Source organism: Hyphomicrobium sp. (assembly GCF_009026145.1).
In the GTDB taxonomy this organism is placed as follows: domain Bacteria; phylum Pseudomonadota; class Alphaproteobacteria; order Rhizobiales; family Hyphomicrobiaceae; genus Hyphomicrobium_A.
Genome location: NZ_WBUE01000025.1, coordinates 1 through 57671, shown reverse-complemented (window position 1 = coordinate 57671; position 57671 = coordinate 1). Strand labels below are relative to the sequence as shown.

Genomic DNA, 57671 nt, shown 5'->3' with positions numbered 1-57671 from the left:
TAATACTATCATCTTCGAGTCCCTGGGGATCTGTCTCTACCTTGCAGATCGCTTTTGGGAGGCTGATCTGGCACCGGTCCCGGAGGACAGAAAACGCAGGGCAGACTACTGCGCCTGGATGGCCCTCTCCACCGGAACACTGGAGCCCGCCATATTCGAGCAGGTGCGGGCGGGGAAAGCCAGGGCTCGACGCATAGCGCCCATCGACATGGGACCGGCTCTCACGCCGTTCGATGATGTCGCTTCGTACATGGAGCGCCACCTCGCGGGCCGACCATTTCTGCTCGGCGATCAAATGACGGCGGCCGACATCATGAACGGCTCGATGATGGCGTGGGCTCAGGAGATCGGTCTGCTTGAGGGGCGTGAGACGATCCGGGCGTGGGTCGCGGACCTAAAGGCCCGCCCCGCCTATTCCCGCGCAATTGCAGAGTCTGGTCGCGGAAAGTGAACAGGAGCTGAGAGCGACGTCGGCCGCGCAACCCAGCAGAGCGGAGTCATCCGCAGGAGAGGTCAAATGCTGTACAGCCACATCGTGAAGAAGAAAATCCGAGAGACCTTCGACCACGTCAACAACCATCGCTGGGATGAGGCGCTGAAAGCAGTCGCGCCGCATATCCATCACCGCGTTTCCGGCGACCACGCGCTTGGTGGTGAGCGCCACGACAAAGCAGCCGTGCGCCGCTGGTTTGAGCGCCTCGGCCGCGTCCAGCCCAATCTCCGTATCAAGGTCGACAACATCTGGGTGAAGGGCTGGCCGTGGGATACCACGGTGTTTGCCCAGTGGGACGGCACCGCAACGCTGCTCAACGGCGACGCCTACGTCAACCGTGGTCTCCACGTGTTCACCCTGCGGTGGGGTAGGGTCCATGCACTCGAAGAATTTCAAGATTCACAAGCAGCGGCCCGTGGGCTTGAAGCCCAAGCGGCAGCTGGCATCAAAGAGGCTGCCGCCGAACCGATTGTAAGCTAGCAGCAGCGGCGCGTGCTGCTCCGGTTCTTGATACAGGGCGACCTGTCGTTTCGATCGCGTCGATCCCCAGGAGGTTTGCGATGCGATCCTCAGCTGGAATTCGTAAAACAGCTTGGCGTGTGGCCCATGAGGCCTGCGCCGCGTTGCCCTCTTTCCCGTGGGATGATCGACATAATCCTTCTGCCGAGGGCAAAGTTTATCAGCTGTCCGAATTTCGCATAGCGTGTCCCCATCACCTTCCGGTGATTGTCGAGGCCGAGTGGTTGACGCACTGGATTATAAACGTCATCTAGCTGGGTGGATGACCATCATCATCCAAAGGCTGAGGATGGGCTCAGTCGTCCCTGGGCACCATTCGCATCCCGCATCAGTCACACAAGGAGAAACCATGCAGACGCTCATGATCGCGGCCATCGCCGCCCTCGCACTTGCTGCCGGAGCGTTCAATGCTTCGGTCGGAACCGAGTTGGACAGGGCGATGTGTGCAGGAGCCTTCATTCATACGACAGGGCCGGTGAACGGCACCTGGCAGAGCGACAGCGGCACCTATCAGGACAGCGACTGATGGGACAAGTGATGGTGGTGATTCTGGCTTTGGCTGTTCTCAGTGGAGCGGCGCACGCGCACTATAACCTAGCTGAGGACTTATTCGGCAAACAGGGCCAGACCCCTCGGCACCTCGATGAGGAAGCGTTCGGCGATGAGTTCAGGCGCCCGGCGCTTTAGCCCGAGCGCGAGCGATGTCCGGGGCCGGCTCCGGTCCCCGGACAGCCCAAAAGGCAGCCGGAGCTGGCCGAGCAGCCTACATCCGGTGCCAATTTGGAATTGCCGACCTCGTCGCGGCGGTTACGGCGGTTACGGCGGTTACAATGGCGATAATGGCTGCCAGCGTGGGCGGGGCTCAATAGTTGATCGCGACTGTTTCAAGTCGCTCATGGTCGCGGTGCGCAAGGGTGCCTACTAACGCTTGCGTGGCCCTGCGAGGGCGAGCGCCTCACGGTTAGAGGCCAGTACCTCCTCACTTAATGCGCCCTCCCCGACCGCGCGCGCAATCACGACCGCGCCGACCAGTGTCGCAAGTGTGCGGATGGCCTTGACCCGTCGCTCCGCCGGCGTGCCGGAAAGTCCAGCCGCGAGCTTGTCGATCGTCCTTTGCGTCCCGTTGGCAAACACGCGTTGCACGTCTGCGCCCTGGCGCGCCGCTTCCACACCGAGGGCGGCCATTACACAGCCCGCGCCCGGATGAGAAACGTGGTGGCGGGTAAGATACTTCTCCACATAGTCCGCGACGGCGTCCGCTTCGCCCAACTTCTCCGCCTTCGTCGCGAGACCCTGCACGAGATTCTCGTAGATGGACTGCGCGGCCTCGGCCACCAAGGCATCCTTGGAATCGAAATGACGATAGAAGCCGCCGTGCGTGAGGCCGGCCGCCTGCATGAGATCGGCGACGCTCGTGCCTTCGATCCCTCGCTCCCTCAACAGGCGTGACGCGGCCGTTACAATCTCATCATGATGGCGGGCCATCGTCTCTTTTGACATGCGCATTTGCTGCCCAACCTCTCGGTACTTCCTCGGCTGCGTTAGCGTACATATATCATCTTAAGCGAGAAAATCAAGCCACTAAGCGAATGCCGCAGGCTGCGGGCTCTGGCGTGATCACGTTTAGGTGATCGCCCGAGATCGCGGTTGACTAGTTGGATTATGAGTGTCATCTAAAGAAATGGATGATATAGCTCATCCAAGTACTAGCATCGAACAACAGGAGAAGACCATGAAGACGATCATCCTCGCCACCCTGCTCGCCGTTTCCGCGGCTGCCACCGCCGGGGCAGGTCCCGTCGTGGACAATACCCTCTCGGTGCATGGCGCTTTCGGCGGCAACAGCTACGGCGGCCGCTAATTCGCCTCCCTCAACAAGCAGCGGCCGTGGGCGTCCTCCACCTGCGGCCGCTTCACTTTTTTGAGGCTTGTCCCATGAGAAGGTTGAGTTCGATCGTTACCGTGAGCCTCGGCGTCGCCGTCCTGATCACGCTGGTCTATGCCAAGGATCGCTCAACACCGCTGCCGGGCGTCCGCACTGCGATCGAACTCGTCAGCAAGAAGGCGCAGGTGTCCTTGACGTTACAACACACGGCGGTTGAATAGGCATAGGGCCTGCCACCCGTCCGCAAGTGGGCCCTAAGCTGACGGATGAGATGGTGAGCGACGAAGACCGCTACTCCAACCGAAGCTGACCCGTTCGCTTACCTGAGACCTTAATTCAGGCGCGCGAGTCATCCTGCGTACATGCGGAGGCGGTGGGACACTCCTACGCAAAACGCAGCGGTAAGCGGCGAGGAGATCTGCTGTCCCACTTTTCAGTAAGTCATTGGCGCCGCCCGAATATTGCACTCCCCTACGGGGCGCCAAGATCTGCGCTGCTCGCTGGTTACGTCCCGATGTGCAGACTGCGATGACGTTGCTCTCAGTGGACCAATGGAGATTGCCAGGGCGCGTATCCAGGCGGCCGGGCGAAATCAGGCGAGGTCCGCTCTCGAGATCAATCCAACCGCCCCGATCGAGGGTGGCTGAAGGCAGCGGGTGGTGACCCGAAGCTGTAGTTGCTTAGGACCGCTACTTACCCGCCCATGCTGCCAATGGCGCGGTTCAGTCGCTGCGCGACCCTGCTGCAGCACCTTTCAGCCGCGGATTGTCAAGCGCTGCTGTACCTGCAGTTTCTGAGCTCTGGGCGCTTCGAGACCATCTCGGGCCGCATCGGCATCGACCGCACGATGGGGTTCCACCGCATCGCCGCCTAAGTGCTTCTCGCGTTTGCGGTCCTGCACCCGCTGCTCTATCTGACGAACACCTTGCTGGCCGATCCCCTCGCCGCTTGGCATCGCCTTCTAGGCATGCTGGGAAGTCCCAGACTGCGCACCGGTATCAGCGCAGCTCGATTTGTCCACTATCTTTCTTGTCGACGAGGCACCGAGGCGTCCGGATTGCGAGGCTGGTCCGCTGCGCCCTGCTGTCGTCCGAGAGCTTGTCCGTGCTGCCGAGGCGCGCAACGCTGCCGCGCTGATATGTGGTCCCCCAGGTATGATGGAGATCGCGGCCGACGCGCTGTTGGATTCCGGCTTAGCGCCGTCGTCCATTCACTATGAGCGTTTCGACTACGGCGCAGGCAAGGGGCGACTTGACCGCGCGCGGCAGCGACAGGCGCTGCGCGTGTTTCTCGCTCTGCTGGTCGCAATGATTGCCTTCATTCTTCGGCAGCATGTCATTGCAGCGATAAACTGATGAGATAATCGACGATGGCAGCACGCGCTTGCGCATCGTCACAGTGGTGCGACTGGAGAAACTTGGCGAGTGCCGCTGAGCGGGCCTCGGCACCGTCGCCGTCGAGACGGCGCGCCAATGTGCTTGCCCGCGGGTGACAACTTGCGCAGCGCGCTTGGAAAGCGGGTGCGTCGGCAGCAGTGCCAAACACTGGGAAGACGCAGGTGAATACGCCTGTCAGTACCAATGTTCTCACAAATGGGGTCCGCGGTCTCAGAGTGCGCTCATAAATCATTGTACATCCGACAGTGCTTGCGCGATGCCCTGCGCGTCTTTCTGCGCGATCCTTGGCTTGTCGCCGCCGCGGACGCACTTGTACCGGACAGCCGCAGTCCCGGCAGCCACTCGCGTTTATGGCACCGGATGTGCGGGCGCCCATTATGGCAATGGTGATAGCTGCGCGCATCGGCGAGCTGAAGCCAGTTTGACGAAAATCTGTTAGGCGCCGGCGATGTGGCCATTGGCGCGGTGGCAGCATGTACCGCTGATGTCGCGATCACGGCAGCGATCAGGGCGAGGCCAAGACGGCGCATATCCTTCTCCTTTCCGGTCAGATTCGGTCAACTGGCTGGCCTTCCGAGCCGCTCCCGTCCGTTTCCCCTGTGAGCCTCGCGACGAGCGACGATTGCGCGTCTGGCAGCCGCAGAGCCCAGGCGGCTACGGTGCAGGCGCCCGCGATCAGGAGGAACGAGGGGGCAAACGTCAGGATGAGCATCAGATTGGCTGTCATGCTGCTGCTTGGCCGACCTCCACATCGGTGGCTTCAACGTGCGCAAGTCGGCCGAAGGCCTCGACGGGCTCGATCCAAAAGGCGAGACCCGGTACCGCTGCCCTGATGCGGATCTCCTCAAGCAGCTTGCCGACCCGCGCGCGCGGCAGGATGAGGACGAGAACACCCCGCGCGACGCGGCCACGCACGCGCTCTCGGACGCTTGCTTTGCCGAACTCGAGACCGTGACCATCGGCCTGCCAGGTGGTGAACCCGGGTAGCGGCGGCTCGCTGTTGAGCAGCAGTTCGACCATGTGCGTCTCCGCCTCCGGCGGATAGACGAGCGTCAGCTTGCAAGCGGATTGGTCCATGACAGACTCCGTGTTTCGTTTCGCGTAGACGTCTCGGTGATGCCGAAGCGGCGGAATAAGATGGGCAGCAGGACTAAGGTGAGCACCGTCGAGCTGACGAGGCCGCCGATCACCACTATGGCGAGCGGCTTCTGGATCTCGGAGCCCGGTCCGCTGGCGAACAGCAGCGGGACGAGACCGAAGGCCGCGATGCTCGCCGTCATGAGCACGGGACGCAGGCGTCGCAGCGAGCCATCGAAGACCACCTGATTGAGCGGCATGCCGCCGGCCAGCAGCTGGTTGAAATAGCTGACGAGCACCAAGCCGTTGAGGACCGCGATGCCGAGCAGCGCGATGAATCCGACCGAGGCCGGAACCGACAGGTATTCGCCCGACAGGTAGAGCGCGAGGATGCCGCCGACGAGCGCAAACGGAACGTTGGCGAGGATCAGCACGGCCTGGCGCGCGGAGCGCAGGGTGGCGAATAGCACGACGAATATCAGGCCGAGGGCGATGGGAACGACGATGGCGAGCCGCGCGGCCGCACGCCGCTGGTTCTCGAACTCGCCACCCCAGACGAGGCGGTAGCCGTGCGGCAGCTCGACCGCGGTAGCCACTGCCTTCTGCGCATCCTCAACGAAGCCAACGAGGTCGCGGCCGGATACGTAGGCCTGCACGATGGCGAAGCGCGAAGCATTCTCGCGGTCCACTTTCACGAGACCCGCCGTGCGCCGCAGTCGGGCGACGTCGCCGATGCGGACGAGGCCGCCGTCGCCGGTCGCCAGCTGGCTCTGCATGAACAGCTCGGGTGCCTTGCGCAGCGTCTCCGGGCCGCGGATCACGATGTTGGTCCGCTTCTGGGCTTCGGCAACGTTGCCGGCCGGCGCCCCCTCCAAGAGAGCACGCAGCTCGTCCTCAATGCGCGTGACGGTGAGCCCGGTGCGGCCCGCGGTCAGCCGATCCATGTCGATCTGCAGGTAGTCGACCGTATCGTTGGAGGCGGTGAACACCTCCGAGGCCCCACTGACGCCGGCGATCGCCGCTTGGATGCGGCCGGCCAGTTCGGCGAGTTGCTTGAGATCCGGCCCGAAGATCTTCACCGCTAGGTCGCCGCGCGCGCCAGTGAGCATTTCCGAGGTGCGCATCTCGATCGGCTGCGTGAAGGCGAATTCGACGCCGGGCAGCTCCGCCATCGCTGCGCGCAGCTGCTGCAACAGCCAATCCTTGTCGGGCACGCGCCACTCATCCTTGGGCTTAAGGACCAGGAAGGCATCCGTGTCGTTGGGGCTCATCGGGTCGAGCCCCAGCTCATCGGAGCCGACGCGCGCGATGATGTGCTCGACCTCCGGCACCTTCTCCAACAGCGTCCGCTGGATGCGCGTGTCGGTAGCGACGCTGGTTTCGAGGTTGATGGAGGGGAGCTTGGTCGTCTGCATGATGACCGACCCCTCGTCCATGGTCGGCATGAACGTCTTGCCGATGGCGAGATAGGCAAAAATCATCGCGGCTACGCCCGCAGTGGCGGTGGCATAAACCGGAAACGGATGTGCCAGGCAAAAGCGCAGCAGTGGCCGGTAGCCGGCCTCGAGGACGCGCATCAGGACAGGGTTCTTGTGGGCGCTACCGCGTAGGACGAGTGATGACAGAGCAGGGATCAGCGTCAGCGACAGCAGTAGCGAGCCCGACAGCGCAAAGACAATGGTGATGGCGACGGGGGCGAACAGCTTGCCCTCGAGTCCCTGCAGCGACAGCAGCGGCAGGAACACCAAGCAGATGATCAATATGCCGGCGGCGACCGGCATGGCGACCTCCGCCGCCGCCTGGTAGACCTGGTGCAGGAGCGGGATGCGCCGATCCCCGGCATGGTGGTTGAGCCGCTCGACTGTGTTCTCGACGACCACCACGGCGGCATCGACGATGAGGCCGATGGCGATGGCGAGACCGCCGAGGCTCATCAGGTTCGCCGACATGCCGACGAGCTTCATCATCAGGAAGGTGATGAGCGCTGCCAGCGGCAGGGTGACAGCCACGACGAGCGAGGCGCGCAGGTTGCCGAGAAAGGCGAGCAAGAGGACGACCACCAGCACCGTCGCCTCCAGCAGCGCCTTGGTCACCGTTCCCACGGCACGCTGGATCAGGTCGGAACGGTCGTAGAAAGCGTGCAGCGTCACGCCATCGGGCAGACTGGGTCGCAGTGTCTCGAGCCGCGCACGCACGTCCTTGACGATCGCGCTCGCGTCGGCACCGCGCAGCGAGAGAACGAGGCCCTCTACCGCCTCCCCGCCTCCATCCTTGGTAACGGCGCCGTAGCGGGTCAGGCTGCCGATGCCGACGGCGGCGACGTCCTGCAGGCGAAGGACTTTGCCGCTTTCCGTTTTGAGTACGATCTGCTGCAAGTCCCCGGGCGTACGGATGGCGCCTTCGGAGCGCACGACGAGCGCCTTCTCGCCGTCGGCGAGGCGCCCGGCGCCGTCGTTGCGATTGGTCGCCGCAATCGCTTCCTTGATATCACCGATGCTCAGCCCGGCAGCCGCGAGCGCGGCACTGTCGGGGACGACCTCGAATGTGCGCACCAGGCCGCCGAGCGCGTTGACGTCGGCCACACCGGGTATCGTGCGCAGCGCCGGGCGGATGGTCCAATCGAGCAAACTGCGCCGCTCCTCCAGCGAGAGGCTGCCGCCCTCGATGGTAAACATGAAGACGTCAGAAAGTGGGGTGGAGATCGGCGCTAGTCCGCCGGATACGCTCGCAGGCAGCGCGTCGCTGACCCCGGCCAGCCGTTCGGCGACCTGCTGGCGCGCCCAGTAAATGTCGGTGCCGTCCTCGAAGTCGATGGTGATGTCGGCGATGGCGTACTTCGCTGAGGAGCGCAGGATCGTCTGGCGCGGGATGCCCAGCAGCTCCAGCTCGATGGGGGCGATGACGCGCGTCTCCACCTCCTCCGGCGTCATGCCCGGCGCCTTCATGATGATCTTCACCTGGATCGATGAGATGTCGGGGAAGGCGTCGATGGGGATGCGCAGAAAGGCATAGGCGCCCGCCGCGGCGATCAACGCCGAGCAGAGCAGAACGAATGCCCGTTGCGTGAGTGCGAACTCGACGATCTTGCGCAGCATCGCCTACTCCCCTGCGCTGATCATGTTCTCGAGCTGCGCCAGGCCCGATACGGCGACCTTTTGGCCGGCGGCGAGTCCGCCCTCGATCGTGGCGGCGTGGAGCGTCTTGCCCTTGAGGGTTACGGGCAGCACGGCAAATCCGCTTGCGGTGCGAAGAAAGACGTTGGGCACACCACCCAGCCAAACGACCGCTTGTGCGGGTACGTCGATGCCGCTCACGGCGGCTTCGCGGTGGATGCTGAGCGTCACCATTTGCCCGGGCACGAGGTCCGCCGAAGCTGGGATGCTGCCGGTGAGCGTCGCCGACCGCGTCTTGGGGTCGAGCGTGTGGCCAACTGAGAGGATTTTGCCCTTCGCGCCATTGTCCACGCGGATGCTGTCCCCCGGGCGCACTTTGCCGATCAGCGAAGCCGGTAGTTGCGCCTCAACCCACAGCTCATCGGTCGTATCGAGGACAATGGCGGGGGCCATGGCCTCGATGCTCGCACCGGGAGCGACATTCGCCTCAACCACGCGGCCGGTCTGCTGAGCAACCAGTGCGTAGCTGCCATCGGGGTTGGTCCTGATGCCGCCGAGGGCGAGGAGACGGCGATGCTCCTCGACGGAAGCCTCGAGACCCGCCCGCTGTGCTTCGGCCTCAGCGGCGCGCGTCGGAGAGGCGATATTTTTCTCGGCGAGGCCGCGATAGCGCTCGGCCACGGCCGTAGCGGACGCAAGATTGGCTTCCGCCTGGCGCAGGCGGGACAGGGTCTCGACCAGCTCGCGGCTGGAAATGGTCATCAGCGTCTGGCCCCGCGAGACGGTCTGCCCCGGCAGCACCTCGACCGACACGACGGTGCCTGCAAAGGGCGCCGGCACGGCGATGCGGCTGTTCATCGGTGGGATGATGGTCGCGGGGAGGAGCGCGATCGCTTCCTCGGTGGCCGGGCGCACCTCCTCGAGTTTGATCTCAAGACGGTCAATCTGCGCCTGGGAGACAGCGATTTCAGCGCCCTGAACCGGCTGCAGCGCCGCCAACCCGACAATGAACGCGAGCGGCGGCACGAGATACTTGATTAAACGCATAGGCCGTAACCTCCCCTTGGGCTACGGCTGTCACACGCCCACCTGAAACCAACCTGAAAAGCCGGTGCGGCGCCATGTCCTGAGGTCGGCTTCCAAGGGCTTGCGGCTTTTCAGGTCGGTTTCAGGTGCTACGCATAAGCCCCATTGGGGATGGACCTCGGGAGGTTCGCCATTCGCATTCTTTTGGTCGAGGACGACGACGACATCGCAGGCCGGCTCGCCACTGGGCTGCGGCCGGCGGGCTTCGTCGTAGACCGCGCCAAGAACGGCGAGGACGGTTACGCGATGGGAGCGCACGACCAATTCGATGCGGCGATCCTCGACCTCGGTCTGCCGCAGATGCAGGGCCTGACGGTTCTGCGCAAGTGGCGCGCCGACAAGCGCGACATGCCGGTCCTCATCCTCACCGCCCATGGCACGTGGACGGAAAAGGTGGAGGGGCTGAACGCGGGCGCCGACGATTACATCACCAAGCCGTTCCATATCCCCGAGGTCGTGGCGCGTCTGCGCGCCCTCATGCGCAGGAAATCCGGCGCTGCAAGCCCCGTCCTCACTCACAAGGACATCAACCTCGACACCGTTGCCGGCAAGGCGACCGTGGGCGGAAAGGAGGTGGAGCTCACTGCTTCGGAGCTGCGCATGCTCACCTATTTCATGCATCGTCCCGGGCGCGTCATCTCGCAGAGCGAGCTGATGGAGCATCTCTACGCTCTGGAGGCGAGCGCGGAGTCCAATACCATCGAAGTCTACATCAGCCGCCTGCGACGCAAGCTGGGCCGCAACGTCATAACGACGGTGCGCGGTCTCGGCTATCGCATGGACTGAGGCACCGAATGCGCTCTCTCCGAGCCCGCCTGATCATCGTCGCCGCCATCTGGGTTGCGGTCGGCGTTGCCGTGGCCGGCGTCCTCCTGTCGGCGGTGTTCAGAGAATTCCTCGTCGAGCAGTTCTACGACGAGCTCCATGTCCACCTCGATGAGCTGCAGGGTTTGATGGAATTCGACGCCAACGGGCAGTTCAAACTGCAGCGCCCGCTCAGCGACCCGCGCTATGTCGCGCCGCTGTCGGGCTTCTACTGGGAGATCCAGAAGGATGGCAAAGTGCTCGCGCGCTCGACGTCCCTCGAGGGCCCGATCCTCAAGGTGCCAGCCGACGGTGGCACCGACGCGCAGGTCCATACGCACAGCATCGCAGGCCCAACTGGCGAATTGCTGATCGCCGAGCGGCTGCGCTGGCTCGATGCCGGAAAAGACCCGCTGCGCATCATCATCGGCACCGACAAGCGGATTCTCGACCACGAGCTCGAGGAATTCAACAAGGTGCTGTTGTGGTCGCTGGGCGGGTTTGCGCTGTCGATGATCGGCGCGGCCGTTGTCTTTCTGCTCTATGCCATGGCCCCATTCGCCCACCTGCGCACCGCGCTGGCGAAGGTCCGCAGTAGTGCCGCACCCAACCTGAGCGGCAAGTTCCCGGAGGAGGTGCAGCCGCTCATCGACGACCTTAACAATCTTCTCGCCGCCTCGGGCGAGCAGATCCTCAAGGCTCGGGCGCAAGCCGGCAACATCGCGCACGGCCTCAAGACGCCGCTCGCCATCCTGGTCGATGAAGCACATCAGCTCGCGCTGAGGGGCGAAGACCAGTCAGCAGCCATTATCCGCGACCAATGCCGGCGCATGCAGAGCCAGATCGACTATCAGATCGCGCGTGCACGCGCGGCCGCTTCGCGTGCCAAGCCCGGCACCGCAGCATCGCTTACCGAGACAGCCAGTTCTGTCATGCGGGCGCTCCAACGTCTGTATGTGGAGGGCGGGCTGCGCATCGAGAACGATGTTCCTGCCGGCGTGACGGTGGCTTGCGAAGTGCAGGACCTGAACGAAATGCTGGCCAACCTTGTCGATAACGCCTGCAAGCATGCCAAGACGCGCGTGAGGATGCGTACGGAAGACAGTAGCCTTCCCGACTTTGTCACCGTTGTGGTGGAGGACGACGGTCCTGGCCTGCCCCCCGAGGCGTGGGAGGTCGTCTTCAACGTCGGCGCGCAGTGGGGCGATCGAAGCGGCGGCTCCGGTCTCGGACTGCCTATCGTGCGCGATCTCGTGCAGCTCTACGGAGGAAGTATCCGGCTTGGCCGCTCCGCTCTTGGCGGCCTGAGAGTACAACTTGAACTGCCCGAGTTTGTGCAGGGTTCGGGCCGCTGAGGGCCAACTGGGGGCGCCCGTCAACGCTAGCGTTGACTTCCCTCAAGGCCAGGTTGCCCGCAAGACCTAAGGTCCCGTCCGAGGAGATCTAGGATGTCTGAATACAAAGAATACGTTGCCTGGGATCTGCCGACGCGCTGGTTCCACTGGATCAATGCGCTCGCCGTGCTGGGCCTGATCGGGACGGCGCTCGTCATTCTCTTTGGCGACGCCCTTGGCCTTTCGGCTCCCGGAAAGGTGGCTCTCAAGAGCATTCATGTCAGCCTTGGCTACGTCATGGCCATCAATTTGGTGTGGCGGCTTGTTTGGGCCTTTCTGGGTAATCGCTATGCCCGCTGGCGCGGCATCCTCCCAGGCGGGCCGGGCTATCTCACGGTGCTTCGGGCGTATGCAGCTTCGTTCCTCTCTGGGGAGCCGCAGCAGTACGTGGGCCATAATCCGCTGGCGCGCATCGGCGTCGCTCTACTCTTCCTGCTCCTCATCGTTCAGGTCGCCACCGGCCTCGTCATCGCCGGCACGGATCTCTATTGGCCACCCTTCGGCCATTGGTTCGCAGCGTGGGTAGCGGCCCCAGGCGTTGATCCTTCCCTGGTGGTCCCCGGAGCGACCGACCTGATCGACAAGGCCTCCTACGATGCCATGCGCGCTTTCCGCCGCCCCTTCGTGGAGGTGCATGAACTCATCTTCTACGCGCTGGTGGTTCTCATCGTTCTGCACGTGATCGCGGTCGTCGCCACGGAGGTCCACGAAGGCGGCAGCATCACGTCGGCCATGTTCACCGGCCGCAAGATTCTCTCGCGCCGTCCGCCGGATGCCCCTTAGCTTGCTGTGCGGCGCACCTTCGAGCAGCGCGCATGATCAACGAACGCTTCGCCAGGCGCGCCCTCATCCTTGTCGCCTTGCTCGGCCTGGCCTTGGGTGGCTTTGCTGATCTTGTCGGCTACCGCGCCACGGCCGCGTGGATATGGACGGCGGCCACGGTTCCTGTCGTCATCGCCCTTGCCGTCTCCATCGTGCGCGATCTGGCAGCCGGACGCATGGGTGTCGATCCCATCGCCCTTCTGGCCATGGGTGGCGCTCTCATCCTCGATCAGTCCCTGGCCGCCATCGTCGTCGCCATCATGTACACGGGCGGCACGGTGCTCGAGGACTACGCGGTTGCGCGCGCCGAGCGCAACCTGAAGTCGCTCGTTGATCGCGCACCGCGACGGGCGCACCGTCGCAGCGACCAGACGGTCACGGACATCGACATCCGCGAGGTGAGGGTCGGCGACGCGATCCTCGTCCGCGCCGGCGAGATCGTTCCCGTCGATGGACTGATCGCTTCTCCGGTGGCGGTGCTCGATGAATCGGCGCTCACCGGGGAGCCCATTCCCGTCACGCGCCAGACCGGCGCGAGCGCCCGCAGTGGCACGCTGAATGCCGGCGACACTTTCGAGATCACGGCGACGGCTACGGCCGAGGAGAGCACCTACGCCGGCATCGTCCGGCTCGTCACCGCCGCGCAGACTGTGAAGGCGCCATTCATCAGACTGGCGGATCGCTATGCGTTGCTGTTGCTGCCGCTGACCGTCGCCATCGCCGGTCTCGCGTGGGCGCTATCGGGAGATGCCATTCGCGGCCTCGCCGTCCTGGTGGTCGCCACACCGTGCCCGCTCATCCTGGCAGCCCCTGTCGCCTTTATTGCCGGGGTCTCGCAGGCCGCGCGCCGGGGCATCATCATCAAGGGCAGCGCGCCGCTCGATGCCCTGGCTCGGACGCATACCGTGCTGTTCGATAAGACGGGTACCCTGACCGTCGGCGGTGCACGCCTGATCACCGTTGAGACGGCGCCCAACGCAGACGCCGGCGAAGTGTTGCGGTTGGCGGGATCCTTGGAGCAGGCATCGCAGCACGTCGTCGCCGCCGCGATCGTGGCGGCCGCCACCGGCAGAGGGCTTTTTCTACAAATGCCGCGGCAGGTGCATGAGGTGATGGGCTCTGGGCTCGAAGGCGTGGTCGATGGACACAGGGTCCGCGTCGGCTCGCACCAGCTCATTTTTGGTGCGCGCGCGTTGGACGAGTGGGTGGCGCGCGCCTTACGCCGCGCCTCCTGGCGATCCGCGCTCAGCGTATTCGTGTCGGTGGATGACCGCGTCGTTGGCGCGTTGCTGCTTGCCGACGAGCTGCGCAAGGATACCCCGCGCGCGGTGCAATCGCTCCGCTCGGCCGGTGTGGCCCGGATCGTGATGGTCACGGGTGATCATGCCGACGCGGCGGAAACGATTGCCGCGGCGCTGGATATCGACGCGGTACTCTCCGACCGGGTGCCGTCCGATAAAGTCGACGCGGTGAGCATGGAAAGCCGCATGCATCCGACCCTGATGGTGGGCGACGGCATCAACGACGCGCCCGCCCTCGCCGCCGCCGACGTGGGTGTGGCGCTCGGCGCCCGTGGCGCCAGCGCCTCCTCGGAGGCGGCCGACGTTGTCATCGTCGTCGACAGGCTCGATCGCGTGTCCGAGGCCGTCGCCATCGCTCGGCGGGCGCGGCGGATCGCCATCCAGAGCATCGTCGCCGGTATGGGTCTTTCCGGCCTCGCTATGGGCTTTGCCGCCTTCGGCTGGCTGACGCCGGTGGCCGGGGCTCTGACGCAGGAGGCCATCGACGTCGCCGTGATCCTCAACGCACTGCGGGCGCTGGCGCCCGGCTGGCGCCCGCGCCGTGAGGGTCTGCCCGGCGAGATGGCACGTGCCCTCGGCGAGGAACATCGCCTGCTCGAGCAGGAGCTGGACAAGCTGCGGTCCATATCGGATGCACTCGACGATGCGAGCGGTCAGCGCGCGGTCGACCTCATTCTCAGCGCGCACACGATCATCGAGGATACCGTCGTGGCGCACGAGCGCGAGGATGAAAGCGCGCTCTATCCGCGCCTCTCGAAGCTACTGGCTGATGGCCACGGCTTGTCCGCCATGAGCCGGGCGCACCGCGAGATCCTGCACCAGGCAAGGCTCCTATCGCGGCTCGCACATGGTTTGCGGGCCGAGGATGCAGACAAGTACCTCGTGCGCGATGCGCAGCGGGTGATCGGCGCCATCGAAGCCCTCGTACGCATCCACAACGCGCAGGAGGAGGATATTTATGAAGCGGCGGCCGGCGTGTGATTGATACCGCAGCCCAAGAGGTCCGCTTCGGCCCTGAGCCGACGTCAGTTGGCCACCACGTTCATGCCCCACGTCGAGCTTCCTGTCGGCACGCGTGGGCGTTGCGCCCGTGGTCGCTCGTCATAGGCTGCTTCTCCTGATCGAGGCGGTGAGCCCTTCAGGCTAACCCGCCGTTCCGGGGAAGCAGCCGGTCCATACCTATTAGCGGTCATCGGCGCCTCGCAATCAACGCCGTTGGCGTCGGCAGATTGGACGTCAATCACCCCGCGGAAGGTGGATCTAGGCAGTCGAGCTCCGGCGGATTGGGGTTGGGCCGGAGTTCGCTGCCATTCCGGGACCGAGATTGCTCACGGTAGGCTCAAGGGAGCTATCGAGATTTTTCATGCTACTGCATCCGTTTCGGTGCCTGCCGGACAGTATTGGACGAGGGTCCATAGAGCGCGTTAGCGCGTTCGCGATGACCGTTGAATACAACCCTGAGTGAGGATCGCCACATGGGCCTCATCCCAACCGACAAGCTGCTTTCCAGGGGTCCGACACCACAAGGAGCAGTCTGATGGGTCGCCGCGCTAGCGGGTTCAAGGACGTCACGAAGCACGACACCGACCAGGTCTACTCCAGGCCGGAAGAGCCCGGCGGCGAGCCTGAGCCGACGTGCCTGCCTAACCCCTACCCTGAGACCCGCGATGGCGACAACGACATGGCTGACCTGCACAGCTACTTGGCCTCGCTGCCGGCCGCCACGGCCGTCGACTACGCCATCGAACTCCTCGATTCGTCCTCTAGCGGGCTCGACGCGATGCCGATCGACACGATCGACATCCCTGACGATTCGCCCGCATGATCCATCTGAAGTCGGATCGCGCCTGGCAGCCTCGCCGTTGGAGCCTGCTCGAAGTCTGAAGCCATTCCCTACACTTCGACGCGACGAAAGGCCACGCCGAGATCGAGGCAGGATGGATGCGGCGCCCGGTTCGAGCCTCTCTTCCCCATTTGGCAGCGGGATGCCAACTGCGGAGAAAGCAGCGTGAACTATTCGCGTTGCTCACCTGATCCTCGCCCCTGCTGACGCTTAGGAGTTCATTGAGGAACACTCTTGGCGACTGGCCGTTGAGAAGGAGCAGCCGGCTTCGGTGGCCTTCGGGGAGGTCCGACTGCGCTAGCGCCGTGAGCGATTCCGCCTCTGCCAAACGACTTAGGGAGCCGGGCGTGACAACTGGCAATGCCGCTGGTCAGGCCCGGGAGCGCAAAGCCGCTGTCTCGCTTCATACCCCGCCTCTCAGCTATGAGGCTGCCCTGCTCGCATGTGCCGCCGGACGGCAGACGGCGGTCGCCAGAATCTATGCCAGCGAGGGCGCTCGGTTGCTAGCGGCGGCGCAGCGCATCGTCGGCAGCCGGGATCGTGCCGAGGACGTCGTGCACGACGCCTTCGTTCAGATCCTGAGGGATGCGCGAAGCTTCGATCCCGCGCGAGGCTCGGCCCGAGCTTGGATCTACACGATCGTCCGTCATACAGCGCTCAAGAGCCTTCGCGCCGCAGGGAGGGAGTTTGCCGTTGGCGAGGACGGCCAGCACTCAACCCGCGATCAGCGACAGGCGCAGCAAGACGGCGGCTCGGGCCCGGCCGAATCCGCTGCCTTGCGATCCTGTCTGGCGCAATTGGATCCGAGACGGCGGGCAAGCTTGATCCTGGCCATTGTAGACGGCCGCACGCACGTTGAAATCGCCGAGTACTTGGGCGTGCCCATCGGGACTGTAAAGGCCTGGATTCGTCGCGAGCTGATCGCTCTTCGCGAGCGGTTGAAATAGCGTTCGAAAGGGATGCGGGCGGCGAGCGGTTAGCGAACCCGTGGCGACATATTCTTTTTAAATTCTAGACTTTTAGCACAACCCGCTCATTTATTTTAAGACTTGTGCATCCATGCCGGCGCCTGGCGGACATTGTATGAGACGGCGCGGTGTGGACCACGTGGGGCGCATCTGGAGCTGTCACTCAACCCCATCAGTGACGAGGGTATGCTCAATGTTAGTAGAGACCGACCAGAAGCCGAAGCCCGAAGAAATGGAAAAGCCCACTGGCTGGAAGTACGGCCCGCGGCCCGGCGAAGAGGACGGCCGCGGCAAGGAGCACCACGGCAAGAAGGATGATGACGACGACGGCCGCGGCAAGGAGCACCACGGCAAGAAGGATGATGACGACGGCCGCGGCAAGGAGCACCACGGCAAGAAGGACGATGACGACGACGGCCGCGGCAAGGAGCACCACGGCAAGAAGGATGATGACGACGGCCGCGGCAAGGAGCACCATGGCAAGAAGGACGATGACGATGACGACGACGGCCGCGGCAAGGACCACAAGGACCACGACCACAAGCACGACTGGTGCAAGAATGACGATGACGGTGGTCCCCCCAACGGCTGGCCTGGCCAGCACGAAGTGAAACCCGTCGATGATGGTCCCTATGCTGGAACGGGGGACTACGGCGCTGAAGCGATCTCGTCGCTGATGGACGACGGCGGCGGCCTCTTAGACCAGCTCCCGCTCGTCGGCGGTCTCGATCTCCCCCTCGTCGGCGAACTCCCTCTCGACGCTCTGCCGCTCGATGCGGTGAGCGACGTGCTGCCCGCATAGGCACGGATGGTGCTCTCGCCCGGTCGTCATCCCGGCGATCCGGGCGGGAGCACCGGCTGGCAGGATGAGGGCTCGCGGTATGCTGCAAAGCCGAGCGTCTGCACCTGAAGCAGGGCCGTCAGAGCGGCGCAAGCTCGACGGTCCATGGCGGAGCTTGGGAGTGAGGCATGCAGAGAAGGAAAGGGGCCTCTTCAGCTTTCTGACGTGGCCCTTCTATTTGGCGCAGGTGCTGGCGGCCCAGGAGTTCCTAGGCGGCAACGCGAGAGCCTGGCCGGACGGCTCGGATGTATTGGCGGCGGACCGGTTAGCGCGGGAGCAGGAGGACGGTTCTGTCGCTAGCGCATCCGACCGCATGCCGACGCTCTACGTGCCAGACGATGAGGATGCAGCTGGCAGTCAGGCGACAAGAAATTGGACGCCATTGGCGGCAGTCGCAGCAAGCGCCGTAGCGGACGACAAAGACTCGGAGCCAAAAGCATCGGAGCCGCTCGACGGTACGCTCGGCGATTTCATCCAGGGCGCGGGCATGGGTGGCGCATTCGACGGCACCGCTGACGCACGCGGCAGTGGGTTCGTAATGGAGGGGGGCCCCTTGCATGCTGGCTTTTTTCCGGAGACAGGCGGCACGGCCGATGTCGTGACTTTGTTAGACAGGCTCAGCAGCACCTTGGGCTCCGACCTCGAGAGCACGAGCTCGCTTCTCGGCGGCATCCTCAAAGAGGTGAACCTGCCGTCGCCGCTGGGCAACCTCGATACGTCGCTCAACACCATTGTGGATGGCACGCTCGACCTGGTCGGCAGCACGGCTGACTCACTTCTCGATGAGTTGAACAACTCGCGGACGCTCGAGGGGATCGGCGCATCGCTCGACGGCGTCACGTCCGAGCTCGGCATGCAGCTTGCGGGCGTCGTCACGGCTCTCGATCACGTCGTTGACGGAACGACGGACGCTATCGCCACAGAGCTAAATGGCGCCGACTCTGCCCTCGGGGCGCTCCTTCAGGGCGCTGGGAAGCTTGTCGACAACTTGCACGATCCTGACCATCTCAACAGTGTCTGCGCCTGCGGACCGAGCGATGACGGGGACGCAAGCGCAACACCCTTCGCGTCCGCCACGCTGCTCGTCGAGGACTTCTTTGCGACGCTGACCTCCCCCGACACGCTTGGTGTGGTCGCATCCGCGGGATCGATCGCACTGGGCGCCTCCGCCTCAGACGCCAGCGGTACCGACGCCCTTTTTCACGGCGGCAAATACACCGACTACAGCCTCGCCTTGAAGTCGGACTCGGAGGCCAATGCGCACCCCTCGGACTTCGCGGACGCGCGTACGGATGGAAGTCAGCTCGTGATCCCCGAGAGCGGTGAGCACGTGGACCATCTTCACGACCCAACCATCAATGCAATGGCGCACGATGTGGCGGGCACGGTCGCCGCGCTTCCGTCGGCACTTGAGGACATTGGCCTTCGCGGCGGCGACACCTTGCTGTGACCCGCAGCCCAAACAGGAAGAGCGCTTTGATGACCGTGGGCACAGATGCACGGAAGGCGATGCGCTCCCGGCGCCAACAGTTTGTCAAGTTGGGCGTCGAGCCGGCCAGGGTCTTGGTCCGTGCCCAGGCAGAGGCGACGGCGCACATCTCAACGTGGGCGCGCGACGTCCGCCGATGGCGTTGGGCGCTCGGAAAGCGGGCGGCTCAGCTGATCGCGCCGCTGATGGCGTACTTGACGAGACAGCCAACACAATCAGCTGACGCACCGAGCGACCCGATGGGGCAGTGGCGGTTCGTTGCCTGGCAGCGCCTGGTCCCCATCGTTGCCTTTTCGGTCGTCGTCAATCTGCTCATGCTGACGATGCCGATCTATCTCTTTCAGATCTCCGACCGTGTGCTCACGAGCCGCAGCCTCGATACGCTGCTGATGCTCTCGATGCTGGCTCTCGGATTGATTGCCGTGTTGTCCCTTCTCGACATCTTGCGCCGCCAGGTACTTGTCCGGCTTTCCACTGCCTACGAGGCCCTGCTGGGCGGCCCGGTGCTCGCGAGCATTGTCAGCAACGCTCGGGTAGGCGACGGGGGCAACGTGCAGGCGCTGCGCAGCCTGCATCAGGTGCGCAACTTCCTATCGGGTCCCATCGTGCTGCTGCTCATCGATGCGCCTCTGGCGCCGATCTATTTTGCTGTCGTGTTCCTGATCCACCCGCACCTCGGGTTCATTGCTCTGACTGCCGGTCTCATTCTGATAGGGATCGCGGTCATCAATCAGAAAGCCACGGCGCAGAGACTCGGCAAGGCCGGGGCATATGGCGCGCAAGCCGATACGGAGGCCGAGGCCTTGGCGCGCAATTCGCAGGTCATCAATGCCATGGGAATGTTGAATGAGAGCATTCTCCATTGGGGGCGCGAGCAGGCGCCTGCTCTCACGCTGCAAAGTGGGGCACTCGACAGGAACGTCTGGATCAGCGGCGGATCGAAGTGCTGTCGCCTGATCACGCAGATCCTTGTGCTGGGCTGGGGCGCCTATCTGGCGTTGCACGCCGAGCTCACCGGCGGCATGATGATAGCCGCCTCCATTATTGCCGCGCGCGGCCTACAGCCGCTCGAAGGTATGATCGAGGGCTGGCGAACCCTGGTGCAGACGAAGGCTGCCTACGCGCGCGTCGATGCCGCCGTGGAGGCATTGCGCAGCGAGAAGCCGCGGCTGCAGCTTCCCAAACCGAAGGGACGGCTCAGCGTCGATAAGATCCTCTACCTGCCGGCGGGCACGAAGGAGCCGGTGCTCAACGGTGTGAATTTCGAGCTGCGACCGGGAGAGTCCCTCGCCATCGTCGGACCCTCGGGATCGGGAAAGTCCACGCTTGCGCGCATTCTCGTGGGCTGCCTGTTTCCCACGGCCGGAAAGGTGCGCCTCGACGGCACCGAGCTGCGCAATTGGGACCGCCGGCAATTTGGCGAATACATCGGCTACCTGCCTCAGGAGGTGGAGCTGTTTCCAGGCACCATCAAAGAAAACGTGTGCCGCATGCGCAACGATTTGCCTGACGCCTGCATCTACGATGCTGCCATGGTCGCCGGCATCCACGAGATGGTCTGCCAATTGCCAAACGGATATGAGACCGTGCTGGGCAAGAGCGGAATGCCGCTCTCCGGTGGCCAGAGGCAGCGCATCGCGCTGGCGCGCGCTTTCTTCGGAGAGCCGTCAATCGTCGTGCTCGACGAGCCAAACTCCAATCTTGACGCAGCCGGCGAACAGGCGCTGACGGAGACTCTGGGCCGCGCCACGCACAAGGGCGTCACGGCGGTGGTCGTGACGTTGCGGCCAGCGCTGCTCAACAACGTCGACAAGGTGCTCATTCTTCGGTCTGGACGGGTGGAGGCGTTCGGGCCGCCCAAAGAGGTCTTGCATCGCCTAGTGCAAGCGTCGGCGGCTGTTGGCCGTTCGTCCGCCGCGGGGAGGGGACCCGCCTGAGCCGCAGCGACCCTGTTCCAGCGTGCTCGCCGCCACAAGGAGTTCGCAATTGATCACTGGATACCCCAGCTTGGATCAGTGGCACAGAGGCGTACCGCTGAGCGCGCGGACACCGACGATGGTCGGTTTCGTCATTCTTGTCTTGTGGGGTGGTGGCTTTGGCATCTGGGCTTCCATGGCGCCGCTAGCAGGCGCTGTCGTCGCTTCAGGCTCATTCGTGGCTACGGGGCAAAACAAACAAATCCAACACCTCGAAGGCGGCATCATTGGCGAGATGCTCGTGAAGGAGGGCGATCTCGTGACGGCACGCCAACCGCTCGTACGGCTCGACGACACAGCGGCAAAAGCGAAGCTGCGCCGACTGCTGCTTCGCAGGTATCGGCTGATAGCGATGCAGGCGCGCCTCGAGGCCGAGTTCCACAGCAAGGATAGCTTCGAGATGCCAGGTGTGCTCGCCCGCAACATCGGCGATCCTGAAGTCGCGGCGATCTTCAGCCGCCAGGAAAACGAGTTCAAGGCGCGACGCGCGAGGCTGCGAGATGAGGAACAGGTGCTGCGGCGGGAAATCTCTGGTCTGCAGGAGAGCCTCCACGGCTATGACGCGCAGGTCACATCAACACGCGCGCGCATGGTTCTCTTTGACGAAGAATTAAAGGGCAAGCGTGAGCTGCTCGATCAGCGCCTGGCCCGCAAGACCGACGTCCTTGCGCTTCAGCGTGCGGAGGCGAGTCTTTCCGGAGAGCTTGGCGCGCTCCTGGGGCGCATTGCCGACTCCAAGGAACGCATCGCGCGCGCCGAGCAGCAGATAGCCCATCTCCATTCCGCGGCAACGCAGAGGGCGGTGGAAGAGCTGCGCACAACGGAAACAGAGCTCGACGATGTGCAGGAGCAGATCCGCGCCGCGCAGGATGTCGTGGAGCGTACGGAGGTACGCGCGCCGGTGCGTGGCATCGTCGTCAAGCTGCATCAGCACACGCCGGGCGGAGTGATCTCCCCTGGCGCGGTCATTCTTGAGCTGTTGCCGGTTAATGATGACCTGCTCATTGAGGCGCGCGTAAATCCCAACGAGATCACCCACGTTCACGCTGGTCAGCGGGCGCTCGTGCGGCACACCGGCTTCAACCAGCGCATCATGCCCATGATCGAGGCGGTGGTCGCCTATGTTTCTGCCGACGCTGTCCGCGAGCAGCAGATGGCCTTCACCAAGGCCGAGCCGGAACCGCGGCGCGATAGCCCCATCTTCATCGTCCGCGTAAAGCTCGATGAGAAGGACGCGCGCGCCAAGACCGAGAATATCCGGCCCATGCCCGGCATGCCCGCAGACGTCTTCATCAAGACCGGCGAGCGCACCTTCTTCGACTACATCATGAAGCCGATTGTCGACAGCTTCTCGCGCGCATTTCGCGAACACTAGGCGCGCTCCATTGGCTAGGGTGCCGCATTGCACCCGCCACGCGCTCGTTTGGACGCTCACATTGACGATAATCAATTGACGTCAGCGATGTCATTAGCTGACGCCGGCAGCTGGGGTGTTGCCAGGCGGCGGCGCCGCGTCGCGAGGGATTTCACCAGCCCCGCTTGAAACATCGAGGAACAAACAATGCCGGCTCAGGCGTAGATCATCGCGCTCGCTACGGCTTGGGCGTGAGACAGCAGCTAGATACCATTGTCTTTTCGGGTACGGCTATTGATGAATGTCAATGCCGATTTCTCGCCGATGGGGCCGGTAACGCCTGCAGGCGACTAGTCGTTAGCCGGCTATTGCCCTGAGCATTCCAAATGCCAATCAGCTCCTGCGAACATTGAGGGAGAATTCAGCTGCGAGCGTCAAAGCATCCTTGCGGAGCCGGGGTACCGGCCCACCAGCCTGGCGATGGTCGAACTCACAAACACAGACCGCACGCACGCGAGGTCCTCAACCACTCGGTCCAATCGCCGCATATCGCTCGCGTGCTGGACGAGGCGCTGCTTACGCTGGGCCGGGATAGCGGCCTACGCCGCAGGCATCTAAGCAACCGCTGGCGCGGGCGCCTGGAGGCCTCCTAATATGATCGTCAATTTCGTTGCGGTCCTCGCAGCAACAATCTCCGCCAATGTAGCTCCTCCAGACATCGACCTGTGGGTCGGCCTGCGGCAGGTGGTATCGATCGGCGATCTCAACAGCGATAGCTTTGCACTTGAGCGGATACAGGAAGCTCGCAGCAGGGTCGTGGTGCTTTTTCGCCCTAACGGCGAGAGCTGCACGTTCCGATTTCCTTTACCAATAGGCCGCAGCGTTCAACTCCGCGCCCATGGGCCTTCAAGGCAGTCGCTGCTCTGCGCACTGACCTTGCGTGAATTGGGCGATACCACAACGGCACGGTTCGAAATGGAGTGCATCGAACAGCCGCACTCAGAGCGGCCGAGGTGCCCAGGCTAGGGGCCCTCATCAACACAGCAGTCGTGGACCCAAGTCATCTACTTGATAAGCGTGACGGGAACCTCGGCTAGGTGGATCATCTGGGTTGCCACAGAGCCGAGGAGCAAGCCTTGAACGCCCCCAAGCCCGCGCGTTCCCATGACGATCTGGCCAACGCCCTCCTCGCGGGCGACCTCGGCGATGGCCTTGGCGACTTGTCCGGCTCTGACCAGGGGCTTGAAGGCGATGTTGACACCTTTGCATTTGCTGAGGGCGCTCTTCAGCGCTTCCTCGGAGGCTCGTGAGGCGGCATCCTGGAACCAATCGGGCGGGGCCATAGCCGCTATGCCGAAAGGATCGACGGACCCGACATTTTGCACATTGAGCAATACGAGCGATCCTCCAGGATTTTTCGACAGCATCTCAAGCGCAAAATCGACGGCACGAAGCGAGGCTGGGGAACCGTCAACTGGGGTGAGGATTTTGAGCATAGCCATGCAGCACCTCTCGCTCAGTATTGTCCTTGCATCATGGAGCTAGCGATCACAGGAGAACGTCATGTTCCGGCCTCACAAAGCCAAGCGGACGATGAGCTTGATTGCCCTCGTGGCGGCGCTCGCTGCAGCGACACCTGCCCTGTCCTCACCGGAAGGCGACTACCTGCGCTTTTGTTCGCTCTGCCATGGCTTCGACGGCACCGGCAAAGGACCCCTGGCCGATGCACTGAAGAAGCCACCAGCCAATCTTACCCTCCTCACACGTCGACACGGAGACAAATTCCCCGCCGAGTACGTAAAGGAGGTCATCACCAAGGGTGGCGACATCATCGGCCACGGCTCCTCTGAGATGCTCCCGTGGGGTCCCACCTTCAGCGCCGAGGAGGCGGGCGGCATGCCGGATGACCGTATCCGCATCGAAGGACTTGTTCGCTATATCGAAAGCATCCAAGCGCCCTGACACTCGCTGGCTCCGGTTCAGGTGGGGCAGAGCATGTCGGCTCTGCCCGGGTAGATCAGACGTAAACTTGTTCCGCTATCGGGAGGGCATCATCGACCTCGATGCCCAGGTATCTGACAGTGCTTTCGATCTTCGTGTGAACCCAGCAGCAGCTGGACGGCTCTTAGGTTTCCGAGAGGTATTCACCGGGTTGTTTCGGGGTGACTTTCAAATAGTCATCGATCGCCTGCCGCGTGTGCTCGGTCAGCCCAAACATGACTGGGTGGCTGGTTTTCCTCTGACGCACTGTGGCGCGATCGACGGCGTAGCCTCGAGGTCATCCATGATCATTCTCCTCTGCCACAGAGACGAGCGAGCATGATCCTTGGCGCGACCAAGACGCTGATTTCACGTCAGCTTCGAAAGAGTACCTGTCGTGTAATGCTCAGCCTCGGGCCGCGGCAGCGACGCTCTTGACCCTTGTCGGACGTGAGGGGCATTAGCAGCGGATCTGTTTGCCATCGCCTCCGGGTAGGGAAGCCGACGCTGGCTGACAGATTGATGTCTGTCTACCTGCTGATCGAGTCTTGATCCAAATCAGGATCTTCGCGCCCTGTTAGTTGCGGGGATAGTGCCGCCGTACACCACCCGACTCGCCGTACCGCTTGATCGCAGTCGCAGTGCCGAGGAGAGCCATCATGCGGTTATTGAAGAATGCATTTCTGATGTCGACATTAGCCAGCGGCATAGCCGGTGCGGCGATCGCAGACGGTTACGAGGTGTCGTCGCCCACGGTGGCCCCACGATATTCCTGGAGCGGCTTCTATGGTGGTGCCCATCTCGGCGGCACATGGGGATCGACGAGCGCCACCGATAACAACAGCTACAATGCCTTCGGCGACTCTTGGGATGCCAATACTTCCGGGTTCGTTGCCGGCATTCAGCTCGGCTACAATCTCCAGGCCGGCCCCGTCGTCTTTGGCATTGAAGGCGATATCGGCGATCTCGGTCTGCACGGTGATGCGCCGACGAACTTTCCGCTTGTCGGGGGCGATACCTCCTCCCGCACGGACGTGGATTTCTACACGACGGTGCGCGGCCGGCTCGGCATCGCAGCCGACGACTGGCTGTTCTATGCGACGGCGGGATATTTCGGCGCCGAGACCCGCGTTTCGATCGTCGACACTTGCACGACCGTTCCCCCCTGCGGCTTCTCCTCGGTCGACGCACCCGACAAGTCGTTCCGGTCCGGGTGGACGGTGGGTGGCGGCATCGAGGCGGCCCTCGGGGGTGCGTGGACCGCGAAGGCTGAGTATCTCTACTATGATATCGGGAGTGCCACGGTCACCGGATTGGCTGCCGGGACGGGCCCGCAATTCAGCTGGGATCTCGATACGCACGGCAACATCGTGCGCGCCGGCCTAAATTACAGGTTCGGGCCGGGCAACTGATTGGCGCAATGCCGAGCTGCGCAGGGCGCCCAACCTATGGCGCCACCGCCGCGGCATTCATAGTAGCCGGCGTAGCCGGCGCTGTACGGCGCGCATTGGGAGCTCGGTGTCGCGCATTAAGATTGCCGTGTTGTTGCGCAACAACCGCCGGGGTATGGGCGTGGCAACGAAGCTCACTTATCGCTCTTCGCTGTTGTGGCCGCATCCCAATGGCGGGAGTCAGTCCCAACGGTCGGCAACGCTGACGCCGTGGCAGACCATGTTTGCTGTTTGACCCTCCCAGTCCCACGCCGCGCACTCTCGTTTGGCTCTCTCCCACAGACAAGTGCGGTTCCTGTAATTAAGCGTCTACAGATCCCACAGCGTTGTCTGCACTTGACCCACATCAATGAGGATTGTGCACGTACGCGGAAGCATCCGTTCACGGACTAGAAGAGGACGAAGCTCTCCACGCATTGTGATGATTGCCGCGATCCGCGTCGGAAGGAGATCCTAAGTGAAAGCGCCCATGCCTGCCTTAGTTCTGGTGATGTTGCTCATTTTGGCCGCACCGCAGCAAGCCATCGCCCAGTCCTTGGAAGGAACGTGGAGCGGCTCTGGTGCCGCCAAGCCGAAAAGTGGTCAAACCGAACGGGTCCGCTGCCGCATTACCTACAGCCGCCAAACCCCAAAGGTGTTCGGTGTTGCGGCAGCCTGCGCGACGCCCTCCGTGACGTTTCACCAGACGGGCACACTTCTCATGGTCGGCCCTACCCGCTTCGTGGGTGACTTCTACAATCCCGAATACGACGTCTCGGGCCGCGTGCGCGTCACGTTGAAGGGATCGACGCAAACCGTAACCTTCAGCGGCTCCAAGGGGACTGGCAGCATGACGCTGACGAGGCGCTGATTGGTTCGGTCCGAGAGGGGGGTGGATCCATGGTGGCGGTCAGATGCAGTTTGTCCAACATCGAGGCGGAAATCGGCTTGAGGAACTCCGCAAGCTGGCTGCCTGGATGCTCATATATCCGGGGCTGCTGGCCGCCGCAGCTCCTGGTGTGGCGATCGCGATACTCCTGGCACTGAGCGCGGTGATGGCAATCGGCGCGATGTCGGTGCGCACTGACGATGCGCTTGCCTCTCTCTTGCGCTCCTCGACGCCCGACTATGAAGACTATGCCAGGTTCAAACGCCTCTTCCCGGCCAACGAACACGATGTCCATGTCGTCATCAGAGGACCGGATCTCCTCGCCGCCGATAATCTCGACTTGATGCGCGAGCTGCAGCTCGAGCTGCAGCTCCTCGGGAGCGTCGCCAGCGTAACCTCAATGTTCTCGATGAGAGAGCCGCCCGATCAGTCAGGCGATCTGCCGCCGCTGTTTCCCGAGGCGATCCCCAAGGGCGAAGGTCTCGCTGCCCTCAAGGAGAAAGTGAAGGCGCATCCGCTCGTGGAAGGGCGATTTCTGTCGACCGCTCCACCTGGAGAGCACCTCGCTCTCCTCGTCGTCAACCTGCAGAGGCACTTCGTTGGCACCAAGGGTCTGGTGGCGGCCGTTCGCGAAGTGGAGACCACCTCGCGATCCTTCCTTTCGAACCCAAGGCTGTCCGTGGGGCTGACCGGAATTCCGGTCATGAAGGCGGAGATCATCGAGGCGAGCCGGCGCGATCGCGTGCTGTTCCCCGTTCTCGGCTTCCTTATCGGCGCCGTGGTCTGCCTGATGTTCTTCCAGGAGATGCGCTATGTCGTCATCTGCTCGCTGCCTTCCGGCATTGCGGTGCTCTGGACCCTCGGGCTGTTCGGATTTCTCGGTATCGAGCTCGATCCGATCAAGAACGCAATCCTGCCTCTGGTGATGGTGATCGCGCTCACGGATTCTCTTCATCTGGCTGTTGCCGCCCGGCGTGAGCATGCAGAAGGAAAAAGCCCGCAAGAGGCGGCAAAGATCGCGGTCAAGGAAAGCGGCTCTGCCAACGCGCTGACAGCCGCTACGACCGCAATTGCCTTTCTCAGCATGAACATGACCGACTCCAGCCTCATCAGCAGCTTCGGTACTGCAGCGGCGGTCGTGACCGCGTTTGCTTACGTCGTGATCATTGCGGCCGTACCGGCACTCTTCGTGCTCCTCGCTCCCCAGCGGCGTATGGAGGCTCGAAAGGACCCGTCAACGGAAACGGTCCCGCTGCGCCTGATCAACAGGACATGCGGTGCGCTGGCGCATGCCCTTGTGCGGTGGCATCGCCCCATCGCGCTGGGCGGAGTCGCGCTTTTGCTCGCCTTGACGGCCATGCATCTCAAAGTGCCCGCCTACTATCGCCTCAGCGATCTGGTTCCCAAGAACCAGCAGGCTGCCACGGTGGCCAAGCAGCTCGAGAAGCGCCTGGCCGGCATCTACCCCATCACTTTGATGGTGACGTGGCCCGAGGGACTGGAGATTTCCTCGACCCGGGTGATGAGCGCGATGGCGGACATTCACCGGGCGTCTGAGCAGACTGGCGGCGTGTCCAACGTCTGGTCCATGGAGACTTTGCGACGGTGGCTGGCCGAAACCGATCATTCCTCGAACGACGATTTCCGGGCCCTTCTTTCGAAGATGCCACGGGAAGTCTACGCGCGCCTCGTAAACGACGCCCACCGGACAGCTCTGGTCACGGGACACATTGGCGACCTGCAGGCGCGGGAGGTCATCGCGCTGGTCGAGGATCTGAAACAGCGGCTGGCGCCGGTCCAGGCGACCTATCCGGAATTCGGGATCAGCGTCACCGATCTCTCCGTCATGTCATCATCGCGCTCGCTTAGCATCATCTCGCAACTGAACTACAGTCTCCTCAGCACCATTACGGTGGATCTCCCCACGATCGGGCTCGCCTTCGGCTCGCTCGCTGCCATCGGCTATGGAGCGATTGCCAACATCTCCGCGGTCGTCGCGATGGGTGCCCTGTTGCTCGTGCTCGGTATGGGTCTCGAGTACCCAAGCATCATTGCGCTCACCATCACGTTCGGCCTGACGGCCGACAGCACGATTCACATTCTCAACAGGATTCGTCTGGAACGCGCGCGTGGGGCCACAGCCATCGACGCAATCCGGACCAGCGTCGAACGCGTCGGCCCGGTTCTTCTGCTTTCGACGATCATTCTCGTGCTGGGCGTATCCGTTTCGATGGTCAGCGTCGTTCCCCCCACGCACCTGTTCGGAAAGGTCTGCGCGTTGACCCTTATCCTTGCTCTTCCCGGCCTGCTCGTCCTCATGCCCTCGGTCGCCATGCTGATCGCCGGACTTCGTGGGACGGCGAGAAAGGGCTTGAGCGCAAAATGACGCGATGGAGGTCCGAACCGTAGCTGAGTTCCGCTTGACGTGAAGGCTTGTTCGGCCGTCGATCACTTCTCTATGAGCAGCGTGTGAGGTCGACGATCAACTATGCGCCAAGCCATCGAGATAATTGGAAAGCGGTGTCTGTTTCGGGGATACAAAAATGCGAGCAGTCATCACGTTCGTGGCCGTGGTCCTGTCGTCACTCTCCTCTGCCTCTGCAGCCGAGATCAAAGACATGTTGGGCCGATGGACATGGCAAGATTTCACGATCGAGGTAACCGAATGCGCGAACAAGCGGGTCTGCGCCGAAGTCGTTGCCGGGCCTAAGAACGTCGGCATGGAAATCTTCGCTTCGTATCTGACCAGAAAAAACGGGGCTTGGTTCGGTCAGGTCGTGAACCCCGCGACGGGCGCCGTCTACAACAGTCGCATGGAGTTTACAGGCGCGAGAACATGGCGTCTCGATGGCTGCACCGTATCCAAGGTTTGCCTCAGCGGAGAATTCGTCAGGGCCAAATGAGCCTGCCCGACGCAAAATGTCTGTCAACGTTGCCGGCAATCTGGCCAGCGGGAGCCGGCAACTCTTCAGAGCCGACGTCCGGCAAGCATCGAGAGCACGCCGATGCTCACAAGGCCGACGCCAATTTGCCAGAAGGAAATGAGGATGAACTGGAACTTGCTTGGATCACCAAGATTGTAACTCGCGCCCAGCCCCATGAAATGCAGAGCCACGTTGGCAGTGACCAGCAGGATTCCCGCGACGAGAGAAATACGTCCGAACCAAAGCAGTGCTGCCTTCATCGGTTGTTGCCTTCGGCTGCCCCCAATGCATGCAAGCCGTAGCCTACCAAGCGCCGCCTTCGAGCCCAAGGCTGTATGCACGTTGCGGCTCGGGAGCAGACGTGACACTGCGGATCACCGCAAGACTACTCTTGGAGTTAAAGCGGACGACGTCTCCTCGCAACAGCGATGACGGCTCCTGGCCCGAAGGCCGGCGGCGCTTGAGCGCCGTATGCTGGCAGTGCGGCCGCTGTCAGAGAAAACCGACAAACAGAAGACCTCTGACAAGGACCACCAGGCCGCTTGCGCTGTATCAAACCCTTCCGCCGCCGCCTGTGTGAGCTTCATCTCGTTCTGCTTGAACGGGCAGACGGAGCCAATTCGGGTCCTATCCGCCCCAGGAAGGCAACCGAGGAGGATGGAGATGACACATAAGCTGGCTGGCGCCGCTGTCGCGGCTTTGCTCTTGACTGCAGCTGTGCCGAATCCGGCAGATGCGGCGGCCTGCAAGAGCAGCACGGTTTCGGCTCTTGGGAACTGGAGCCAGACGTTTGCCGGCGCACGGCTGAGCGCGCGGCTGGCATGGAAGCGCAAGGCGCGCGCCCTTCATGGGGGGCGGTACGACACCTGGTGGCGGGCCGCAGACAAGAGCTACGGCTGTTGGTCGTACCAGGGCCGCGAACGTTGCCGCGCGAAGGCGCGTCCCTGCCGTTTCGGTTCCTAAGCCTTTGATTGATCCACTGGGGCGCGTGAGCGGTGGAGGCCATTGGGTTGCGGTCGTCGACCTGTTCAAACAGTCCTTCAAAATCGGCGTCCCCTCCTCTCGACGCCGATTCTGGACTCAGGAGCTCGACATTCTGGCCGCGTCCCCGTTGCTATCGTTGCCGGCGCGTGCGTGGCGAGGCCCCTCGATACGCACGCCCGGCAGTGCTGTCCGGCGCCCGCTCATGACCCAAGGCGGGGACACAGACGGCCGCCAAGTTTGCAGCAGGTCTGGGGGGATGTGCCGGCTTCCTTGTTAGATGGAGAAGTGACACTTCAGTAGCCTCGGAGAGGTGACGCGCGGGGACCCATGTCTCGACGCAAGACATCTGTCCTCAGTGAGTATGATCTCACCTCCGGATCAGTGCTCAGGGTGACCGTGTGGTGCCGCGCCCGGGGCGGCGGTCGTGCATGTCGCGCCCGCTGGCAAACTCCACCCGCGTACTGGCGGACAGCGGCCGCCCGCCCCACCGCACGATTGGCTCGACCGCAGACCCTTGTACGTATCGACCTCCTCGCTGGACATGGCGGAATGGATCTTCGTGCGGTCGAGGTTGCGTTCGCGGATTTTGCCCTCGAGCCGGGCGATAAACTCCTTGCTGCGGGCTATTTCGTTGGCGTAGAAGGCCCGCCCGCCTGCCATCGCTTCGATGGCATCTCGCTCGTTCTTCGGCAGTTCGGCGTCCTTGCCAAGCCCGAGCGCTTGTCTGCGCTCCGCCTGCAACTTGTCGCGCTCTCGCGTGATATTATTGCTGAGCCTGAGAATCCCCGCATAGTTCTGCGGATTGGCCTTCGACTCATATTCCGCGATCGCGTCCCGGATGACCTGCGGCTTTGACGTGCCGGCGCCAACGATCCCCTGGCCGGCAACGCCTTGCGCCTTCAGGCGGTTGATGTCCGGCACGACTCCGCCAGGTTCCCTCGACGCATCGAGAATGCGCTGCATATCGGCGATCGCGCGCCTTTGATTGGCGATCTCCGCATTGTAGTCGGCAATCTCCCGATCGAGTCTGCACATGTCCTGCACATGCGCACTCGCTCCTTGGAGGGACGGTGCGGGGACGGGCTTGCCGCTGCTCGATCCGGACGTCGTGTCGGCCGCTGGAAGTCCTTCCTCGGCGCGCGGCTGGGGACCGACATCGGCAACGAGACTGGTCAACAAGGCGGCGATGAATAGCAGGACGCAGTGCGCGCGCAGCGCGTCCGCTCTCTGCCGAAGGTCGCATGGCCAAGTTAAACATCGTGGCTTCATCACGTCCTCCCCGAGGCCCGAGTCTCCACCGCGCTTCTTGCGAAGGTTAAATTTGCTGCCGGGTTTCGACATCACCGACAACCTCGCAAAATTCTAGTCTCTGGAAGACGCTGTTGGTTGATCGACATCAAGGCCCCGCCTTTCGGCACGTAGCGTACTGCTGGCACCCGATCGTCAGTAGCGTAGGCCTATGGTGCAATGCCGCGGAGCCGCAAGCATATGAGTGTCCGGAAAGGTGGGTACGTCGGAGCTGTGCGCGGCGTTCGCGCTCTAGTGAGCGCCGCTGGGCTCGCCCTCACTCTCTCGTCAGGGGTGGACACGGCGCAAGCCGCCGAGGCGATGCAGCCCGGTGAGGCCTACGTCACGCGCTTCTCCGGCACGACGAGCGCCGACGGCAAAACGGTCATTGACCTTAAGGGAACCGTCGGCAGCATCGTTGACGTGCGCAACCCTTCGCAGCCGCCCCAGGGTCACCACTGGCTGAACGAGCCGCAGCGCCACAAGATCACCGCCGGGGAAACCGGTCAGGTGTTCGGCGTGGCGCTCGACGATGCGGCCTCTCCCAACATCTTTCTGACGGCGACATCGGCATTCGGCTTGCACCGCACTTCTGACTGGATGGCCGGGATGTGGGGTCCCGGCGGCGGTCCGGGCACGGTGTGGAAGCTCAGTCCGGATACCGGCTACAAGCCGGTCGCGTTCGCGACTATTGGCGTTGATGGTCGGGCCAACACCGGTGCCGCACTCGGCAATATCGCCTACGACAAATGGTATCATCAGTTCTACGTTTCAGACCTGGAATCAGGCCTCATCCACCGATTGTCGCCGGACGGCACCGACCTCGGCCAGTTCGACCAAGGCGTCACCGGACGCGCAAGCTTCATCGATGCCGCCACCGGCCAGCAGATGTCGCTGCCGACGGTGGCGTTCGATCCGGCGACGTCAGCACACGTCACCGACTGCAAGGAAGGCGCGTTCGACCGCACGCCCTCGTGCTGGAACCTTGCCGACTTCCGCCGCCGCGTGTGGGGGCTTGGCGTGCGCAAGGACGCGGAAAGCGGCCAGGTGCGGCTCTACTATGCAGTTTGGTCGAGCCAAGCGTTGGGAAGCAAAGACTTCGCTTCCGCCTCTGAGGAGGAGAAGCGCAACTCAGTCTGGTCAGTCGCAATCAAGGCTGACGGCGAGTTTGATCCCGGCAGCGTACGCCGCGAATACTTTCTGCCGGATTTTTTCACCGATTCCGCTGCGATAGCGCGCTCCGGCCGTAGCAATCCCGTCTCCGACATCGCCTTCTGCAAGTGCAAGGACGAGAAGACGATGCTCGTTGCAGAACGCGGCGGCGTGCGCAATCTAGGCCTCGACGCAGAGGAGCCCTTCGCCAATCCTCATGAATCGCGCGTGCTCGCCTATGAGCTCAACGACAAAGGAGTCTGGCAGCTCAAGGGCCGTTATGACATCGGCCACTACGACCGCAAGAATGATGGACAGGCTTTCCTGCGCGTCAACGGCTCCGGTGGCGTCGACTACGGCTTTGGCTACGGCGTCGAGTGGCACATCGATACAGCACGCCCCGATGAGACGGTATGGATGACCGGCGGCACGCTGTGCTCGCCGCACGGGCCATGCTTCAGCCCCGACATCGGACGGTCCGAGGACGGCTCCTACGTGGCGGGTGCGCAAGGCATGCCCGTCCGGGCCATTGACAAGGTGCTGCCCGACGAGGCGACAAAGCCTTACCCCGCCGCCGGCGTGCCCTATCCGGCTACCGGGCCGCTGCAGTCCTACATCCTCGACACCGACGAAAATCTCGATGCCAACGGCAACGTCATCATGGCGGAGCTCACGCGCAACGACGCCACCAAGGTGGGCGACATCGAGATCTACGAGTTGTGCGAGAAGGAGAAGGCCGAGGTCGAAGAGCCGCCGCTCGTCGCGGAAACGCCCGAGATCGAGGAGCCGCCGGTCGTCGTCGAGAACCCACCGGCACCGGACCTTCCCGACCTCGAGAAAGTGAAGACAGGACCGGCGCAGTGCATCGCAGGCAACATCTGCACCTTCACCATCACCATCACCAACCGCGGGCCGGGCGTCTGGTCAGGACCGCTGCAGGAGCTCGACACGCTTCCGCCCGGTGCGCTGCTTTGGGACTACCGTCCGCAGCCCGATTGGCTGTGCACGCAGGCCGTCGGCACCGACAATGTCAACTGCACACATACCTGGGTGACACTCAACCCAGGTGACGCTGTCACGCTGATCATCGACGCCCTGTTGCCGCCGGGTGTCTTCGGCCCGGTCGAGAACTGCGTGCAGGACGTGTGGCTGCCCAGCCGCGATCCCAACGACCCCGCCGTCATCCTTGCGATCGAGCAGGCGCTGAACTCGTTTGGCTACCCGGTCGGGCCCATCGATGGCGTGCTCGACGTTGTGACCATGAACTCGATCATGGTGCTTCAGGCCGACAACGGCTTGCCGGCGACGGGTGTGCCCGATCAGGTGCTGATCGATCAATTGTTCGGCGGCAGCGCGGGGTTAGCTGGCGACTCCAATCCGGCCAACGACATGAGCTGCCATACCGTCAACGTCATCCCACCGCCGGTGCAGCCTGCCGTACAGCCGTCGCCCGCGCAGCCTCCCGCTGCACCGCCTCCGGGAGCTGCGCCCGATATTCAGGTCCGCAAAGAACAGACGGACCGTCAATGCGGTCCTGGGCACCAATGCACCTTCCGACTGACCTTCGTAAACCGGGGTCCTGGCGAATGGACAGGCGTGCCCGAGATCATCGATACACTTCCTGCCGGAGCAACCCTCGAGCCCTCCGCATCCGCGGACGGCTGCTCGCAGGCTGGCAGCACCGTGACATGCCGTTATCCCGAGCAGGTAACGCTACCGCCAAATAGTCCGGGATCGGTCATGATCACGGTGCTCATGCCCGACACTCTGCCGGCAGGAGCGGAGAACTGCGCTGAACTTGGACCGACAGCTGCCGCAAATGATCCCAATTCCAGCAACAACCGCCACTGCATCCCGATTGAGGCGGCGTCCCCCGACTTGCAGACGCGCAAGCTCCAGAGAACGGCGCGTTGCCGGCCGGGCGGACTGTGCGACTTCGAGCTCTGGCTCCTCAACCGCGGTCCGGGTGAATGGACGGGGACACCCGAGATCGTGGACGTTCTGCCACAAGGCGCAACGTTCGTCTCGGCGACCGCGCCTGCAATCTGCTCACAATCAGGCCGCACGTTGACCTGCCGCTATCCGCGGCAGATCTCGCTGGCTCCCGGTGCTAAGCGCCGCGTCGAGATCACAGTGCGCATGCCGCGCAACCTGCAGCCTGGCGCGCGCAACTGCGTCTCCATTCCGGACCGTCTCAATCCCGGCGATCCAGACCCAGCCAATAACCGCCAGTGCATCCCCGTTCGCGTTGCGCCGCCACCGGTACCCGATATTCATATCCGCAAGTTCCAGGCTGACGAGCGGTGCGAGCACGGAGCGGACTGCAAGTTCGATTTGTGGTTCATCAACAGAGGGCCGGGCCCCTGGACAGGCAAGCCGCAGCTTGTCGATGAGCTGCCCGCCGGCGCTAGGCTCAAGAGCAGCCCCGATCATTGGAAATGTCAGCAGAGCGGCCGCAACGTCACCTGCACCCATGACAAGATAACGATACCTCCTGGGCGCGGCATCAAGGCGACGGTGACAATCGAGCTGCCAGCCGATCTGGCACCCAACGCGAAGAACTGCGTCCATAATGAGGGTGATGGCGATGCCAGGCACGATCCGGTGCCGCACAACAACGAGAGCTGCGTGACTATTGTCACGACTGCGCACCCTGAGCCGGAGCCGGCTCATCCCGAAGAGCCTACGCCTGCAGAGCCCTCAGAGCCGCACGCACCACCGCCGGCAGAGCCGGCCGAGACGCATGTGGAGAAGAAGCAACTTGGGCCCTGCAGACCTGGCCACGCCTGTCTCTTCGAGTTGACCTTCATCAACAAGGGCCCGGGCACGTGGACCGGCAAGGCGAAACTGTCGGACCTGCTGCCCGATGCCAACGCCACGCTCGGCTCGTGGTCGCCATCGACGTGGCAATGCGCGCAGAAGGGAACGGCAATTAGCTGCGAGCATTCCGGCGCAACGGTCGCTCCCAACGAACGCCTGAGCGTGACGATGTCGCTGCATATGCCAGAGCACCTCGCGCCAGGCGCTCAGAATTGCGTCGTGCAGGAACGTCCGGATATTGGGCCGATCGATCCCAGCATCCTTGGCGACAAGCATTGTGTGCCGATCGACGTTGTCACGCCCGGCTTCACGCCGCGCCCACCGGCAGTTGTCCAGCAGTGCCCGGAAGGAACCGTCAGACAAAACGGCCAGTGCGTAACGATCACCCGCAGCTGCCCGGAAGGCTACGTCTTGAAGGGCGACAAGTGCTACAGCACGACGCTGACCTGCCCCAAGGGCTACGTGCTCAAAGGCAATAAGTGCTACAGCACCACGCTCACGTGCCCGAAGGGATACGTTCTGCGCGGCAAGAAGTGCTACAAGATCCAGCGCACGTGCCCGCCGGGCTATGTGCTGAGAGGCAATCGCTGCTACCTCATCCAGCGCAGCTGTCCGCCAGGATTCGTCAGAGTCGGCAACCTGTGCATCCGCATCGGTGGCGGAGTGCCACACGGTCAAGAGCATCGGTATTGAGCAGCAGCACCTCGAATGACCATCGGCTTACAGGATCGGTTCTGTTGCAGCCTATCACGATGGCCTGCTCGGGCGACGTTCTCGCTTGTCATGCTGGGCGCGATGGCCGGCGCGGTGACCGCTTCTGGCGCGCCCACAGTGGCTGTGCCACACGCACCGCCGATGCTCTTGGCACAGGCCGCCTCGCCCGAGGTCACCTTCTGGGAGAGTGTGCGTGACAGCGATGATCCTGCCGAGCTTGAAGCCTATCTCAAAGCGTATCCCGACGGTCAGTTCGCACCACTGGCGCGCATCCGTCTTCAGGGGTTGAGGCAGCCGGATGTACCACCCGCTGGGACAGCTTCAGAGAAGGCGGAAAGCCCGCCGAAGGTGCCACAGCCTCAGTCGCGGGTCCCGCCGCAAGGGCGCCTCGGACAGCAGTCTATCTCGGTGAAACTTGGGCAGCTTGCCGACTCCAAGCACGGCTGGCTCGGGGTGAGACTCGCCGAGCTCAGCGAGAACCTCGCAAAAGTCTTTGGATTTGCGAACGCACGGGGCGGCTTCGTTATAGAGGTACTGCCGAACACTGCGGCCGCGCTTGGAGGTATGAAGCCGCTCGACCTCATCGTCGAGTTTGACGGCCGGTCGGTCCCCCGATGGAACGCGTTGTTGTCGATGATCAGTGCAACGCCGCCTGGGTCGGACGTCCGCATTGACGTTCAGCGGGTCGCGACAAGCTTCGCCGAGCTTTCTGATCGTCTGCGCACTGAAGCCGAGAAGGGCGACGCGACGGCGGCCTACGGCTTGGGCTGGCTCTATGCAATGGGCGCCGGGACTGCGAAGGACGAGGCAGAAGCGGTGCGCCTCTACCGCAAGGCGGCAGACAAAGGTCTACCCGAAGCCATGAGCCAACTCGCTGGCATGTATGCGAACGGCCAAGGTGTCGGCAAAGACGAGAGGGAGGCAGTCGCTTGGTATCGCAAGGGCGCCGAGAAGAATGACGCGAAGGCACTCTTCAACCTCGGACTGATGTACGAGTCGGGCCGCGGTGTTGGCAAAGATGCCGCGGAAGCAGCTCGCTTTTATCGCAAAGCAGCGGACCAGGGCCAGTTTGCGGCGATGTTCCGGTTGGGCATGCTTTACGCCAATGGCAACGGCGTTTCCAAAGACGACGCGGAAGCCGTCATCTGGTACCGCAAGGCGGCCGAATTCGACCATCCAGACGCCATCGCAAATCTCGGATTGATGTATGAAGCGGGGCGCGGCGTCTTCAGTGACGACGCGCAGGCCGTCCGCCATTACCGAAAGGCTGCAGAGCTTGGGCAGATCGCAGCCATGCACATGCTGGCAAACATGTATTTGAATGGCCGCGGCGTCGCCCAGGACAACGCCGTGGCGGTCAGCTGGTATCGGCGGGCCGCCAACCTGGGCTTCGCTAACGCCATGGCTGCTCTCGGGTGGATGTATCAAAGCGGCTCTGGTGTGGGCAAGGACGAGGCCGAGGCGATGCGCTGGTACCGCAAGGCGGCCGACCTTAATCACAACGGCGCCATGCGCCAGCTCGGCTGGTTGATGCAAAACGGCGGCGAGGCTGTGAAAGATCCTGCACAAGCCGTCTCCTGGTTCCACAAGTCAGTTGAGGCGGGAAACGTCGACGCCTTGTATGACCTTGGCCGAGCTTACGCGATCGGAGCCGGCGTCAAGGAAGATGCGAGCAAGGGCGCCGATTGGATGTTCAAGGCGCTCAAAGCGCACAATGCATATGCGGCGCGTGAGATGACAACCAACGCAGAGGCTTGGAGCAAGAGCTTCCAGCGGGAATTGCAGCGTCGCATGCGCGATGCAGGCGTCTATGACGGGAAGGTTGACGGCGACTTTGGGCCGTCGACGAAGGCTGCAATCGAGGAGCTCGCCAAAGCTCCCGTCTCCGGTGCTGCGTCGGCCAACACTGCGAGTGCCACGTTTGAGTACGACGTTGACCGTCCGGGCAGCGACTACCGGACCTTTGAACTTGAAAGCGCAGACCCTGCGCTGTGCGCAAGCCAATGCGGGAAGGAGCCCAAATGCAAGGCCTGGACCTTCGTCAAGCCCGGCGTGCAGGGCCCCTCGGCGCGCTGCTGGCTGAAGGACCGCGTCCCCCAACCGGTAACGGCAAGCTTTGCCGTGTCCGGGGTCCGTGCCGACGCGCAGTGAACGAGTTGCCTACAAGGCATGCCAGCAAGCCAATGGGCCATTGCGCCTAAGGCCGTTGAGTTTGTTTGTTGTTGGTCTTTCACGGACCGAGCGATCCTTTTGGGTGGCAGCCGGAAGTCTGCTTCCACCCTCTAAGCCGCCTCAGAGGCGACACAGCCTCAATGGCCACTATTGGCCCGATCTTCCCGGGTCAGGTCGGGCAGAGCACGTCGGCTCTGCCCAGGCAGATTAGACGTCAACTTGTTCGGCTATGGCGAGGGCATCATCGACTTCGATTCCCAGGTACCTGACGGTGCTCTCGTCTTGGTATGGCCAAGTAGCAGCTGGACGGCTCGCAAGTTCCCTGTTCGCTTGTAGATCAGGGTCGCCTTGGTCCGGCGGAGCGAATGCGTGCCAAATTGCAGAGGGTCGAGCCCGATGCTCGCGATCCACTCGGAGACCAGTCGGGCGTACTGGCGTGTCGTCAGAACTTTACAGGATGGCCAGTCTTCCGCTGGCGCGCCGTCGCGCGATCGATGGCGTAGCCTCTTGGCGCGACGTCCTCAACCTTAATGCGCACCACGTCACACCCTCGCAGCTTGCTGTCGATGGCGAGGTTGAATAGCGCCAGGTCCCTTTTGCGGCCTTTCACCTGGAGCTTGGTCCGGATGGACCAGACGTGCTTGGGCCACAGCGGTGGCTTCGCGCCGATCATCTTGCCATTGTTCCAGGGCTGGCGTGTTGGGCGGTCTTCGAACAGATCTCGTTGGTCCGGCATGGTCGTTCTCCTCTGTTGCAGAGGACCGCCAGCATGGGCCTCGCTGCGCTACGCGACCGATATGGCGTCAGCTTTGGGAGTAGACTTGCCGAGTCTTAGTTAGCGTCCGGCAATGGTGATGGCGCTATTGACCCCGAGCAGACATTTGCTCGGCGAGCTCAATCGGTCCGGGCAGATCGTCCTCCGCCGACGTGGCGCAGACAAGTTGACGCCAAAGGCGTGCTCAGGTGGGTTTGATGATGACCCCTTCGTCGCCACGCAGCTCAATGCGCGTGGAAATGCGCTCACCGACGCGGCCTGGATGCGTCGAAAGCTCGATCGCCCCGGCCAAGTCCCGGTCAAATCCGACCGCTTTGGGTGCGGTGTCCAAGTTGAGCACGATGATGAAACGCCTGCCGCCCGCGGTGCGCGTATAGGCGAGAGCATCTCCTTCGACCGCCAGCGGTTCCCAATCTCCCAGCGAGAGCGAAGGTTCCCGACGCCTCAACGCCAGCAGCGCGCGTGTCAGGTTGAGCATGGACCCCGGGTCGCGCTTCTGCACATCGACGCTGATGGCAGGATGATCCTTGCCGAGCGGCAGCCAGGGGCGGCCGGTGGTGAATCCGCCGTTCTGGGACTCGTCCCACGGCATCGACGTGCGTTCCGGATCTCTTCCCTGGCCGGGAACCACAAGGCCGAAGGGGTCGCGCATCTCGTGCTGCTGGATCGGCACATCCTTGAGCCCGAGCTCATCCCCGTAATAGAGCGTCGGGGTTCCGCGCAGCGTCATCAGCAGCATCATCGCGACACGATCCTGCGCTGGGCCTAGACGGCTGGCAACGCGCCGTTGATCATGATTGCCCAGCACCCAACTTGGCCATGCGCCTAGCGGCAACGCTGCCTCATAGTCGCGGATCAGCCGGAGAATTGGCGCCGGCCTCCAGTCCACCCACATCAGGTTGAAGTTGAAGGGCAGGTGCGCTCCCGTCAGGTTCGGACCGTAGTAGGCGACGAGACGCTCGAGTGGGAGGTAGATCTCACCGATCAACAGGCGCTCGCCCGGGTATCCGTTGAGCACCTGCCGCATCTCCGCGATGATCGGCAAGACCTCCGGCTGATCCGCGCTGTGCAGAGGCAATAGGCGCAGGTGCGGTGGGTCTTTGTCGCGAAAGTGGGGATTGGGCGGATCGTCGCGGAACTGCGCGTCCTTGATCAGGTGCCAGAGCACGTCGACCCGAAATCCGTCAACGCCGCGATCCAGCCAGAAGCGCAACACGTCGTACATTGCCGCGCGCACACTCTGGTTGCGCCAGTTGAGGTCCGGTTGGGTGGCGAGAAAGGAGTGGCAATAGTACTGGCCGGTAGCCTCATCGAACTCCCAAGCGCTTCCGACCGGGAAGCTCTGCCAGTTGTTGGGCGCCCCGCCGCCAGGGTGCGCATCGCGCCAGATGTACCAATCGCGCTTCGGGCTATCGCGCGAGGAGCGCGCTTCCGCGAACCATGGGTGCTTGTCGGAAGTGTGGTTGGGAACAAAATCGAGGATGATGCGGATGCCGCGACGGTGCAACGCCTCCGCGAGCCGATCGAAGTCATCGAGCGTACCGAACAGCGGGTCTATGCCGACATAATCTGCGACGTCATAGCCGAAGTCGGCCATCGGCGAGGGATAGAACGGACAAATCCAGACTGCGTCGACGCCGAGCCATGCGAGGTAGTCGACGCGCTCAAGAATGCCACTGAGGTCGCCGACGCCGTCGCCATTGGTATCCTGGAACGAGCGCGGATAGATTTCATAAATGACGGCATGCTGCCACCAGGGTCGCTCGCTCACCGGATTTTGCCTCCCATCGATGTGCGTCTGCGCCAGCCACAGCGCCAGCCACTCAGCTGATCGCCGGAGATTCGAAGTCCAGCAATCGCAGGCCGCGCTGCACTTCGGGGCAACTCATGAAGAGCTTCCACAATAGGCCCGACCGGTAGTTCTCGATCATTACGATGATGGGGCCCTGGTCGATGCCGGTGTGCGAAGACGCGTACCAGTCCGAGGTCTCGCTGAAGCCATCGAAGAACCCATAGTCACCCCAGATCTTGGCTCCGAGGCCATGATAGAAGTGGCGCAAGGCGCGCATGGAATGCTCGGGGGTATAGGGGAAGGACGACAGTGCGGCGGTAGGTGTGATCACGCCTAGGTCGTGCGCCGGATCGTGCGCGTGGTAGCCCAAATGGTCGTCGCTGGCAGTGAGGCCCCAGCAGTCGCGCCCGTAGCCTTTGAAGTGGCTGGGATTGCGAATGCAATGCTCGCGATTGATGAGCGTGTGATTGACGTTCTGCTCCCAGTAGTCGGCGTAGCAGTCCTTTAGCCCGCGCGGATGAAGACCCAGAAACGAATAGTGGGCAAAGCACAGCGGACCGCCATAGTCGGGTCCGAGCGGCAGGCGAACGCCGTAAAACTCCTTGCCGTTCTTGAACTGAGCGCCGGCGGCCCATCCGCGATGGTACGCATCGGCCGCAATGGGGTGAGAAGGTGAGGACGCCGCCAGCACGTAGGCAATCAAGCATTCGTTCCAGCCGCGGATCTCGAGGCCGATGTCCCACGCGTAGCGCGGGCTCCAGTGCCAGTAGAGAACTTTGGCACCGCCGCGCGTATGCCAGCTCCATTCGACGTCCTGCCACAGCGCATTGATCTTGGCGCGCAGCTTGTTTTCCTTCGCCGTGTCGCGAGCGAAGTATTGCCTTGCGCTCAGCAGGCCCATGCAGAGATACGAGGTCTCGACAATGTCGCCGCCGTCGTCCTTGCCGCTGAAGGGGATCGTTGCGCCAGTCGTACCGTGCATGAAATGCGGAAAGACACCGTGGTGGCGCTGGGCCTTTTCCAGAAAGTGGACGATTCCCAGCAGTCGATCGGTGGCAGCTGTTCTGCTGATCCAACCCCTTTCGACGGCGACGATGATCGCCATGATGCCAAACCCGGACGCCCCGGTTGCGACGACCTCGGGATCAAAGCTCGGTCTTGGGTCGCTGCGGTCGCGCGCGAGCTTGCTGATTGGGTGAGCAAAGTCCCAGAAGTAGCGAAAGGTTTGCCGCTGGATCAGCTCAAGCAGCGCGGCATCGTCCAGATCGTCTTTGTACTTCATCGGCATCCCTCCGTTGGTCTGCGCGAGGGGCCGCGACCATGTCGCTGACGTGGGCTGTGCCTAACGGCCATGCTTTGAGCTCTCTCGTGGGCGAAGGGGCAGACGCGGGCCTTTTGGAACGCGGTGCAGGTTGAAAGTCCGACTGTAGAAGCCGTCGTGCGCGGGCGTACGGCACGTGCAGATGACGGAGGTTCCCGCCAGCGGCCCATTGAAGAAATCCATCAACTGCTGACGGTGCCGCGGTTCCAGGGCGCTCAAGGCGTCGTCGAGAAAGGCCCATTTCGGCCTCTGCAGCAGCAGGCGCGCGAAGGCGAGGCGCTGCTGCTCGTCAAGCGAGAGCATCCGGTCCCACCGCTCGTCGCGATCAAGCGACGATACAAGATAGTCGAGGCCCACCTGCTGCAGAGCCGAGCGGATAGCGGCGTCGTCGAAGCCGCCGGGTTGAAGGGGGTAGGCGACGGCGGAGCGCAGCGTCCCGAGCGGCAGGTAGGGCCGCTCGTAAATGAAATGCATGCTGTCCCGCGGCGGAACGAGGATTTTTCCCGTCCCCCATGGCCAGAGACCAGCCAGAGCGAGGACCAACGCCGTCTTGCCGGAATGCGGCTCACCGACGATCAGAACGCGCTCACCCGGCAGCACTTCAATCTGCGCCTCATCGAGCGCGGCAGCCCCCTCGGGAAGCGACAGCGTGACGTTTTCCAAGGCAAGGTTGCCGGCGGGATGGTTGGCGACTTCAATGTTGGGCACGTTGTGGTGGATCTGCTCGAGCGTGAGGAGCGCGTCGCGGAAGGTCACGACTCGGGAAAGCGTCGCGCGCCAGTCGGCGATGCCGGCAAAATTGTCGACAAACCATCGGAGCGACTGCTGCACCTGATAGAACGCCCCCACCACCATCATCAGGCCGCCGAAGGACAGACTGCCACCGAAGTACCCGGGTGCCGCAACGACGATCGGCACCACGAGGGCAAGCCAGCCATGTCCCGATGTGATCCAGGTGAGCTTCGTCAGGCGGTAGGCAAGTCCGCGCATGGTATCGGTCAGGCGGCAGAATATTCCCTCGATGAGGCGGCGCTCGTCGGCCTCGCCTCCATAAAGGGCGATGCCCTCGGCGTGCTCGCTGTCTCTCACGAGCGCGAAGCGTAGCTCGGCTTCCTGGCCGTAGCGCGCCCCGTGCAATTGGATGAGCGGGCGTCCGACCAACCACGTCAGCCAGGAGCCCGCGAGCGCAAAGGCGAGCGCGGACCAAACCATGTATCCGGGAATTGAGAAGGAGCTGCCGCCCACCACGAACACGACTTGGGCGGACAGCACCCAGAGTACGCCCAGGAAGCTTAGAAGCAGCAGCGTCGCCTGTAGAAACCCGACGCTGAGACCCGCCGTGAGCTCGGTCAGATGCCGGGCATCCTCCTGCATACGTTGATCGGGGTTGACGCCGATCTCTCCTGCGAATTGGAGCCGATGCGCGCGTCCCGGCACCAGCCATTCGTCGAGCAGGTCGCGGGTCAGCCACTCGCGCAGTCTCACTTTCAGCAATTCGTGAAGCAGGGTCTGACTGACGACCAGCACGAGGAGGATGCTGACGATGATGAGGAAGACCAAGAGTTGCCAAGCAAAAGCAGGCAGGTTCTTTTGCTCTAGCGCGTCGTAGAAGCTGCCCTGCCAGACGTTGAGTCTGATCTGCCCGACGGCGGTCGCACCAATGACGATGACGATGCCAATTGACAGCAGGATAACCGTGCGCCGCTCCGCCGAGTCGGCGAGCGAGGGCAACAGCGAGCGGAGCTGTGCGAGCGCGCCGCTCGGGTTGTCTTTGTCTTTTGTCAACGCCGCAGGCATTTTCTGTACCTCGTCAGCTCGTTAACGGCAGGGTAGCCTCAAATCGGTACTCCGGATCATGGCTCACTACGCAACGTGGAGCCACCGGGTCGTGTCCGCCGGCCGAACCCCGGCGAGAGGCAGTTGATGATGGCGCAGCCACGAATGGGAGGTCGGTATGCACAACCGAGCAACACTTGACCTGGCGATTGGACTTCTGCTTCGCGAATTGTGCGAAGAGCGTCATGCGATGCGGAAGCAGGTCGCGTCGGTCCTCGAATTGACCGACCTCGGCGTCACGCGCATCGAGAACGGCGAGGAAACCCTGAGCGCTGGCGGGCTCATCCTGTTGCTCAGCTTCTTTCAACTGACCTGGGAAGAGTTTCTCATGCGCCTGAGAGCGCATCTCCCCGACGCCGAATCTGAAATTCTCGAGTAGGTGACGGCCTCCTGCTTCGGTGCGTCCCGGCAATCGGCACAATGCAGAGATAATGGCACGCATCCTAACGCTCACCCTCAGCCCGGCGATCGACGTCTCGACCTCGGTCGAGCATTTGGTGCCCGTTCACAAGCTGCGCTGCGGGCCGGTGCGACGCGATCCTGGCGGCGGTGGCGTCAACGTTGCGCGTGTCATTCACCGGCTCGGCGGCGACGTTGCGGCCGTCTATCCAGCGGGCGGCCTCACCGGCGCGCTATTGCACAAGCTCGCCGATGCGGAGGGCGTTCGCAGCCACGCCGTGCCGATTGCAGAAGAGACGCGCGAGGACTTCACCGTGGTGGAGGAAGCGAGCCGTCAGGAGTATCGCTTCGTGCTCCCGGCTCCGCAGTTGAGCGAGGGAGAGTGGCGCGCCTGCCTGGGCGCCGTCGTTGGGGCCGAGGAACGGCCCGAGTTCATCGTTGCCAGCGGAAGCTTGCCACCAGGGGTGCCAGCCGACTTCTTCCGCGTGCTGGCCAAGACAGCCAAGGAAAGGGGAACGAAGCTCGTCCTGGACAGTACAAAGCCCGCTCTGATGGCTGCGCTCGAAGAAGGCATCCATCTCATCAAGCCCAACCTGCGCGAATTTCGTGAGCTGACGGATGAGCCTTTGATGAGCCGGCGGGAGTGGATCGATGCTGCGCGGCGACTGATCGCGACGCAGGGCGTCGCGCATATCGCACTTACCCTCGGCGATCGTGGCGCCTTGCTTATCACCCGCGAGGAAGCATGGTTCGGAGAAGGGCTGTCGGTCAAAGCCGTCAGCTCCGTCGGCGCCGGCGACAGCTTTCTTGGTGCGATGGTTTGGGCCCTGAGCGCTGGCCACAGCCTTCCGGATGCTCTGCGCTATGGCATCGCGGCCGGCTCCGCGGCTGTACTTGCGCCGGGAACGAGCCTTTGCAGTGCACATGACGTTAAGCGGCTTCTCCAAGAGGTGGAGGTCGAGCAAGCTTGATGACCATTCAAGCGCGGTCGAGGGCCTTGGAGGCACCGAGCAAACCAACCCAAGGGTGGACGACGACGTACGTGGGGATTACTGGTAGAAAACTGCGGAGCCTGCCCTTCGCTTCTAATGCGCTCATTCTCCCCAAGATGCGGAACCGCGGCCGCGTGGGCATAGAAATCGTTGACGATGCGCAGCTCGCGCAGCCCCGCCCTTTCCCTCAGTTCCTCAATCGAGAAGGTCCAAGGGTTGTTCGTAAGCGAGACCTTGTCCCCCGCGGGCGTGGCGGCGACGGCCAGCAGCGCTCGCGCCGGCGCGACCCCGCCATTCGCGTCATGGGTATAGGCCTGCAGGGCATCGCCGATGCCGGCGTTCTCTTGCGAAAGCAAAGATCTCATCTTGGTCAGTCTGCCGTCGGGCGCGACCAGGCAGAAACGCGTAGGTTGCTCCGATGTCGCCTACGAGGTTCACGCCCGTTGTGCTCATGCAGCTCCCCATGCGGGCATATACGACGCACGCGTGCCAACCTCACCGCCTGGCCTCGGCCGCGGCGACGTGTTCCTTCACCGCAATGAAGCTATCGGGAGTGATAGAGATGGAGTCGATGCCGCAACGGACGAGGAATTCGGCAAACTCGGGATGATTGCTGGGTGCCTGGCCGCACAGGCCGACCTTGGCGCCGCTCTCGTGCGCGCTTTCGATGACGGTGCGGATCATCCACGTCACGGCCTCGTCCTGCTCATCGAAGAGGGATGCAAGGTCGGCTGAATCGCGGTCTACGCCGAGCGTGAGCTGGGTGAGATCATTGCTGCCGATCGAGAAGCCGTCAAAGCGCTCGGCGAATGCCTTCGCCAGGATGACGTTGGAAGGGATCTCGCACATCACATAAACCTGAAGGCCGTTGTCGCCCCGCTTGAGACCGTGCTCTGCCATGACCTCGAGGACGCGGTCCGCCTCCTTCGTCGAGCGGCAGAAGGGAATCATGACAATGACGTTCACAAAGCCCATCTCCTCCCGCAGGCGGCGGATGGCTTTGCATTCGAGTGCGAACCCCTCCTGGTACTTGGGGGAATAATAGCGCGAGGCGCCGCGGAACCCGAGCATTGGGTTTTCCTCTTTCGGCTCAAACTGCGCGCCGCCGATCAGATTCGCGTACTCATTGGTCTTGAAGTCGCTCATGCGCACGATCACCGGCTTGGGAAAGAACGCGGCCGCGATGCGTGCCAGACCGCGCGATAGGCAGTCGATGAAATAGTCGCGTTTGTCGGCATAGCAGCCCGTGAGAGCGTTGATCGCCTGCTTCGCCTTATCATCCTCTAGTGCATCGTACTGGGCGAGCGCCATCGGATGCACTTTGACGTGATTGCTGACGATGAATTCCATGCGCAGGAGCCCCACGCCATCTGCCGGCAGACGCCACCAGCGGAACGCGGCGGCAGGATTGGCGAGGTTGAACATGATCTGGGTGTGCGTCGCCGGGATCTGCTTTGGGTCTATCGTCACCGTTTCGAAATCCGCCTTGCCCTCGTAGACGAAGCCCTCGTCTCCGCCCGCACAGGAAACAGTGATCTCCTGCTCATCCTTGAGGATCTGCGTTGCATTGCCTGTACCGACCACCGCCGGCAACCCAAGCTCGCGGCTGATGATGGCAGCATGCGACGTCCGGCCCCCGTGATCGGTGACGATGGCGGCCGCGCGTTTCATGATGGGGACCCAATCGGGATCGGTGGTCGCCGTTACCAGGATCGAGCCATCGGTAAAGCGCGCGATATCGCGCGGGCTTTCAATGCGCTGCACGCGCCCGGCGACGATGGCACTGCCGATGCTGAGGCCTTTGACGAGCCTGCGTCCTTTCGACTTGATCTTGTAGGAGAGAAAGGCGGGAGTGCCTTTGCGCGATTGCACGGTCTCGGGGCGCGCTTGCACAATGAAGATTTCGCCGCTCTGGCCATCCTTGGCCCATTCCACGTCCATGGGCAGGCCATAGTGATCCTCGATTGCGCAGGCCCAGCGTGCGAGGGTCAAGATGTCGGCATCAGTAAGGACGAATGAGCCGCGCTCAGTGCTCGAGGTCGGAACGTTCTGCGTGGTCCGGCCACTTTCGCTGGCATAGACCATCTTTTGCTTCTTGGTTCCGAGCTTTTTCTCGACGATAGGGATGAGACCAGGAGTGGAGAGCAGAGGTTTGAAGACCTGATACTCGTCGGGATCGACGGCGCCTTGCACGACGTTCTCACCCAACCCCCAAGCGGCATTGATGAGCACGATCCGATCGAACCCCGTCTCGGTGTCGATCGAGAACATGACCCCGGCGCCGCCGAGATCGGAGCGGACCATGCGCTGCACCCCGATCGACAGGGCGACCTTCATGTGGTCGAACCCCTTCGCTTGCCGGTAGCTGATGGCGCGATCGGTGAAGAGCGAGGCATAGCAGCTTCGGCAGGCATCGAGCAGCTGCGCGTCGCCGCGGACGTTAAGGAAGCTCTCCTGCTGGCCGGCGAAGCTTGCCTCGGGTAAGTCCTCCGCCGTCGCGCTTGAGCGCACGGCAACGTCGGCATCCGCTTTCTCGGCGCGCCGGCAGAGCTCGGCGTAGGCGGACGTGAAAGCCCGCTCCAAGTCGGGCGGCCACGCGGCGCCGAGAATGGCATTGCGGACCGCCGTACCCGTTTCTGGGAGAGTCGTCTTGCCCGCCGCGAGTTCAGACAGCCTGCGGGCAATCATCTCCCGCAAGTTGTTCGCGTCGATGAATTCCCAATAGGCCCTAGCCGTAGTCGCAAAGCCCGTCGGGACATGCACTCCCTTCGAGCCAAGATTGCATACCATCTCCCCGAGAGAAGCATTCTTTCCACCGACGCGCGCAACGTCGGAACGCTTCAGGTCGTCGAACCAGAGAATGTGCGGGCTCGATGGTTTAGTCGCTTCGCTCTGCATTCCCAACAGGCCTCTTACGCCAAAACGGTCGAAGACTTGTTTGACGCGTATCAACCATGATCGGCTGCGCGGCAAGTGTCTCGGGACCAAGTCGTTGAAGCCACCTCCTACAAGAACAGCCCGGATGCAACCAAACTTGTTTTCACGAGAACAGCGCGCATGGGCGCGTCCTCAAGGACAGGCCCGCTGTAATCGGAGCTACCTTTAATCGAACGCAATCTCGATCGGCACTCCGTCGTACCACGTCGGGAATAGAGGTTCGACAGTCTCTTCGCCGAAATATCGGCGTCGGCCCAACACTTGGCGGAGCAGGATGTTCACGTAGATACCTGGACCGCTGGAGTAGATGCGCCAGCCGGCGTCGACGTCAACTCGGCATCGTTTGACGTCGTCCCAGCGGGCGCTGGCTTCGTAGCGGTCGCGAAAGGCAGCGTCGCTGCTGCTGAAGTACGTGTTGCGCTGTCGGAGGGAGGCATTCGCGACCCGCTCAGTCGCCGTAATGGGGTTCACCAGCAATAGGGAGTCCCACAGCTCATCAGCTTCGCCAAGCAGGGCGAGTGCTTCGCCGTAGCGAAGATGGGCGTGAACATGAGCCCGATCTCACGGCCAAAGAATGCTGCCGTCTCGGCGCGCCGGAAGATCCTCTCCGGTCCGCCGCGATACTCAATCGGCCCATCCATCAGTCGGGCACCGTCGGGATAGAGCAAATGCTCGCGTATGAGGCGAATGTGATGCTGCGTCTGTTCGGCTGTGAATAGCTCCCCAATGATGCTCTGCGTCATCGGCAAGAGCGAATAACGCACCCCTGTCTTCCTATCGCTCGGGTGGAGAACCAGCTCCGACCGTTTACCCTGAGGCTCAAACACGACGTATCCCGCGACAACATCGTCGCTTATGAGGTGCCGGTTAAAATCCAGACGCATTTCGGCAGCGAGGCGGGCTAACGGCTCAGCTTCTGCCGCGCGTCCAGCCCGGCGCAGCACTTCTGCGTAGCGGTTCATTTGCTGGTACAGCAGGGCGACCGTCCAGCTGCTGACCATACATTCGCGCATCCTCGGATCGACCGGCTGCAGAGAGTCGTTCCAATCGCCCTCGCCATACTTGAGCAGCCGCGTGCCTGGAATGAAGCGACTTACGACCGTGTCAATTAGCTTGCGAACGTGTGCGGCAATCGAATCTTTCCGAGCGGTTGGTGCAAGACCCTCGTCACATCTCCAGGCAATCTCCTCGTCGAGGAAGGCTAGATCATTCGTGCATTCGAGATAGTCGCACAAGGCCTTGAGCGGCCAGATAATGACGTCGCCGTGACTATGCAGATCCTGGATCTGCACATATGGCTTGAGCATGAACCACTGCGGCCAGTCACCGCGTGACTCGTACTGCTGTGCAAAGACGATGCGGAGAACCTCCCTCACCGCCTCGTCGTGCTCGAGTGCCAGCAAGAACTCGACCGGTCCCTGGCAAACATCGCGCGTACCCCAAGCCGCACCAGTGTACTGCTCGAGGCCATGCGGTACCGTGAGGTGGACAATCGCATTATGCGCGAGCCAAGGGAATATCGTGTCGAGTGCAGAAACGTCGGCATGTGGCCCCGTGATGCGCAGGCCGCGAGTGACGCGTTTCCAGTAGGCTGCAGCAGGCGCGAGCATCGCCGGGATGTCGACGTCGGTAGCATACTTGGCAGCAAGGGCGGCCGCCTCGTCAGCGCACTTCAATGAGCCGACAACAGCGAAGGCCAATTCGTTCGTCGCCCGCGACTGTATCACTGCATATCCGCCGGCCCGCGGCATGCGGTCCGCGTACAGCAATTCATCGGCGCCAATCGCATCGACGGCCGCGGGTGTGCTCACGAGCAATCGGTATTCGGCATCAGGATAGCGATGTGCCCACATCCCATTGGACTCGGGACGAAAGGTAAAGCATGCGTTCGCGGCATTGATCTCGATGTGACCTGCATGCTCAAACTCTCGTTCGCCTAGAACGAGGTTGCCGAACACGAGAAAGCGACACGGGGCTCCAGCGACTGAGATCTTCCATTGGATCGCAGGCTCATCGCCCGACGCGATCGCGTGCACAATTATAGTACGGTCGCCGACGTGATAGATCCACCGGCAATCGCTCAGTCCGATTTCGAAGGCTGAGGGCACAGTGAGCAGTCGCCAACCAGCGCCGCCATCGGCCAGAATGCGCAAGCCGCTCGCTCGCGTGATGTTGTAGGGATCACGTGATACCGAGAAGAGCTTGTGGAGGGACGTGTTGCCAATCGTAAGCTGGGCACCGAAGCAGCCGTGCATCCAGAACGTCGCGCACATGGTCGCCTCATCGGGCAATAGGCACTGGCCAGTGCGCAGCAGCGTTCCATGGCGTCGTCGCACGCGGCGCTCCTTTTCACGCAGCACGACGTGGCGGTTGTGTACCGAATCTGGAACGAAAAACGACAACAGCTCATCTTCCGCTTCCTCACGGCGGCGGACCGGGTAACGTTCAGCGATTTCCTCATCGTGCATGGCCTCAACCGCGAGCGGCGGGGCGTCCTGTACAACGCTACGCACGGGCGTGCGCAGCGCGACATTACACTGCGCAAACTTGCGCAAGTGTCTTTGTGCCGCAGAAATCCGCGCCAGATCGCTCTCACTAGATGCTTCGCGGTGATCGGGTTCGTATAGGCCAAGAAATATCCAGGCGCCCGAGGCGCCAGGCTTTAGAGTGATGCTGCGCGATTGGATCACTGCGCACGCGAGCTCGTGTTGCAGTCGCTGGCTTGGGAGATCGGTGCCGATGAGACATTCGATATCCTCAGCGTCTCGATACTGGGGGCCGAACAGCTGCATGGCGTCGGTGGCGTAACCGGCGGCACCGGAGATGCAGGCATGAAGAGCCCACGGGTGGGCGCCGTGTTGAGCCTGGTTCTGTCGGCTCATGATGACGGGGCCAAGCTGCGGATCACTTGCCATGTAATGATCAATGTACTGTGACGCGTAAGCTTCGTTATTCATCAGGAAGGGCCGATCCCCGAGGCCGAGGTCCTGGACGAGGATTGCATCGCACGGCAGGTCAGACTGCGACAGATTGATTATCTCCAGATGCCAAAACCAGAGATTCTCCTCGGGATGCAGCCAAAGGATCAGACGGTGCTGCACGTCGTCCGATTGACCGGCCCACACGATGCGATCGTTGGCGGCTCCAAATTGGACTTTGGCGCGAGGTCCATACACTTGAGCAATGCGTGGCCGCGGTGCACCGATGCGAAGGTAGACGCGGCCAATACCCCCATCGATTGGCGAGCCGAGCACCTGGTTGATCAGAGTGCATCCGCGCGCGTGGTGATGCTCGACCGCAAAAATGCAGCCATTGGCAAGCACACTGAGCGAAAGGCCGGTAGAGTTTGTCAGTCGTTGCAGCCCAAGATCGCTGTCCCGGGGAGTCTTACCTACGCGGACCCCGTCGTGCATCATCTCTATGCCTCGATTCTTCACGCTTGCGGTCAGCGCGCACGGTCAACGAATGAGTTTGCCATCTTCAAGACGCGTGCAAAAACCGATGGCGGTAGATTGGCGGCGGCGGTCTTCATGGCGTCGGCAAGTGGTCCAAGGCCTGTGCCTTCCAAACCGTGGCAAAGCGCGCAGTACCTGACATAGTCGCGCTCCCCGATTTTGCCGAGCTGGGCGAGGGCAGGAGGAGCCGCTATTAGGAACGCGCCGAGGGCGGCAGCTGCTGCCGATTTTTGGCTTCGCATCGTTATCTCCCGTGCGAACGCATCTAACGGGTAAGCCCCTCCACCGCATGGATACTAGCTCGTAAGTCAAAAGCCGAAATCCTCATGGACGTTCCACGACCACTCGCGATGATAGGTGCCAACTGGGTTCCGCACTTCCCGAGGCGTTTCGAAGCTGCTCAATACGAACGGCGAGGACGTCGGCAGCAAGACACGAAGGGTTTCGACAGGTATGGTCCCAATTCGCTTGATCCAGAGTTTGTGAGGAGCAAGCGGCCCCCGTACCCACGCGAGCGACAGCGCCACTTCTACTCCTGGCCCTACCCAGAAGCGAATGCACGTCCGCTCTTACGGTGGGTTTCCGAGGCTGAGCGGACTGCGCGCGGACATGGGCCGACCGCCGAGTTCGACCCTAAGCCGACATGCCAACGCGGGCCGGTTTGGGAGCTACCGACACAAAGTGCTAAAAAATGGTAGATCACAATGACGGCGGCTCTGGAGTGCGCCATGCAAGAAGCGCGGATCGAACTCCTGCAACGAATGCCTATCTTTGGCGGAATACGAACAGAGATCCTCCAATTCCTGCTCGCCTTGTGTCCGCTCGTGTCGGCCCCAACGGGCGAGTTCTTTTTCCGCGAGCACGACGAAGGCGATGCGATGTTCGTTCTGGAAGTGGGCAAAGCCGCGGTACTGAAATCCTGGCGCGGTCAGGACCACCTCCTCCAAATCCTGAATGAGGGCGACTGCTTCGGGGAGATGGCCGTAATGGACCACTGTCCACGCAGCGCCTCCATCCAGGCAGTCGAAGATTGCATCGCAATCCGTATTTCAGCCGCCAATCTCTACGAGGTGTACGCGCAGGACCTTAAGCAGTTTGCGCTCATCCAGATGAACATGGGCCGGGAAGTCTGCCGACGGCTCCGGGAAGCGAATAGCCGGCTGTTCGGAGCTAGGATGGAAAAGCGGGTGGTGGACATCGGACAAGTCTTCCTGGCCTCCTAGAAACGCTGCGCCTGGCGGAGCAGAACCTTTCGGGCCGCCACTGCTGAATTGTGTAGTCCCGAAAGTCGATAGAGACCTTCCAGAGCAGCGAGCGTCGTGCAGTCCCATACCCACTTAGCTGCGGGGTCTCGACCTTCCTGGTGAGAGTTCTTTCGCGCCTTTGCATCATCATTTGCTAGTAACGGCGTTCGGTTCCAGAGGTGTGGCGCCAGGTGCAGGCGACCATCTTCTTCCCGACACCAGAGGACTCCGACGCGTTCCTCCATGGGTTGGCCGTGCGCGTGATGGCGGCGGTTGCCGCGGGCGAACGCGATCCTGAGCGGCTCAAGGCTATGGCTCTCGACGGCATGGATGGCTGACGGCTATTCGTCGTTCAAGAGGAACACTGCCTCGGCGTGGTCCTATGGGCTGATGGCGGGATTTGCCGGGGTCGTGACCGTATAGGGGTCCGCCGCTCTATTGTCGTAGGACCAAGCGACGGCCAACACTGTAATCAAGATCGCCAGCGCAATCCCCGGAAGCAGGCCTTCTTCCGGTTGCTTTGAGTTACGCCGACCGAACTTATGCATGGGAAATCTCCTCCCAGCGTTCGGCCGATAACCCTAGAGGCTCCCGCCCGGTTCCAGCGCGATCGTCGTTCATCAGTGGGAATATCGCTATTTCCGATCAAGTTTCGCAGCGGCGTTGCGGGCCAGCTCTTCAACAAGCGCCTTATCGATCAGTGCCGGCTTCCGATGCAGAGGACGATCCGGCTCAGTCCCGCTCACCTCGCCTATAGCGATGGGATCGCTGGCGGGAAACGTCGCCTTCAAAGCTTGATCTAGCTCCTCTTCCAGCTCGTCGGCCGATGGCCTCTTTGCTCCTTGCATGTCGTGTCACCTCCTCATCAGGAGCGCGATCACAAAGCCGACGCCAGCAGCGATGAAGACGGTGCGCGTCGGGTGGCGGCGAATGGCGGCGTTGATGGGGTCGCGATCATCGAAGTACGCCGCAATCCTCCTGACCCGCTCCAGCTCTCGATCGAACTCGGTGTCCTTCAACTTTGGTGTTTCAGGCTCGTTGGCAGCATGGTCGAGAATTGTGCGAGTTGCTGACGGAGCCGAGAGTGATGGTTCTTCCATTCGCGCGCCGCCTACGTTTGGCCAGTAGGAGGAATAACGTTTGGCGGCAGTTGGTGTTCCTCGTCTGCGCCGGTACGACCCTCACGTCGGCTACGTGTGCGGCGGCTATGCGCTGGCGGTGGTTGGATTGGCATTGCCTGATACGCGCGTTGGCGCGCCGAACGCCCCCAGGGGCCAGCGGATGTGGAGCGTTCTGACCACCGCTATTGGAAATTGGTCGCGCCATCGAAGTGCGCGCCTCGGCGCAGCCCTGGCCTACTATTCGGTCTTCTCCTCGGCCCGCTCCTTCTCGGTGTCATCTCCATTGCCGGCCTGTTGTTCGGGGAGGAGGCTGCCCGCGGCTCCCTGAGGGCACAGTTCCGCGACCTGCTCGGACCGACGGGCGCGCAGGCCGTTGAAGCGATGCGCAAGGGTGCTTCCTCGGTCGAGGCGGCAGCATCACGGCCGCGTTCGGCATCGTGTTGTTGTGCGTCGCCGCCCTCGGCGTCGTCGCTCAGCTCAAAGATGCGCTCAATACCATATGGGACGCTCCTGAAACGGAAGGCGGCGGCTTCGCATGCTACCGGCGCACCTACGTGGTCTCCCGCGCCGGCGTCATGGCGCTCGGCTTCCTGCTGATCGTGTCGCTCCTCGTCAGCGCCATCCGCGCCGCCATAACCACGGTCGCGGGGCGCACCTTCGGCAGCGAGGCGCCCCTCGGCCAAGCGGCGAGCACGCTGATTGCGCTCGGAACGCTTACGGCCCTCTTGGATATGCGGTTCAAGTGGTTTCACGACGTCCCCGTGCGCTGGCGGGACGGGTCGGCGCCCTTGTCGCTGCCGTGCTGTTTGAAGCCGGCAAGGCGCTCAGCGCCTGGGACATCGGTAGTCAGGGTCTGCAGTCCACGTACGGCGCCGCCGCCGCGCTCGTGGTCCTCCTGATCTGCGTCTACGACACCGCGCAGATCGTGCCGTTCGGCGCCGAGCTGAGCACAGCGTGCCAAGGCCCGGGCAAAGGCTGAGGTCTTAAGGCGGGGCCGACCCGCCGCGGCGGGACGCGTTTGCCGACGGCGCCGTCGCCGCGATCGCGCGCCCCTCTGGCCGCATGCGGCTTCCTCACCATATATTATAACATTACATTATGTCACGGCGCCACCTCGTGTCGTCGTGTAGTCGCCGGCGCCAACGGGTAAGCCGCTGGAATTGCGACGCAATTTCCGCGACCCGCGTTCGGGGCGGTCGACTACACAATGCCGCGTCTATTCCCCTTATTATGCAATGCGCCATTTTCAGGGGCCTGACATATTTTGTGCATTTCCCGAAATGCTGGTCGGTGATCTTTCCGTTGGTAGAGTCTGTAGTCTGTAGTTCGTGTAGTCGCCCATCGGCACCAGCTCTGCAATGTCAATCCTATCAATGAGATAGGTCATGGCGGTTGGGCACGGACGCGGCCGGGGGCGTGTCCCTCGCGTAGTCGCCCGCAAGGCTCGCCAGGCGGCGGAGGCCGGCGCGCGGAAGTCTCGACCTAGAGGTAGTGCGCGGCGCTCGTCGCGAACGGCTCGCCGGCGCGGATATAGCCGCGCAGCACGTTGACCGACTTGTGGCGGCTCACCCGCTGGATCAGGTGCTCGGGCGCGCCCGCTTGCGCCGCCGCGGTGATGAAGCCGGCCCGCAGCGAATGCGGCGAGAAGGTCGGGGCGCCGACGCGGGCGATGAGGATGTGGCGCACGCTCGTCGCGTCGAGGCGGCGCGCGCCAAGGCGTCCGGCCTTGTTGACGGCGCGGAACAGCGGCCCGCGCCTCAGCTGGGTGGCGGCGAGGTAGCGCTCCAGCGCCGCCGCGGCGCATAGCGCATCCTGGCGGCGGGGAATGGCGAGGGTCTCGGTCGCCGCCTGGCCCTTGGTGTCGGTGAGGTGCAGGATCAGCCCCGCGGCGGTGATGTCGATGCGCGAGCGGCCGCCGATGTCGAGACTGACGAGCTCGGAGCGGCGCAGGGCGCCAAAGAAGCCGATGAGCAGCAGCGCCCGGTCGCGCAACGCGCGCACGTCGGTGCCGTCGATGCGGGCGATGAGGGTGCGAAAGGTTTCCAGGTCGAGCGCCGCGGCGCGCCGCAGGGGGCGGCTGGCGCAGCGCGCGATGCCGGCCATGACGGCGGCGATGGCCGGGCTGTGCGGATCGAGCGCCAGCCCGGCGCTGGCGTGGGCGTGCTTGATGGCGGCCAGCGCGCCGGTGATGGTAGACACCGCCTTGCCGCCGCGCGCCAGCTCGGCGAGGTAGGCGGCGACGGCCTCGGGCGCCGCCGGCAGCGCCGTGGCATGCATTTCGGCGCACCAGGCCTGCCAGCGCTTCAAGGCGCCGCTATAGACGCGCCGCGTGCCCGCCGCCCGGGCGGCGGCGGCGAAGGGCTGCGCCCGCTGGCAGGCGAGATTGAGGGCGCCGTTCGCCTCTGTCTCGAGCTGGTACGATTTGGCCGGCATGGCGCGATACCTCACGAAAATCAGGCTTTTCATGAGTAATGTGAGACCTGTCGCAACGGCTGTGAATAGGTTGAAGGAGGGAATTGATCCGTGTGGTAACGAACTCCTTGCTAGCATAGGCGAGCCATAAACTTGGCCAGTTGCGAGCCGATCAGCAATGTCTTACAGCCCGCATGTAATTCGATCCGTGGCTCCTAATCGGAGCTAGCGAGAGCCCCCGTCGTTGATCGAGCGAGGCGAGTGATCTGGATAGCTCGGCTGACCAACGATGCCGCGAGTTCGGCGTGATGGGACCCAAACGGGGTACACCCCTGTCGTCTTTTAAACAGCCACCGCGTCCGCGCTGATCGCCGGACATATTGCGACAAGCACACCGACGAGCGCGCTTTCCAATGGCTCAACGAAAAGCTTGCTCAAGGATCAGCCGCGCAGTATCCGCACAACCCAACGCGTAGAGCAGCGTCGCCTTTACTCTAGGCGACTTGATTGCCCGCCACTGTTCGACAGCGGGATATCTGCTTTGCAGAGATGAACGAACCCGCTCGCGCGGGAGAGCGCTGCGCGCGAAGGTCTGAGCCACCGGCTCACGATGCGCTAACCAACTGATCGGCGCACGGTAACGGGGCGGGCGCTCCGTCTTGAGGATCGAGGG

General features: G+C 62.9%; 47 protein-coding genes and 4 pseudogenes (1 of these 51 running past the window's edge). 29 read left to right on the top strand and 22 right to left on the bottom strand.

All coding sequences use genetic code 11. From position 1 onward, the window contains the following. The 3 genes from F9K20_RS16770 to F9K20_RS16760 form a co-directional block, all read left to right on the top strand. Positions 1-451 carry the 3' portion of a glutathione S-transferase family protein gene (locus tag F9K20_RS16770; RefSeq protein ID WP_291004402.1) on the top strand. 206 nt of this gene lie to the left of the window's left edge, so only the last 451 of its 657 coding nucleotides appear in the window; its start codon lies off the left edge, out of view; it ends in the stop codon at positions 449-451. Between the two features lie 66 nt (positions 452-517). After that, complete coding sequence (locus F9K20_RS16765; protein WP_291004399.1) at positions 518-973, top strand: nuclear transport factor 2 family protein; 456 nt, start codon at positions 518-520, stop codon at positions 971-973. A gap of 388 nt (positions 974-1361) precedes the next feature. Next, a complete protein-coding gene (locus F9K20_RS16760; RefSeq protein ID WP_291004397.1) occupies positions 1362-1538 on the top strand; it encodes a hypothetical protein in 177 nt (58 codons plus the stop codon). Positions 1539-1933: 395 nt separating this feature from the next. Here the strand turns inward: F9K20_RS16760 and F9K20_RS16755 are convergent, their stop codons facing one another. Beyond that, complete coding sequence (locus tag F9K20_RS16755) at positions 1934-2512, bottom strand: helix-turn-helix domain-containing protein (protein ID WP_291004395.1); 579 nt, start codon at positions 2510-2512, stop codon at positions 1934-1936. A gap of 232 nt (positions 2513-2744) precedes the next feature. Here F9K20_RS16755 and F9K20_RS16750 point away from each other — a divergent pair, with 232 nt between their 5' ends. From F9K20_RS16750 to F9K20_RS16735, 4 genes are all read left to right on the top strand, one after another. After that, complete coding sequence (locus F9K20_RS16750; protein WP_291004392.1) at positions 2745-2873, top strand: hypothetical protein; 129 nt, start codon at positions 2745-2747, stop codon at positions 2871-2873. Between the two features lie 74 nt (positions 2874-2947). Next, positions 2948-3118 carry a hypothetical protein gene (locus F9K20_RS16745; protein ID WP_291004389.1) on the top strand — a complete coding sequence of 57 codons (171 nt, stop codon included), beginning with the start codon at positions 2948-2950 and terminating at the stop codon, positions 3116-3118. A gap of 491 nt (positions 3119-3609) precedes the next feature. After that, entirely contained in the window at positions 3610-3771 is a 162-nt protein-coding gene (locus tag F9K20_RS16740; RefSeq protein ID WP_291004387.1) for a hypothetical protein, read from the top strand. 280 nt (positions 3772-4051) lie between these two features. Next, entirely contained in the window at positions 4052-4252 is a 201-nt protein-coding gene (locus F9K20_RS16735) for a hypothetical protein (RefSeq protein WP_291004384.1), read from the top strand. A 589-nt stretch (positions 4253-4841) separates the two neighbouring features. Here F9K20_RS16735 and F9K20_RS16730 read toward each other — a convergent pair. Genes F9K20_RS16730 through F9K20_RS16715 form a run of 4 tightly spaced genes read right to left on the bottom strand, consistent with a single transcriptional unit; the run spans position 4842 to position 9531 of the window. Beyond that, positions 4842-5021, bottom strand: a complete 180-nt coding sequence (locus F9K20_RS16730; RefSeq protein ID WP_291004381.1) for a hypothetical protein — start codon at positions 5019-5021, stop codon at positions 4842-4844. Continuing rightward, on the bottom strand, positions 5018-5371 hold the full coding sequence (locus F9K20_RS16725; RefSeq protein ID WP_291004378.1) for a DUF3240 family protein: 354 nt from the start codon (positions 5369-5371) through the stop codon (positions 5018-5020). The genes F9K20_RS16730 and F9K20_RS16725 overlap by 4 nt, the downstream gene beginning before the upstream one ends. Beyond that, on the bottom strand, positions 5347-8466 hold the full coding sequence (locus tag F9K20_RS16720) for a CusA/CzcA family heavy metal efflux RND transporter (protein WP_291004375.1): 3120 nt from the start codon (positions 8464-8466) through the stop codon (positions 5347-5349). Before F9K20_RS16720 ends, F9K20_RS16725 begins: the two co-directional genes overlap by 25 nt. A 3-nt stretch (positions 8467-8469) precedes the next feature. After that, positions 8470-9531: an efflux RND transporter periplasmic adaptor subunit gene (locus F9K20_RS16715; protein ID WP_291004372.1), complete on the bottom strand. Its 1062-nt coding sequence runs from the start codon at positions 9529-9531 to the stop codon at positions 8470-8472. A 171-nt stretch (positions 9532-9702) separates the two neighbouring features. Here F9K20_RS16715 and F9K20_RS16710 point away from each other — a divergent pair, with 171 nt between their 5' ends. From F9K20_RS16710 to F9K20_RS16665, 10 genes are all read left to right on the top strand, one after another. After that, positions 9703-10356, top strand: coding sequence for a response regulator transcription factor (locus F9K20_RS16710; protein ID WP_291004430.1), 654 nt, complete (start codon positions 9703-9705; stop codon positions 10354-10356). 71 nt (positions 10357-10427) lie between these two features. Continuing rightward, entirely contained in the window at positions 10428-11729 is a 1302-nt protein-coding gene (locus F9K20_RS16705) for a HAMP domain-containing sensor histidine kinase (RefSeq protein ID WP_291004369.1), read from the top strand. A 93-nt stretch (positions 11730-11822) separates the two neighbouring features. After that, on the top strand, positions 11823-12551 hold the full coding sequence (locus tag F9K20_RS16700; protein ID WP_291004366.1) for a cytochrome b/b6 domain-containing protein: 729 nt from the start codon (positions 11823-11825) through the stop codon (positions 12549-12551). A gap of 32 nt (positions 12552-12583) precedes the next feature. After that, positions 12584-14872 carry a heavy metal translocating P-type ATPase gene (locus F9K20_RS16695; RefSeq protein ID WP_291004363.1) on the top strand — a complete coding sequence of 763 codons (2289 nt, stop codon included), beginning with the start codon at positions 12584-12586 and terminating at the stop codon, positions 14870-14872. Between the two features lie 556 nt (positions 14873-15428). Continuing rightward, positions 15429-15716: a hypothetical protein gene (locus tag F9K20_RS16690; RefSeq protein ID WP_291004360.1), complete on the top strand. Its 288-nt coding sequence runs from the start codon at positions 15429-15431 to the stop codon at positions 15714-15716. A 365-nt stretch (positions 15717-16081) separates the two neighbouring features. After that, on the top strand, positions 16082-16681 hold the full coding sequence (locus F9K20_RS16685; RefSeq protein ID WP_291004357.1) for a sigma-70 family RNA polymerase sigma factor: 600 nt from the start codon (positions 16082-16084) through the stop codon (positions 16679-16681). A 214-nt stretch (positions 16682-16895) separates the two neighbouring features. Beyond that, entirely contained in the window at positions 16896-17504 is a 609-nt protein-coding gene (locus F9K20_RS16680; RefSeq protein WP_291004354.1) for a hypothetical protein, read from the top strand. Positions 17505-17721: 217 nt separating this feature from the next. After that, positions 17722-18993, top strand: a complete 1272-nt coding sequence (locus F9K20_RS16675) for a hypothetical protein (RefSeq protein WP_291004351.1) — start codon at positions 17722-17724, stop codon at positions 18991-18993. Between the two features lie 278 nt (positions 18994-19271). Next, the gene (locus tag F9K20_RS16670) at positions 19272-20969 is read left to right on the top strand and encodes a type I secretion system permease/ATPase (RefSeq protein ID WP_291004348.1); all 1698 of its coding nucleotides are present in this window, start codon (positions 19272-19274) and stop codon (positions 20967-20969) included. 118 nt (positions 20970-21087) lie between these two features. Continuing rightward, positions 21088-22383 carry an HlyD family type I secretion periplasmic adaptor subunit gene (locus tag F9K20_RS16665; protein ID WP_291004345.1) on the top strand — a complete coding sequence of 432 codons (1296 nt, stop codon included), beginning with the start codon at positions 21088-21090 and terminating at the stop codon, positions 22381-22383. Between the two features lie 1043 nt (positions 22384-23426). Here F9K20_RS16665 and F9K20_RS16660 read toward each other — a convergent pair. Continuing rightward, positions 23427-23864 carry a universal stress protein gene (locus tag F9K20_RS16660; RefSeq protein ID WP_291004343.1) on the bottom strand — a complete coding sequence of 146 codons (438 nt, stop codon included), beginning with the start codon at positions 23862-23864 and terminating at the stop codon, positions 23427-23429. A gap of 61 nt (positions 23865-23925) precedes the next feature. Between F9K20_RS16660 and F9K20_RS16655 the strand changes: the two genes are divergently transcribed. Further along, a complete protein-coding gene (locus F9K20_RS16655) occupies positions 23926-24324 on the top strand; it encodes a cytochrome c (protein ID WP_291004340.1) in 399 nt (132 codons plus the stop codon). Between the two features lie 55 nt (positions 24325-24379). On the opposite strand, the pseudogene F9K20_RS16650 reads toward F9K20_RS16655, so the two are convergent. Beyond that, positions 24380-24497 (bottom strand): annotated as a pseudogene (locus tag F9K20_RS16650) (integrase); the annotation flags it as partial. Between the two features lie 504 nt (positions 24498-25001). Between F9K20_RS16650 and F9K20_RS16645 the strand changes: the two are divergent. The 4 genes from F9K20_RS16645 (at position 25002) to F9K20_RS16630 (ending at position 29564) form a co-directional block, all read left to right on the top strand. Next, positions 25002-25754, top strand: a complete 753-nt coding sequence (locus F9K20_RS16645) for an outer membrane beta-barrel protein (RefSeq protein ID WP_291004337.1) — start codon at positions 25002-25004, stop codon at positions 25752-25754. Positions 25755-26250: 496 nt separating this feature from the next. After that, positions 26251-26643 carry a hypothetical protein gene (locus F9K20_RS16640; RefSeq protein ID WP_291004334.1) on the top strand — a complete coding sequence of 131 codons (393 nt, stop codon included), beginning with the start codon at positions 26251-26253 and terminating at the stop codon, positions 26641-26643. Positions 26644-27163: 520 nt separating this feature from the next. Continuing rightward, the gene (locus tag F9K20_RS16635) at positions 27164-29047 is read left to right on the top strand and encodes an MMPL family transporter (RefSeq protein WP_291004332.1); all 1884 of its coding nucleotides are present in this window, start codon (positions 27164-27166) and stop codon (positions 29045-29047) included. A 157-nt stretch (positions 29048-29204) separates the two neighbouring features. Then, positions 29205-29564, top strand: coding sequence for a DUF2147 domain-containing protein (locus tag F9K20_RS16630; RefSeq protein ID WP_291004329.1), 360 nt, complete (start codon positions 29205-29207; stop codon positions 29562-29564). A 65-nt stretch (positions 29565-29629) separates the two neighbouring features. Here F9K20_RS16630 and F9K20_RS16625 read toward each other — a convergent pair whose 3' ends face one another. Continuing rightward, a complete protein-coding gene (locus tag F9K20_RS16625; RefSeq protein ID WP_291004326.1) occupies positions 29630-29845 on the bottom strand; it encodes a hypothetical protein in 216 nt (71 codons plus the stop codon). A gap of 1102 nt (positions 29846-30947) precedes the next feature. Next, on the bottom strand, positions 30948-31613 hold the full coding sequence (locus tag F9K20_RS16620) for a hypothetical protein (RefSeq protein ID WP_291004323.1): 666 nt from the start codon (positions 31611-31613) through the stop codon (positions 30948-30950). A gap of 444 nt (positions 31614-32057) precedes the next feature. Here F9K20_RS16620 and F9K20_RS16615 point away from each other — a divergent pair, with 444 nt between their 5' ends. Together F9K20_RS16615 and F9K20_RS16610 are read left to right on the top strand one after the other, a co-directional pair. Continuing rightward, positions 32058-36521, top strand: a complete 4464-nt coding sequence (locus tag F9K20_RS16615) for a peptidoglycan-binding protein (RefSeq protein WP_291004320.1) — start codon at positions 32058-32060, stop codon at positions 36519-36521. A gap of 15 nt (positions 36522-36536) precedes the next feature. Beyond that, the gene (locus tag F9K20_RS16610) at positions 36537-38693 is read left to right on the top strand and encodes a PAN domain-containing protein (protein ID WP_291004317.1); all 2157 of its coding nucleotides are present in this window, start codon (positions 36537-36539) and stop codon (positions 38691-38693) included. Positions 38694-38921: 228 nt separating this feature from the next. Here F9K20_RS16610 and F9K20_RS16605 read toward each other — a convergent pair. The 4 genes and pseudogenes from F9K20_RS16605 to F9K20_RS16590 all read right to left on the bottom strand — a co-directional run bounded on the left by F9K20_RS16605 (position 38922) and on the right by F9K20_RS16590 (position 44399). After that, positions 38922-39450 (bottom strand): annotated as a pseudogene (locus F9K20_RS16605) (tyrosine-type recombinase/integrase). A gap of 223 nt (positions 39451-39673) precedes the next feature. Beyond that, the gene (locus F9K20_RS16600) at positions 39674-41260 is read right to left on the bottom strand and encodes an alpha-amylase family glycosyl hydrolase (RefSeq protein WP_291004314.1); all 1587 of its coding nucleotides are present in this window, start codon (positions 41258-41260) and stop codon (positions 39674-39676) included. A 52-nt stretch (positions 41261-41312) separates the two neighbouring features. After that, positions 41313-42563, bottom strand: a complete 1251-nt coding sequence (locus F9K20_RS16595; RefSeq protein WP_291004312.1) for a glucoamylase family protein — start codon at positions 42561-42563, stop codon at positions 41313-41315. Between the two features lie 60 nt (positions 42564-42623). Beyond that, positions 42624-44399: an ABC transporter ATP-binding protein/permease gene (locus F9K20_RS16590; protein WP_291004310.1), complete on the bottom strand. Its 1776-nt coding sequence runs from the start codon at positions 44397-44399 to the stop codon at positions 42624-42626. Positions 44400-44556: 157 nt separating this feature from the next. On the opposite strand from F9K20_RS16590, the gene F9K20_RS16585 reads away from it, so the two are divergent. Next, positions 44557-44817, top strand: coding sequence for a hypothetical protein (locus F9K20_RS16585; RefSeq protein WP_291004306.1), 261 nt, complete (start codon positions 44557-44559; stop codon positions 44815-44817). Positions 44818-44869: 52 nt separating this feature from the next. Next, positions 44870-45808: a 1-phosphofructokinase family hexose kinase gene (locus F9K20_RS16580; protein WP_291004303.1), complete on the top strand. Its 939-nt coding sequence runs from the start codon at positions 44870-44872 to the stop codon at positions 45806-45808. A 7-nt stretch (positions 45809-45815) separates the two neighbouring features. Here the strand turns inward: F9K20_RS16580 and F9K20_RS21355 are convergent, their stop codons facing one another. The 5 genes and pseudogenes from F9K20_RS21355 to F9K20_RS16565 all read right to left on the bottom strand — a co-directional run bounded on the left by F9K20_RS21355 (position 45816) and on the right by F9K20_RS16565 (position 52182). Continuing rightward, positions 45816-45935, bottom strand: a complete 120-nt coding sequence (locus F9K20_RS21355; RefSeq protein ID WP_367115808.1) for a glucokinase — start codon at positions 45933-45935, stop codon at positions 45816-45818. Positions 45936-45947: 12 nt separating this feature from the next. Further along, positions 45948-46224: pseudogene (locus F9K20_RS21350) on the bottom strand (glucokinase); the annotation flags it as partial. Between the two features lie 100 nt (positions 46225-46324). Continuing rightward, positions 46325-48727: a phosphoenolpyruvate synthase gene (gene ppsA, locus F9K20_RS16575; RefSeq protein WP_291004300.1), complete on the bottom strand. Its 2403-nt coding sequence runs from the start codon at positions 48725-48727 to the stop codon at positions 46325-46327. Positions 48728-48931: 204 nt separating this feature from the next. Next, positions 48932-49243, bottom strand: coding sequence for a hypothetical protein (locus F9K20_RS16570; RefSeq protein ID WP_291004297.1), 312 nt, complete (start codon positions 49241-49243; stop codon positions 48932-48934). After that, complete coding sequence (locus tag F9K20_RS16565; RefSeq protein ID WP_291004294.1) at positions 49234-52182, bottom strand: cellobiose phosphorylase; 2949 nt, start codon at positions 52180-52182, stop codon at positions 49234-49236. The genes F9K20_RS16570 and F9K20_RS16565 overlap by 10 nt, the downstream gene beginning before the upstream one ends. Positions 52183-52949: 767 nt before the next feature. Here F9K20_RS16565 and F9K20_RS16560 point away from each other — a divergent pair. Further along, the gene (locus F9K20_RS16560; RefSeq protein ID WP_291004292.1) at positions 52950-53444 is read left to right on the top strand and encodes a Crp/Fnr family transcriptional regulator; all 495 of its coding nucleotides are present in this window, start codon (positions 52950-52952) and stop codon (positions 53442-53444) included. A gap of 212 nt (positions 53445-53656) precedes the next feature. Next, complete coding sequence (locus F9K20_RS16555; RefSeq protein ID WP_291004289.1) at positions 53657-53803, top strand: hypothetical protein; 147 nt, start codon at positions 53657-53659, stop codon at positions 53801-53803. 297 nt (positions 53804-54100) lie between these two features. Here the strand turns inward: F9K20_RS16555 and F9K20_RS16550 are convergent, their stop codons facing one another. Both F9K20_RS16550 and F9K20_RS16545 read right to left on the bottom strand, forming a co-directional pair. Then, positions 54101-54313 (bottom strand): hypothetical protein, encoded by a 213-nt coding sequence (locus F9K20_RS16550; protein ID WP_291004285.1) that lies wholly within the window; start codon positions 54311-54313, stop codon positions 54101-54103. A 6-nt stretch (positions 54314-54319) separates the two neighbouring features. Then, positions 54320-54565: a DUF883 C-terminal domain-containing protein gene (locus tag F9K20_RS16545; protein ID WP_291004282.1), complete on the bottom strand. Its 246-nt coding sequence runs from the start codon at positions 54563-54565 to the stop codon at positions 54320-54322. Between the two features lie 458 nt (positions 54566-55023). On the opposite strand from F9K20_RS16545, the pseudogene F9K20_RS16540 reads away from it, so the two are divergent. Next, positions 55024-55565 (top strand): annotated as a pseudogene (locus F9K20_RS16540) (YihY/virulence factor BrkB family protein). Between the two features lie 503 nt (positions 55566-56068). On the opposite strand, the gene F9K20_RS16535 reads toward F9K20_RS16540, so the two are convergent. After that, positions 56069-57019, bottom strand: coding sequence for a tyrosine-type recombinase/integrase (locus F9K20_RS16535; RefSeq protein ID WP_291004278.1), 951 nt, complete (start codon positions 57017-57019; stop codon positions 56069-56071). Between the two features lie 397 nt (positions 57020-57416). Beyond that, positions 57417-57671: hypothetical protein (locus F9K20_RS16530; protein WP_291004275.1), on the bottom strand; the 255-nt coding region annotated here is incomplete at its 5' end.

Excerpts from the sequence above, each read along its gene's own strand:
- F9K20_RS16765 (WP_291004399.1), top strand. The coding sequence starts at position 518 with ATGCTGTACAGCCACATCGTGAAGAAGAAAATCCGAGAGACCTTCGAC.
- F9K20_RS16760 (WP_291004397.1), top strand. The coding sequence starts at position 1,362 with ATGCAGACGCTCATGATCGCGGCCATCGCCGCCCTCGCACTTGCTGCC.
- F9K20_RS16755 (WP_291004395.1), bottom strand. The coding sequence starts at position 2,512 with ATGTCAAAAGAGACGATGGCCCGCCATCATGATGAGATTGTAACGGCC.
- F9K20_RS16750 (WP_291004392.1), top strand. The coding sequence starts at position 2,745 with ATGAAGACGATCATCCTCGCCACCCTGCTCGCCGTTTCCGCGGCTGCC.
- F9K20_RS16745 (WP_291004389.1), top strand. The coding sequence starts at position 2,948 with ATGAGAAGGTTGAGTTCGATCGTTACCGTGAGCCTCGGCGTCGCCGTC.
- F9K20_RS16740 (WP_291004387.1), top strand. The coding sequence starts at position 3,610 with ATGGCGCGGTTCAGTCGCTGCGCGACCCTGCTGCAGCACCTTTCAGCC.
- F9K20_RS16735 (WP_291004384.1), top strand. The coding sequence starts at position 4,052 with ATGATGGAGATCGCGGCCGACGCGCTGTTGGATTCCGGCTTAGCGCCG.
- F9K20_RS16730 (WP_291004381.1), bottom strand. The coding sequence starts at position 5,021 with ATGACAGCCAATCTGATGCTCATCCTGACGTTTGCCCCCTCGTTCCTC.
- F9K20_RS16725 (WP_291004378.1), bottom strand. The coding sequence starts at position 5,371 with ATGGACCAATCCGCTTGCAAGCTGACGCTCGTCTATCCGCCGGAGGCG.
- F9K20_RS16720 (WP_291004375.1), bottom strand. The coding sequence starts at position 8,466 with ATGCTGCGCAAGATCGTCGAGTTCGCACTCACGCAACGGGCATTCGTT.
- F9K20_RS16715 (WP_291004372.1), bottom strand. The coding sequence starts at position 9,531 with ATGCGTTTAATCAAGTATCTCGTGCCGCCGCTCGCGTTCATTGTCGGG.
- F9K20_RS16700 (WP_291004366.1), top strand. The coding sequence starts at position 11,823 with ATGTCTGAATACAAAGAATACGTTGCCTGGGATCTGCCGACGCGCTGG.
- F9K20_RS16695 (WP_291004363.1), top strand. The coding sequence starts at position 12,584 with ATGATCAACGAACGCTTCGCCAGGCGCGCCCTCATCCTTGTCGCCTTG.
- F9K20_RS16690 (WP_291004360.1), top strand. The coding sequence starts at position 15,429 with ATGGGTCGCCGCGCTAGCGGGTTCAAGGACGTCACGAAGCACGACACC.
- F9K20_RS16680 (WP_291004354.1), top strand. The coding sequence starts at position 16,896 with ATGTTAGTAGAGACCGACCAGAAGCCGAAGCCCGAAGAAATGGAAAAG.
- F9K20_RS16670 (WP_291004348.1), top strand. The coding sequence starts at position 19,272 with ATGGGGCAGTGGCGGTTCGTTGCCTGGCAGCGCCTGGTCCCCATCGTT.
- F9K20_RS16665 (WP_291004345.1), top strand. The coding sequence starts at position 21,088 with ATGGTCGGTTTCGTCATTCTTGTCTTGTGGGGTGGTGGCTTTGGCATC.
- F9K20_RS16660 (WP_291004343.1), bottom strand. The coding sequence starts at position 23,864 with ATGGCTATGCTCAAAATCCTCACCCCAGTTGACGGTTCCCCAGCCTCG.
- F9K20_RS16655 (WP_291004340.1), top strand. The coding sequence starts at position 23,926 with ATGTTCCGGCCTCACAAAGCCAAGCGGACGATGAGCTTGATTGCCCTC.
- F9K20_RS16645 (WP_291004337.1), top strand. The coding sequence starts at position 25,002 with ATGCGGTTATTGAAGAATGCATTTCTGATGTCGACATTAGCCAGCGGC.
- F9K20_RS16630 (WP_291004329.1), top strand. The coding sequence starts at position 29,205 with ATGCGAGCAGTCATCACGTTCGTGGCCGTGGTCCTGTCGTCACTCTCC.
- F9K20_RS16625 (WP_291004326.1), bottom strand. The coding sequence starts at position 29,845 with ATGAAGGCAGCACTGCTTTGGTTCGGACGTATTTCTCTCGTCGCGGGA.
- F9K20_RS16615 (WP_291004320.1), top strand. The coding sequence starts at position 32,058 with ATGAGTGTCCGGAAAGGTGGGTACGTCGGAGCTGTGCGCGGCGTTCGC.
- F9K20_RS16610 (WP_291004317.1), top strand. The coding sequence starts at position 36,537 with ATGACCATCGGCTTACAGGATCGGTTCTGTTGCAGCCTATCACGATGG.
- F9K20_RS16595 (WP_291004312.1), bottom strand. The coding sequence starts at position 42,563 with ATGAAGTACAAAGACGATCTGGACGATGCCGCGCTGCTTGAGCTGATC.
- F9K20_RS16590 (WP_291004310.1), bottom strand. The coding sequence starts at position 44,399 with ATGCCTGCGGCGTTGACAAAAGACAAAGACAACCCGAGCGGCGCGCTC.
- F9K20_RS16585 (WP_291004306.1), top strand. The coding sequence starts at position 44,557 with ATGCACAACCGAGCAACACTTGACCTGGCGATTGGACTTCTGCTTCGC.
- F9K20_RS16580 (WP_291004303.1), top strand. The coding sequence starts at position 44,870 with ATGGCACGCATCCTAACGCTCACCCTCAGCCCGGCGATCGACGTCTCG.
- F9K20_RS21355 (WP_367115808.1), bottom strand. The coding sequence starts at position 45,935 with ATGAGCGCATTAGAAGCGAAGGGCAGGCTCCGCAGTTTTCTACCAGTA.
- ppsA (WP_291004300.1), bottom strand. The coding sequence starts at position 48,727 with ATGCAGAGCGAAGCGACTAAACCATCGAGCCCGCACATTCTCTGGTTC.
- F9K20_RS16565 (WP_291004294.1), bottom strand. The coding sequence starts at position 52,182 with ATGATGCACGACGGGGTCCGCGTAGGTAAGACTCCCCGGGACAGCGAT.
- F9K20_RS16560 (WP_291004292.1), top strand. The coding sequence starts at position 52,950 with ATGCAAGAAGCGCGGATCGAACTCCTGCAACGAATGCCTATCTTTGGC.
- F9K20_RS16550 (WP_291004285.1), bottom strand. The coding sequence starts at position 54,313 with ATGCAAGGAGCAAAGAGGCCATCGGCCGACGAGCTGGAAGAGGAGCTA.
- F9K20_RS16545 (WP_291004282.1), bottom strand. The coding sequence starts at position 54,565 with ATGGAAGAACCATCACTCTCGGCTCCGTCAGCAACTCGCACAATTCTC.
- F9K20_RS16535 (WP_291004278.1), bottom strand. The coding sequence starts at position 57,019 with ATGCCGGCCAAATCGTACCAGCTCGAGACAGAGGCGAACGGCGCCCTC.